The organism is Amycolatopsis sp. N2S4-7, from assembly GCF_058119595.1.
In genome coordinates this window covers 5,209,968-5,265,741 of sequence record NZ_CP172299.1, presented here as the reverse complement: position 1 = coordinate 5,265,741, position 55,774 = coordinate 5,209,968, and the positions used below count along the sequence as shown (strand labels likewise).

57 protein-coding genes (1 of these 57 running past the window's edge) are annotated in these 55,774 nt (G+C 72.9%); 27 read left to right on the top strand and 30 right to left on the bottom strand.

The features are described from left to right. Positions 1-603: the 3' portion of a dTDP-glucose 4,6-dehydratase gene (rfbB, locus tag ACH54P_RS24400; RefSeq protein WP_489905700.1), read on the top strand. Its footprint begins 387 nt before the window's first position; only the last 603 of its 990 coding nucleotides appear in the window; its start codon lies off the left edge, out of view; its stop codon occupies positions 601-603. Positions 604-613: 10 nt separating this feature from the next. After that, complete coding sequence (rfbD, locus tag ACH54P_RS24395) at positions 614-1,504, top strand: dTDP-4-dehydrorhamnose reductase (protein ID WP_489905699.1); 891 nt, start codon at positions 614-616, stop codon at positions 1,502-1,504. On the opposite strand, the gene ACH54P_RS24390 is transcribed toward rfbD, so the two are convergent. The 4 genes from ACH54P_RS24390 to ACH54P_RS24375 are packed head-to-tail and all read right to left on the bottom strand — an operon-like array spanning position 1,486 to position 6,965. Beyond that, positions 1,486-2,406 carry an aminoglycoside phosphotransferase family protein gene (locus ACH54P_RS24390; protein WP_489905697.1) on the bottom strand — a complete coding sequence of 307 codons (921 nt, stop codon included), beginning with the start codon at positions 2,404-2,406 and terminating at the stop codon, positions 1,486-1,488. The genes rfbD and ACH54P_RS24390 overlap by 19 nt on opposite strands. Before the next feature lie 11 nt (positions 2,407-2,417). Beyond that, complete coding sequence (locus tag ACH54P_RS24385; protein ID WP_489905696.1) at positions 2,418-3,503, bottom strand: glycosyltransferase family 4 protein; 1,086 nt, start codon at positions 3,501-3,503, stop codon at positions 2,418-2,420. Then, positions 3,496-5,997 (bottom strand): glycosyltransferase, encoded by a 2,502-nt coding sequence (locus tag ACH54P_RS24380; RefSeq protein ID WP_489916608.1) that lies wholly within the window; start codon positions 5,995-5,997, stop codon positions 3,496-3,498. The genes ACH54P_RS24385 and ACH54P_RS24380 overlap by 8 nt, the downstream gene beginning before the upstream one ends. A 32-nt stretch (positions 5,998-6,029) precedes the next feature. After that, positions 6,030-6,965, bottom strand: coding sequence for a glycosyltransferase family 2 protein (locus ACH54P_RS24375; protein ID WP_489905695.1), 936 nt, complete (start codon positions 6,963-6,965; stop codon positions 6,030-6,032). Positions 6,966-6,974: 9 nt separating this feature from the next. Here ACH54P_RS24375 and ACH54P_RS24370 point away from each other — a divergent pair, with 9 nt between their 5' ends. The 3 genes from ACH54P_RS24370 (at position 6,975) to ACH54P_RS24360 (ending at position 10,180) form a co-directional block, all read left to right on the top strand. Then, positions 6,975-8,075, top strand: coding sequence for a glycosyltransferase family 4 protein (locus ACH54P_RS24370; protein WP_489905694.1), 1,101 nt, complete (start codon positions 6,975-6,977; stop codon positions 8,073-8,075). Between the two features lie 28 nt (positions 8,076-8,103). Beyond that, positions 8,104-9,252, top strand: coding sequence for a glycosyltransferase family 4 protein (locus ACH54P_RS24365; RefSeq protein WP_489905693.1), 1,149 nt, complete (start codon positions 8,104-8,106; stop codon positions 9,250-9,252). A 67-nt stretch (positions 9,253-9,319) separates the two neighbouring features. Beyond that, positions 9,320-10,180, top strand: a complete 861-nt coding sequence (locus ACH54P_RS24360) for a glycosyltransferase family 2 protein (protein ID WP_489905692.1) — start codon at positions 9,320-9,322, stop codon at positions 10,178-10,180. Here the strand turns inward: ACH54P_RS24360 and ACH54P_RS24355 are convergent. Beyond that, positions 10,177-10,641 (bottom strand): hypothetical protein, encoded by a 465-nt coding sequence (locus tag ACH54P_RS24355; RefSeq protein ID WP_489905691.1) that lies wholly within the window; start codon positions 10,639-10,641, stop codon positions 10,177-10,179. The two genes, ACH54P_RS24360 and ACH54P_RS24355, sit on opposite strands and share 4 nt — an antisense overlap. A gap of 141 nt (positions 10,642-10,782) precedes the next feature. On the opposite strand from ACH54P_RS24355, the gene manB reads away from it, so the two are divergent. Both manB and ACH54P_RS24345 read left to right on the top strand, forming a co-directional pair. After that, the gene (gene manB, locus ACH54P_RS24350) at positions 10,783-11,871 is read left to right on the top strand and encodes a mannose-1-phosphate guanylyltransferase (protein WP_489905690.1); all 1,089 of its coding nucleotides are present in this window, start codon (positions 10,783-10,785) and stop codon (positions 11,869-11,871) included. Between the two features lie 3 nt (positions 11,872-11,874). Then, positions 11,875-12,771 carry a DNA-3-methyladenine glycosylase family protein gene (locus ACH54P_RS24345; protein WP_489905689.1) on the top strand — a complete coding sequence of 299 codons (897 nt, stop codon included), beginning with the start codon at positions 11,875-11,877 and terminating at the stop codon, positions 12,769-12,771. Positions 12,772-12,780: 9 nt separating this feature from the next. Here the strand turns inward: ACH54P_RS24345 and ACH54P_RS24340 are convergent, their stop codons facing one another. Genes ACH54P_RS24340 through ACH54P_RS24310 form a run of 7 tightly spaced genes read right to left on the bottom strand, consistent with a single transcriptional unit; the run spans position 12,781 to position 17,592 of the window. After that, a complete protein-coding gene (locus ACH54P_RS24340; RefSeq protein WP_489905687.1) occupies positions 12,781-13,107 on the bottom strand; it encodes a hypothetical protein in 327 nt (108 codons plus the stop codon). Beyond that, a complete protein-coding gene (locus tag ACH54P_RS24335) occupies positions 13,107-13,472 on the bottom strand; it encodes a GntR family transcriptional regulator (RefSeq protein WP_489905686.1) in 366 nt (121 codons plus the stop codon). Before ACH54P_RS24335 ends, ACH54P_RS24340 begins: the two co-directional genes overlap by 1 nt. Further along, positions 13,469-13,954 (bottom strand): hypothetical protein, encoded by a 486-nt coding sequence (locus tag ACH54P_RS24330; RefSeq protein ID WP_489905685.1) that lies wholly within the window; start codon positions 13,952-13,954, stop codon positions 13,469-13,471. Before ACH54P_RS24330 ends, ACH54P_RS24335 begins: the two co-directional genes overlap by 4 nt. Before the next feature lie 27 nt (positions 13,955-13,981). Next, positions 13,982-14,527 (bottom strand): NUDIX hydrolase, encoded by a 546-nt coding sequence (locus tag ACH54P_RS24325; protein ID WP_489905684.1) that lies wholly within the window; start codon positions 14,525-14,527, stop codon positions 13,982-13,984. Beyond that, positions 14,524-15,918: a coenzyme F420-0:L-glutamate ligase gene (locus ACH54P_RS24320; RefSeq protein WP_489905683.1), complete on the bottom strand. Its 1,395-nt coding sequence runs from the start codon at positions 15,916-15,918 to the stop codon at positions 14,524-14,526. Before ACH54P_RS24320 ends, ACH54P_RS24325 begins: the two co-directional genes overlap by 4 nt. Next, positions 15,854-16,843: a 2-phospho-L-lactate transferase gene (gene cofD, locus ACH54P_RS24315; RefSeq protein ID WP_489905682.1), complete on the bottom strand. Its 990-nt coding sequence runs from the start codon at positions 16,841-16,843 to the stop codon at positions 15,854-15,856. The genes ACH54P_RS24320 and cofD overlap by 65 nt, the downstream gene beginning before the upstream one ends. Then, positions 16,840-17,592, bottom strand: a complete 753-nt coding sequence (locus ACH54P_RS24310; protein ID WP_489905681.1) for a GNAT family N-acetyltransferase — start codon at positions 17,590-17,592, stop codon at positions 16,840-16,842. The genes cofD and ACH54P_RS24310 overlap by 4 nt, the downstream gene beginning before the upstream one ends. 58 nt (positions 17,593-17,650) lie before the next feature. Between ACH54P_RS24310 and ACH54P_RS24305 the strand changes: the two genes are divergently transcribed. From ACH54P_RS24305 to dapC, 3 genes are all read left to right on the top strand, one after another. Further along, entirely contained in the window at positions 17,651-17,824 is a 174-nt protein-coding gene (locus ACH54P_RS24305; protein WP_489905680.1) for a hypothetical protein, read from the top strand. 109 nt (positions 17,825-17,933) lie between these two features. After that, positions 17,934-18,254 carry a ferredoxin gene (fdxA, locus tag ACH54P_RS24300; RefSeq protein WP_072474489.1) on the top strand — a complete coding sequence of 107 codons (321 nt, stop codon included), beginning with the start codon at positions 17,934-17,936 and terminating at the stop codon, positions 18,252-18,254. Beyond that, complete coding sequence (dapC, locus tag ACH54P_RS24295; RefSeq protein ID WP_489905679.1) at positions 18,251-19,342, top strand: succinyldiaminopimelate transaminase; 1,092 nt, start codon at positions 18,251-18,253, stop codon at positions 19,340-19,342. Before fdxA ends, dapC begins: the two co-directional genes overlap by 4 nt. Here the strand turns inward: dapC and ACH54P_RS24290 are convergent. After that, positions 19,336-19,956, bottom strand: a complete 621-nt coding sequence (locus tag ACH54P_RS24290) for a TetR/AcrR family transcriptional regulator (RefSeq protein WP_489905678.1) — start codon at positions 19,954-19,956, stop codon at positions 19,336-19,338. The two genes, dapC and ACH54P_RS24290, sit on opposite strands and share 7 nt — an antisense overlap. 81 nt (positions 19,957-20,037) lie before the next feature. On the opposite strand from ACH54P_RS24290, the gene ACH54P_RS24285 reads away from it, so the two are divergent. Further along, entirely contained in the window at positions 20,038-21,444 is a 1,407-nt protein-coding gene (locus tag ACH54P_RS24285) for an FAD-dependent monooxygenase (RefSeq protein WP_489905677.1), read from the top strand. 51 nt (positions 21,445-21,495) lie between these two features. Here ACH54P_RS24285 and ACH54P_RS24280 read toward each other — a convergent pair whose 3' ends face one another. The 3 genes from ACH54P_RS24280 to ACH54P_RS24270 are packed head-to-tail and all read right to left on the bottom strand — an operon-like array spanning position 21,496 to position 23,945. Beyond that, the gene (locus ACH54P_RS24280) at positions 21,496-22,428 is read right to left on the bottom strand and encodes a CHAD domain-containing protein (RefSeq protein ID WP_489905676.1); all 933 of its coding nucleotides are present in this window, start codon (positions 22,426-22,428) and stop codon (positions 21,496-21,498) included. 28 nt (positions 22,429-22,456) lie between these two features. Next, positions 22,457-23,449: a 2,3,4,5-tetrahydropyridine-2,6-dicarboxylate N-succinyltransferase gene (gene dapD / locus ACH54P_RS24275; protein ID WP_489905675.1), complete on the bottom strand. Its 993-nt coding sequence runs from the start codon at positions 23,447-23,449 to the stop codon at positions 22,457-22,459. Between the two features lie 28 nt (positions 23,450-23,477). Next, positions 23,478-23,945 (bottom strand): hypothetical protein, encoded by a 468-nt coding sequence (locus tag ACH54P_RS24270; protein ID WP_489905674.1) that lies wholly within the window; start codon positions 23,943-23,945, stop codon positions 23,478-23,480. Here ACH54P_RS24270 and dapE point away from each other — a divergent pair. Beyond that, positions 23,944-25,014 (top strand): succinyl-diaminopimelate desuccinylase, encoded by a 1,071-nt coding sequence (dapE, locus tag ACH54P_RS24265; protein WP_489905673.1) that lies wholly within the window; start codon positions 23,944-23,946, stop codon positions 25,012-25,014. The genes ACH54P_RS24270 and dapE overlap by 2 nt on opposite strands. Positions 25,015-25,133: 119 nt before the next feature. After that, positions 25,134-25,934 carry a DUF3152 domain-containing protein gene (locus ACH54P_RS24260; RefSeq protein ID WP_489905672.1) on the top strand — a complete coding sequence of 267 codons (801 nt, stop codon included), beginning with the start codon at positions 25,134-25,136 and terminating at the stop codon, positions 25,932-25,934. Positions 25,935-25,937: 3 nt separating this feature from the next. Here the strand turns inward: ACH54P_RS24260 and ACH54P_RS24255 are convergent, their stop codons facing one another. The 6 genes from ACH54P_RS24255 to ACH54P_RS24230 form a co-directional block, all read right to left on the bottom strand. Further along, on the bottom strand, positions 25,938-26,981 hold the full coding sequence (locus tag ACH54P_RS24255; protein WP_489905671.1) for a chitinase: 1,044 nt from the start codon (positions 26,979-26,981) through the stop codon (positions 25,938-25,940). A gap of 143 nt (positions 26,982-27,124) precedes the next feature. Further along, entirely contained in the window at positions 27,125-28,729 is a 1,605-nt protein-coding gene (locus ACH54P_RS24250) for a M28 family peptidase (RefSeq protein WP_489905670.1), read from the bottom strand. A 76-nt stretch (positions 28,730-28,805) separates the two neighbouring features. Beyond that, positions 28,806-31,070 (bottom strand): M4 family metallopeptidase, encoded by a 2,265-nt coding sequence (locus tag ACH54P_RS24245; RefSeq protein ID WP_489905669.1) that lies wholly within the window; start codon positions 31,068-31,070, stop codon positions 28,806-28,808. A 377-nt stretch (positions 31,071-31,447) separates the two neighbouring features. After that, entirely contained in the window at positions 31,448-32,713 is a 1,266-nt protein-coding gene (locus ACH54P_RS24240) for a helix-turn-helix domain-containing protein (protein WP_489905668.1), read from the bottom strand. Between the two features lie 85 nt (positions 32,714-32,798). Beyond that, positions 32,799-34,817, bottom strand: a complete 2,019-nt coding sequence (locus tag ACH54P_RS24235) for a M4 family metallopeptidase (RefSeq protein WP_489905667.1) — start codon at positions 34,815-34,817, stop codon at positions 32,799-32,801. Positions 34,818-35,068: 251 nt separating this feature from the next. Further along, a complete protein-coding gene (locus ACH54P_RS24230; protein ID WP_489916606.1) occupies positions 35,069-36,361 on the bottom strand; it encodes a helix-turn-helix domain-containing protein in 1,293 nt (430 codons plus the stop codon). Positions 36,362-36,464: 103 nt separating this feature from the next. On the opposite strand from ACH54P_RS24230, the gene ACH54P_RS24225 reads away from it, so the two are divergent. The 4 genes from ACH54P_RS24225 (at position 36,465) to ACH54P_RS24210 (ending at position 40,214) form a co-directional block, all read left to right on the top strand. Continuing rightward, positions 36,465-38,300, top strand: a complete 1,836-nt coding sequence (locus tag ACH54P_RS24225) for a glycoside hydrolase family 9 protein (protein ID WP_489905666.1) — start codon at positions 36,465-36,467, stop codon at positions 38,298-38,300. A gap of 9 nt (positions 38,301-38,309) precedes the next feature. Continuing rightward, complete coding sequence (locus ACH54P_RS24220; protein WP_285482659.1) at positions 38,310-39,095, top strand: LOG family protein; 786 nt, start codon at positions 38,310-38,312, stop codon at positions 39,093-39,095. Then, entirely contained in the window at positions 39,095-39,679 is a 585-nt protein-coding gene (locus tag ACH54P_RS24215; protein ID WP_489905665.1) for an LOG family protein, read from the top strand. The genes ACH54P_RS24220 and ACH54P_RS24215 overlap by 1 nt, the downstream gene beginning before the upstream one ends. Positions 39,680-40,061: 382 nt before the next feature. Continuing rightward, positions 40,062-40,214: a hypothetical protein gene (locus ACH54P_RS24210; RefSeq protein WP_489905664.1), complete on the top strand. Its 153-nt coding sequence runs from the start codon at positions 40,062-40,064 to the stop codon at positions 40,212-40,214. On the opposite strand, the gene ACH54P_RS24205 is transcribed toward ACH54P_RS24210, so the two are convergent. Further along, positions 40,211-40,885: a lysophospholipid acyltransferase family protein gene (locus tag ACH54P_RS24205; protein ID WP_489905663.1), complete on the bottom strand. Its 675-nt coding sequence runs from the start codon at positions 40,883-40,885 to the stop codon at positions 40,211-40,213. The genes ACH54P_RS24210 and ACH54P_RS24205 overlap by 4 nt on opposite strands. 52 nt (positions 40,886-40,937) lie before the next feature. Between ACH54P_RS24205 and ACH54P_RS24200 the strand changes: the two genes are divergently transcribed. Then, positions 40,938-41,840: a glucosyl-3-phosphoglycerate synthase gene (locus tag ACH54P_RS24200; protein ID WP_489905662.1), complete on the top strand. Its 903-nt coding sequence runs from the start codon at positions 40,938-40,940 to the stop codon at positions 41,838-41,840. On the opposite strand, the gene cydC is transcribed toward ACH54P_RS24200, so the two are convergent. The 4 genes from cydC to ACH54P_RS24180 are packed head-to-tail and all read right to left on the bottom strand — an operon-like array spanning position 41,776 to position 47,067. After that, on the bottom strand, positions 41,776-43,368 hold the full coding sequence (cydC, locus tag ACH54P_RS24195; protein ID WP_489905661.1) for a thiol reductant ABC exporter subunit CydC: 1,593 nt from the start codon (positions 43,366-43,368) through the stop codon (positions 41,776-41,778). The two genes, ACH54P_RS24200 and cydC, sit on opposite strands and share 65 nt — an antisense overlap. Then, positions 43,365-44,924, bottom strand: a complete 1,560-nt coding sequence (gene cydD, locus ACH54P_RS24190; protein WP_489905660.1) for a thiol reductant ABC exporter subunit CydD — start codon at positions 44,922-44,924, stop codon at positions 43,365-43,367. The genes cydC and cydD overlap by 4 nt, the downstream gene beginning before the upstream one ends. 10 nt (positions 44,925-44,934) lie before the next feature. Next, entirely contained in the window at positions 44,935-45,903 is a 969-nt protein-coding gene (locus tag ACH54P_RS24185; RefSeq protein ID WP_489905659.1) for a cytochrome d ubiquinol oxidase subunit II, read from the bottom strand. Between the two features lie 3 nt (positions 45,904-45,906). Beyond that, positions 45,907-47,067, bottom strand: a complete 1,161-nt coding sequence (locus ACH54P_RS24180) for a cytochrome ubiquinol oxidase subunit I (RefSeq protein WP_489905658.1) — start codon at positions 47,065-47,067, stop codon at positions 45,907-45,909. A gap of 60 nt (positions 47,068-47,127) precedes the next feature. On the opposite strand from ACH54P_RS24180, the gene ACH54P_RS24175 reads away from it, so the two are divergent. Genes ACH54P_RS24175 through ACH54P_RS24155 form a run of 5 tightly spaced genes read left to right on the top strand, consistent with a single transcriptional unit; the run spans position 47,128 to position 49,441 of the window. Continuing rightward, on the top strand, positions 47,128-47,445 hold the full coding sequence (locus ACH54P_RS24175) for a helix-turn-helix transcriptional regulator (RefSeq protein ID WP_003086561.1): 318 nt from the start codon (positions 47,128-47,130) through the stop codon (positions 47,443-47,445). Further along, positions 47,442-48,110 (top strand): permease prefix domain 1-containing protein, encoded by a 669-nt coding sequence (locus ACH54P_RS24170; RefSeq protein WP_489905657.1) that lies wholly within the window; start codon positions 47,442-47,444, stop codon positions 48,108-48,110. The genes ACH54P_RS24175 and ACH54P_RS24170 overlap by 4 nt, the downstream gene beginning before the upstream one ends. Next, positions 48,107-48,430, top strand: a complete 324-nt coding sequence (locus ACH54P_RS24165) for a DivIVA domain-containing protein (protein ID WP_489905656.1) — start codon at positions 48,107-48,109, stop codon at positions 48,428-48,430. The genes ACH54P_RS24170 and ACH54P_RS24165 overlap by 4 nt, the downstream gene beginning before the upstream one ends. Beyond that, the gene (locus ACH54P_RS24160; RefSeq protein ID WP_489905655.1) at positions 48,427-48,885 is read left to right on the top strand and encodes an SRPBCC family protein; all 459 of its coding nucleotides are present in this window, start codon (positions 48,427-48,429) and stop codon (positions 48,883-48,885) included. Before ACH54P_RS24165 ends, ACH54P_RS24160 begins: the two co-directional genes overlap by 4 nt. Continuing rightward, positions 48,878-49,441, top strand: a complete 564-nt coding sequence (locus tag ACH54P_RS24155) for a DNA-3-methyladenine glycosylase I (RefSeq protein ID WP_489905654.1) — start codon at positions 48,878-48,880, stop codon at positions 49,439-49,441. The genes ACH54P_RS24160 and ACH54P_RS24155 overlap by 8 nt, the downstream gene beginning before the upstream one ends. Before the next feature lie 20 nt (positions 49,442-49,461). On the opposite strand, the gene ACH54P_RS24150 is transcribed toward ACH54P_RS24155, so the two are convergent. Next, positions 49,462-50,256 carry an enoyl-CoA hydratase-related protein gene (locus ACH54P_RS24150; protein ID WP_489905653.1) on the bottom strand — a complete coding sequence of 265 codons (795 nt, stop codon included), beginning with the start codon at positions 50,254-50,256 and terminating at the stop codon, positions 49,462-49,464. A gap of 197 nt (positions 50,257-50,453) precedes the next feature. On the opposite strand from ACH54P_RS24150, the gene ACH54P_RS24145 reads away from it, so the two are divergent. Both ACH54P_RS24145 and ACH54P_RS24140 read left to right on the top strand, forming a co-directional pair. After that, a complete protein-coding gene (locus ACH54P_RS24145) occupies positions 50,454-50,621 on the top strand; it encodes a DUF3117 domain-containing protein (RefSeq protein WP_013222969.1) in 168 nt (55 codons plus the stop codon). Positions 50,622-50,711: 90 nt separating this feature from the next. Continuing rightward, positions 50,712-52,163, top strand: coding sequence for a leucyl aminopeptidase family protein (locus ACH54P_RS24140; RefSeq protein WP_489905652.1), 1,452 nt, complete (start codon positions 50,712-50,714; stop codon positions 52,161-52,163). Here ACH54P_RS24140 and ACH54P_RS24135 read toward each other — a convergent pair. Then, positions 52,088-52,858 carry an alpha/beta fold hydrolase gene (locus ACH54P_RS24135; RefSeq protein ID WP_489905651.1) on the bottom strand — a complete coding sequence of 257 codons (771 nt, stop codon included), beginning with the start codon at positions 52,856-52,858 and terminating at the stop codon, positions 52,088-52,090. The genes ACH54P_RS24140 and ACH54P_RS24135 overlap by 76 nt on opposite strands. A gap of 119 nt (positions 52,859-52,977) precedes the next feature. Here ACH54P_RS24135 and ACH54P_RS24130 point away from each other — a divergent pair, with 119 nt between their 5' ends. Then, on the top strand, positions 52,978-53,316 hold the full coding sequence (locus ACH54P_RS24130; protein ID WP_489905650.1) for a winged helix-turn-helix transcriptional regulator: 339 nt from the start codon (positions 52,978-52,980) through the stop codon (positions 53,314-53,316). Here the strand turns inward: ACH54P_RS24130 and ACH54P_RS24125 are convergent. Then, a complete protein-coding gene (locus ACH54P_RS24125; protein WP_489905649.1) occupies positions 53,313-54,212 on the bottom strand; it encodes a LysR family transcriptional regulator in 900 nt (299 codons plus the stop codon). The genes ACH54P_RS24130 and ACH54P_RS24125 overlap by 4 nt on opposite strands. A 62-nt stretch (positions 54,213-54,274) precedes the next feature. On the opposite strand from ACH54P_RS24125, the gene ACH54P_RS24120 reads away from it, so the two are divergent. Beyond that, entirely contained in the window at positions 54,275-55,462 is a 1,188-nt protein-coding gene (locus ACH54P_RS24120; RefSeq protein ID WP_489905648.1) for an MFS transporter, read from the top strand. Positions 55,463-55,774 lie beyond the last annotated feature (312 nt).

Below are 55,774 nucleotides of genomic sequence, written 5' to 3'. Positions count from 1 at the left end.
GTGTACGGCTCGATCGAGCACGGTTCGTGGACCGAGGAGCACCTGCTGGAGCCGAACTCGCCGTACTCGGCGTCGAAGGCGTCGTCCGACCTGGTGGCGCGGTCGTTCCACCGCACCCACGGGCTGCCGGTGTGCATCACCCGGTGTTCCAACAACTACGGTCCGTACCAGTTCCCGGAAAAGGTCATCCCGCTGTTCGTCACCCACCTCCTCGACGGGCGGAAGGTGCCGCTGTACGGCGACGGGCTCAACGTCCGCGACTGGCTGCACGTGGACGACCACTGCCACGGCATCCAGCTGGTCGCCGACGGCGGGCGGCCGGGCGAGATCTACAACATCGGCGGCGGCACCGAGCTCACCAACCGCGAGCTGACCGAGCGGCTGCTCGCGGCGCTGGGCGCGGGCTGGGACAGCGTCGAACCGGTCGTGGACCGCAAGGGTCACGACCGCCGGTACTCGGTGGACATCACGAAGATCAGCGAGGAGCTGGGGTACGCTCCGCGCGTGTCCTTCGAGGACGGTCTGGCCGCGACAGTGGCCTGGTACACGGACAATCGCGCGTGGTGGGAGCCCCTGGCGGAGCGGACCGCGCTCAAGAAGTGAGGATGGGCCTGTGCGGCTGACGGTGCTCGTGCCCGGTGGTTCCGGGCAGCTCGGCCGGGACCTCGCCGCCGCGGCTTCGCCGGGCGAGGTGGACGTCGTCGCGCCGGGATCGGCGGAGCTGGACTTGACGCAGACGGGGCAGGTGCTGGCCGCGGTCGGCGCGCTGGCCGACCGGGCGCGCGAAACGGGCGCGGCCCCGGTGGTGATCAACGCGGCGGCGTACACGGCGGTCGACGCGGCGGAGACGGACGAGGACCGCGCGTTCGCGGTGAACGCCGACGGCCCGCGCGTCCTCGCGGCGGCTTGCGCGTCCCGCCGGGTCCCGTTGATCCACGTGTCCACGGACTACGTCTTCCCGGGCGACGCTTCGAAGCCCTACGAGCCGTCCGACGAGCTCGGCCCGCGGAGTGCGTACGGCCGCACGAAGGCGGCGGGCGAGGACGCGGTACTCGGATCGGGCGCTTCGTCGTGGGTGGTGCGGACCGGCTGGCTGTACGGCAAGTCGGGGTCGAACTTCGTGAAGACCATGGCGCGCTTGGAGTCTTCGCGGGACACACTGTCTGTTGTGGACGATCAGGTGGGTGGCCCGACGTGGACCGCGGACCTGGCCGCGGGCCTGCTGGAGCTGGCCTCCCGCGCAGCCGCCGGCGACGGCCCGGAGCGGCGGATCCTGCACTGCACGAACGCGGGCGCGGTGAGCTGGTGCGGTTTCGCGAAGGCGATCTTCGAGCAGCTGGGCGCGGACCCGGCCCGGGTGAAGCCGTGCACGTCCGCGGAGTACCCGAGCGCGGCGACGCGTCCGGCGTATTCGGTGCTGTCCCCGGCTTCGTGGCGGGAGGCGTGGTTGACGCCGATGCGTCCGTGGGAAGAGGCGTTGGCGGCTTACTTCGCGGCGGAGTAGTCGGAGAGGATCTCGCCGAGGACGTGTCGGGCGGTGGTGGCCTCTTCGCCATCGCTGTCCACGTTCCGGGCGCAGGTGACCAACGTCTTCCAAAGTGCCCAACCGCGCCCCCGCGCCCATTCCGCCTCGTCGACGGACAGGCGCTCGCGGAACACCCGCCGACCCTCGGCGGTGAGCAGCGTCCAGGCGATCGCCAAGTCACAAGACGGGTCGCCGACGCCACAAGTCCCGAAGTCGATGACCGCGAGGAGGTTCCCGCCCTCCAGCAGGAGGTTGCCCGGGGCCAGGTCGCCGTGGAACCAGCTGTCCACGCCGTCCCAAGGCGCGTCCAGGGCGGCCGTCCAGATCGCGCCGGCCAGGTCGACGTCGATGTGCCCGGCCAAGGCCGTGAGCGCGCGCCGGGTCGATGCCTCGTAGGTGCGCAGCGTGGCACCCCGGAACCAGTTGTGCTTCCCCGGCTGGGGACCACCGGTCGCGTCGATGCTCCGCAACGCGGCCACGAACCCGGCCAGGTCGAGCGCGAACCGGGCCGGGTCGGCGATGCGGTCCGCGCGCGCCGGTTCGCCGTCGAGCCAGGGGTAGACCGACCACGGGAAGGGGTAACCCGCGCCGGGACGCCCCTTCTCCAGCGGGACGGGGACGGGCAGCGGCAGCCGGGGAGCCAGCGCCGGGAGCCACCGGTGCTCCTTGTCGACCGCCAGGGCGTACTCGGCCGCACTCGGCAGGCGGGCCACCAGGTCCTCGCCGACGTGGAAGGTGAAGTTGTCCCACCCGCTCTCGGCCACGGGCCGGACCGGGAGGCCGGCCCACCGCGGGAACTGGTCGTCGATCAGCCTCCGCACCTGGCCGACGTCGACGGTGACGCGCTGGGGCGGGGGACCGAGATCCGGGACGCTGGTCACGGGACGCCGGGTCAGTGCCGGCCCGAGGCCAGCCGGTACGCGCCGACCGTCAGCTCCGCGCACGTCCGCCACGTGAAGTTCGCCGCGTGGGCCCGTCGCGATGCCGACGTCGCCACCGCGTGCGGGTCGATCACCGCCGTGCGCAGGGCCTCCGCCAGGCTGTCCACGTCGCCGTAGGGAACCAGGCTCGCGCAGTCGCCCGCCACTTCGCGCAGGGCCGGGATGTCCGTGCAGACCACCGGGACGTCCGAGGCCATCGCCTCCAGCACCGGCAGCCCGAACCCCTCGTCGCGCGACGGCAGCACCAGCGCCGACGCGCCGGCGACCACCGTCCGCAGGTCCACATCGGACAGATAGCCGGTCTGGCGCATCCGCGCCCCGCGGGGGAACGGTCCCGGGCCCGCGAAGACCAGGTCCGGCAGGTCCGGGGCCGCGTCGTGGGTGCGGGTCAGCCAGTCCAGGCCCTTCCGGGGGCCGGCCGCCCCGGCGAACAGCAGGTACCGGTCGGGCAGCCCCAGCCGGGCGCGCCGCTCGTCGTCCGGCGGGCGGGCGGTGAACCACGCCGGGTTCACGCCCAGCGGCGTCACGACGATCTTCGCGCGGTCGACGTCCAGCCGGGTCGCCACCGCATCGGCCACCGCGGCCGTCGGGGTGCAGATCACGTTCGCCCGCCGCGCGCCGCGGCGGACCAGTTCCGGCAGAGCGCGGTCGCTCGGGGCGAGCTCGGCCGGGTTGTCCAAAAAGGCCAGATCGTGGATCGTGACGACGCCCGCGGCGCGGAACCGGCCCGGCAGCACGAAGTTCGTGCCGTGCACGACGTCGGTCGGCCCGGCGAACAGCTCCACCGGCGGGAAGTCCGACCGCAGCCACGCCATCCGCAGCAGGCGCGCCGCCACCGGCATCCCGCGGGCCCGGGCGCCGTACGGCAGCACGTGCCGCAGCCGGCGCCAGCCGCGCAGCGTGAACGCCACCGCGCGCGTGTCCACCTCGGGGATCGACACCAGCTCTTCGCTCAGCGCCGCCGTGTACCGGCCGATCCCGGTGCGCGCGCCGAGGAGCGGGGTGCCGTCGAGGAGGACGCGGAGTGACCTAGCCACGGCGGAGCCGTTGCTTCGCGATCTTCAGCACGCGCCCGCCGGCGCGCCGCGCCAGTTCGGACGCCCCGCCGGCGGCGAGGTACTCGCGGACGAGGTCGACGTCGCGGCGCACCATCGCCCGGCCGCGCACCGGCGGCGTCTTCACCAGGTCCGCCGAGCCGGGCAGCCGGTCGGCCGCCGGGCGCGGGTCGCGGCAGAACTCCACCAGCGGCTTCAGCGCTTCGGGCCAGGCGAAGCGCTGCGCGACGACGGCGATCCGCTCGACGCAGCCGGCGGCGAACTCCTCGTCGTACAAGCACTTCTCGAGCGCGGCGGCCAGCGCGTCGGCGTCCTCGGCCGGGACGACGACGCCGAGCCGCTCCGCCCGCACCAGGTCGGCGAAGGCGTCGCCGTCGGTGGTGACGATCGGCAGGCCGGCCCACAGGTAGTCGAGGACGCGGGTGCGGAACGCGAACGTCGTCTCGACGTGCTCGTAGTGCGTGGTGACGCCGCAGTTCGCGTCGAGCAGCCAGTTCTGGCGCTCGTGGTAGGCCACCCACTGCTCGTTGAAGTACACGTGCTTGCCGGTGAGGCCCAGCGAGTCCGCCAGCCGGATCGTCCGCGCGCCGATGTCCATCTCGGCGACCTCGGGGTTGGGGTGCTTCATGCCGAGGAACACGAGCCGGACGTCGCCGCGGCGCCGCCGCAGCTGGTCGATCGCGCGGACCAGCGTCAGCGGGTCGAACCAGCTGTAGACCCCGCCCGCCCAGAGCACGACGTGGTCGGTGCCGCCGATGCCCAGCGACAACCGCAGCCCGGGGCCGGTGCGCACCGGGGGCTCCGGCGCCAGCCCGAAGGGGACGACCGCGAGCAGCGACTGCGTCGTCGGGTCGGCGTCGTAGAGCCGCGGCGAGAGGCGGCCGAGCGCGGCCAGGTGGCCGAGCCAGAAGTGCCGCTGCCGCTCGGACGCGCAGAGGAAGAAGTCGCCGCGCTCGAGCTGCGCGTCCAGCACCTTCGTGACGCCGGCGAGGTCGGCCGTGCGCTGGTCGTCGGCGACGCCCTTGCCCTGCTCCAGCAGCTCGAGGTGCATCGGGTCGTAGAGGTCGGCGACGACGATCTTGCCGGCGTGCTCCTTCTTCAGCGACGGCGCCAGTTCGAGCACGTGCCCCTGCAGGATGACGATGTCGGCCCAGGCGATCGACGGCTCCAGCTCGCGGTGCTTGCCGGCGCTGACGCGGAACGGCGCCGGCGGCGGTGTCGCGAGGGGGTTGGTGGTGACGAGGTGGACGTCGTGCTCCGTGGCGAGCGCGAGCGCGATGTTCCAGGCGCGGATCGCCGGCCCGGCCATCCGCTCGGTGAGCGCGTCACCGGTGATCACGAGGACCTTCCGGCGCTGGCCGAACGCCTTCTCGATGCCGAACGCCTCGACGAGGATGTCGTGCGCGGCGAGGTAGCGCGGCAGCGGGTAGGCGGGCTCCAACGCCTTGCGCAGCAAGGGAAGCAGGTCGGCGTCGGTGCGGACGCGGGCGGCCTGCTCGACCGCGCGCGACTCCGCCAGGGACGGGAGCAGCTCGACGAACTGGTCGATGGCCAGGAGCCCGGCGAGCGTGGTCCGCGGGATCGCGACGTCGCCGGACTCGATCGGTCCGACGCCCCGTTCGAGGTCGAGCTGGGTCGCGTCCAGCTCGCCGCGGGCGGTGGCCCGGCGCACGGCGAGCGCGAGCGCGGCCGGCAGCGCGCGGGCCAGGGTCTCGTCGGAAAGGTTCTTGTAGAGCGCGGCCAGGGCGTTGCGCTCCAGCAGGAAGGTCTCGCGGCCGGTCTCCGGCGCGTCGACCGACGACATCGTGCCGTGGTGGCGGTGGTAGGTGAGCGACTCGGGGACGTACCGGACGCGCCAGCCGCGCAGGTTGAGCCGCCAGCCGAGGTCGACGTCCTCGTAGAACATGAAGAACCGCTCGTCGAAGCCGCCGAGCTCGGCGAACACCCCCGCGCGGACGAACATCGCGGAGCCGGTGCCGAACAGCACGTCCTTGGCGACCTCGTGCTCGGCGGCCGGGACGTCGGCCAGCGCGCTGCCCGCGTGCCGCTTGTAGCCCATGCCGAACCAGGTCAGCCCGCCGTCGACGAAGTCGGCGCCGGTGCCGTCCCAGTCGAGGACCTTGCTGGCGACGGCGGCGACGCGGGGTTGCGCGCGCAACTCGGCGACCGCGGCCGAAACCCAGCCGGGCGCCGGGCGGGCGTCGTTGTTGAGGAAGGCGAGGACGGTGCCCTTCGCGTGCTTCGCGCCGAAGTTGCAGCCGCCGGCGAACCCGGTGTTGCGGCCGGGCTCGAGCACGCGGGCGGTGGGGACGGCCTCGCGGATGCGGGCGGCCTCGTCGGAGTTGTCGACGCAGATCAGCTCGAGCTCGGGATAGTCGTGCTCGGCGAGCGCGCGCAGGCAGGTGATCGTGTCGTCGGCGCCGTGGTAGTTCACCACGATCACCGAGACGAGCGGTTGCGGTTCCCCCTGCGCCAAAGCCAGCTCCTCGTCGTCGGTAGGCGCCAAGCTTAAAGGCCTGCCCACGCCTCCCAGACCGCGCCTCGGCCGAGCGCCGCGCGGCGGCCGATCCCGCGGCGGGCCCGCAACGTCGCTGGTAGCTGCGCGGCCACCTCGGCCAGCACCCGGCAGCGCAGCCCGAAGCGGAAGTTCGCCGCGGCCGGACGCCCCGGCCGCAGCGGCAGCACCGCTGTCAACACGGCGAACCTGAGCAGCTGGTTCACCGCGACGGCACGGGGGGCGCAGCGCAGCAGCATGAGCAGCCGGTTGCGCTCGTTCCAGCGGTGGAACAGGGGGGAGCCCGGGTTGCTGCTGACGCCGTGAGCGTGCCGGACGCGGGCCTCGGGCGCCGCGATGACGTCCCACCCGGCCAGCCGCAGCCGCCACGCGGTGTCGGTGTCCTCGTAGTAGCAGAAGAACCCGGCCGGGACGCCGCGCACGCTCTGCAGGGCGTCGGTGCGCAGCAGCGCGGCACCGCCGCAGAAGGCGAAGACCTCCTCGGCGGGCTCGGGGAGGTCGGCACCGTGGCCGTCGGCGGTCAGCCGGACCCCGGCGGACTGGGTGGTGCCGTCGGGCCGCACGAGCCGTGACGTCGCCGCGGCGGCCAGCGGCGCCTTTTCGAGGGTGTCCTCCAGCGTCGCGAGCCAATCGGGCTCGGGTTCGGCGTCGTCGTTCAGCCACGCCATCAGCGGGGTTTCGATCCGCTTCGCGGCGACGGCGAGCGCGCCCGCGTAGCCCGCGTTGCGCGGGAGCCGGATTACTTGCGGGTGCGAAGGATGGGCCGCGAGCAGGGCGGCGGTGCCGTCGTCGGAGGCGTTGTCCACCACGAGCGTCCGATGTGGACGCGTCTGCGCGGCGAGCGCGTCGAGGCACGCGGTGACGTGCCCGGCGCCCCGCCAGGTCACGACGACCACCGTGGTGGCGGGATTCGCGGTCACGTCCCGCACAATAGCCGCGTGCCCGAACTGGTCGTGCTCGCCGAGCAGCTCCTCGCGCCCGTGCCCGGTGGCACCGGGCGCTACACGGCCGAGCTGCTGCCCGCGCTCGCGAAGACCGCGCCGCCGGGCTGGACGGTGTCCAGCGCCGTCGCGCGGCACGCCGACGTGTCCGCGGCCCGGCTGGAGGGCGTCGAAGGGCCCCGGGTGCTGCGGATCCCGCCGCGGGCCCTGGTCGCCGCGTGGCAGCTGGGCCTGCGCTGGTGGCCGGGTGGCGACGCGGTGCACGCGCCGACGCCGTTCGCGCCGCCGCGGGCGCCGGCCGGGCGGACGTTGAGCGTGACGGTGCACGACACCGTGCCGTGGACGCACCCGGAGACGCTCACCGCGCGCGGGGTGAGCTGGCACCGGTCGATGATCGCGCGGGCCGCGCGCCGCGCGTCCGGGCTGGTCGTGCCGACGCGCGCGGTCGCCGACGAGCTGGCGGTGCTGATCGACGTCGACGTCCCGGTGCGCGTGGTGCCGCACGGCGTGCGGGTGCCCACCGGGGACGCGCCGCTGGAGCTGCCCGCGCGGTACGTGCTGGCGGTCGGGACGATCGAGCCGCGCAAGGGGATCGACGTGCTGGTCGACGCGGTCGCGGCGCTGGACGGCCCGGCGCTGGTGATCGCCGGGCAGCCGGGCTGGGGCGGCGTCGACCCGGTCGCGCTGGCGGCCGAGCGCGGCCTGCCCGCGGACCGGCTGCGGGTGCTGGGGAAGGTGTCGGACGCCGAGCTGGCGACGGTGCTGCGCCACGCGAGCGTACTGGCGGTGCCGAGCCTCGCGGAGGGCTTCGGCCTGGGGCTGCTCGAGGCGATGGCGGTCGGGATCCCGGTGGTGCACACGGACGTCCCGGCCCTGGTGGAGGTGGCGGCCGGAGCCGGGCTGACGGTGCCGCGCGGCGACGCGGTGGCGCTGGCGGCGGCACTGCGGGAGGTGCTGGGATCGGCCTCGGTGGCGGCGGGGTTGGTGCGTGCCGGGCGGGAGCGGGCGAAGGCGTTCACGTGGCGTCGTGCCGCGGAGGCGGTGTGGGCGATTCACCGGCGGGTCGCGAGTAGCGGGTTTGCCAGTTCCCCACCATGACGCGGGGTCACCGCCGTACCCTGCAGGGGTGAGCGATGATCCCCGGGTCCTGATCGACGCGACCGCGGTTCCCGCGGACCGCGGCGGGGTCGGCCGGTACGTCGATTCGCTCGTCGCCGCCCTCGATGCCGACGGGGCCCGGGTCACCGTCGTCTGCCAGCCGCGGGACCTGCAGCTCTACGATCGGCTGGCGCCGCACTCGCGCGTGGTGCCCGCGTCACCCACGACGACCACCCGGACCGCGCGGCTGACCTGGGAACAGGCGACCCTGCCGCGGCTGGCGCGCCGCCTCGGCGCCGATGTCGTCCACTCGCCGCACTACACGATGCCGCTCGCGACGTCGGCCGCTTCGGTGGTCACCCTGCACGACGCGACCTTCTTCACCGACGCCGTCCTGCACTCGTCGGTGAAGGCCCGCTTCTTCCGCGCCTGGACCGCGACGGCCCTGCGCCGCGCGACACTCTGCGTGGTGCCGTCGGCGGCGACCGCCGCGGAGCTGGCCCGGGTCGGCCCGGTGCGGCACGCGGAGTTGGAGATCATCCACCACGGCGTCGACACCGAGCGGTTCCACCCGCCGTCCCCCGCGGAGGTCGCCGCGGCGCGGGCGGCGGTCGGGCTGGGCCGCACCCCGTACGTCGCTTTCCTCGGCGCGCTCGAGCCGCGCAAGAACGTGCCGGCGCTGATCCGCGGCTTCGCCCGCGCGGTCGCCGGCCGCCGGGACGCGCCGGCCCTCGTGCTGGCGGGCCAGCCGGGTTGGGACACGCAGGTCGAGCGCGCGCTGGACGCCGTCCCGCACCGGCTGCGCGTGATCCGGGCGGGCTACCTGCCCTTCGGGACGCTGGCGGGCTTCCTGGGCGGCGCCGAGCTGGTGGCCTACCCGTCGCTGGGCGAGGGCTTCGGGCTCCCGGTCCTGGAGGCGATGGCGTGCGGCGCGTGCGTGCTGACGACGCGCCGCCTGTCCCTGCCGGAGGTGGGCGGCGACGCCGTGGCGTACTGCGGCGTGGGCGCGGGCGACGTCGCGGCAGCGATCGGCGAGCTGCTGGCAGACGCCGGACGGCGAGCGGAGCTGGCAACGGCGGCCCAGCAGCGCGCGAAGGAGTTTTCCTGGGCGACGACGGCGGAGCGGCACCGGGAGGCGTACGCGAAAGCCTGGTCACGGCACCTCCGCACCCGCTGATTTCTCCGAACGTGCCCCTGGGCCGGGGCACCCGATTCACGCTCGGTGACGCGTGGACAATGGCCGGGTGACTGAGGACTCCCGCTATGGCGACGATGTCGGCGTCGTGACCGTGACCTACTTCTCCGAGGACACCATCGAGCGGTTCCTCGACACCCTCGAGAAGGCCACCGAGCGCGAGGTGAAGGTGGTCGTCGCGGACAACGCGTCCGTCGAGGGTGCCCTCGAGCAGGCCACCGCCGCCCGGAAGAACGTGCAGCTGCTCAGCATCGGTGAGAACGTCGGCTACGGGACCGCCGCCAACCGGGGGGTCGCCGAGCTGGACGACTCCTGCGGCTGGGTCGTCGTCGTCAACCCGGACCTCGAATGGGAGCCCGGTTCGCTCGACGCGCTGCTGGAGGTCGCGAAGCGGTGGCCGCGCGGGGGCGCGTTCGGGCCGCTGATCCACGACGCCGACGGCACCGTCTACCCCTCGGCGCGGCTCCTGCCGTCGTTCGGGCGCGGCATCGGCCACGCCGCCTTCGGGCGCGTCTGGCCCGGCAACCCGTGGACCAGGCAGTACCGGCAGGAGACCGGCTCCCCGGTCGAGCGCGTCGCGGGCTGGCTGTCCGGCTCGTGCCAGCTGTTCCGCCGGGAGGCGTTCGACTCCGTCGGCGGCTTCGACACGCGCTACTTCATGTACTTCGAGGACGTCGACCTCGGCGACCGGCTGGCCAAGGCGGGCTGGCTGAACGTCTACGCGCCTTCGTCGAGCGTCATGCACGTCGGTGGGCATTCGACGTCGCAGGCGTCGAAGAAGATGCTGAAGGCGCACCACGACAGCGCCTACCGCTACCTCGCCGACCGCCACCAGGGGCTCGCCTGGAAGCCGGTGCTCGCCGCCGCGAAGCTCGGCCTCGCGCTCCGGCTGAAGCTGGAAACCCGCTAGATCCCGTCGAGCCGGCGCGAGAGGTCGGACTTGCCGTTGTTCTGCGTCACCGTCGGCACCAGGCCGGTGTCCTCCGGATCGGGCTCCTTCAGCGGGCTCGTGATCGGCTCGGCCTGGGGCCGGCGGGCCAGCGGCGTCGACGTCGGCGTGGGCATCGGTGTCGTCGGCGTCGGGGTGCTCAACGGCGTCGTCTGCTGCGGACGACGGCCACCCGGCACCTCCAGCCGCCGCGTCGGCGCCGAACCGGCGAGCGGGTGGTCGTTCTCCTCGATCAGCGACGCCGGCAGCTGCGTCGTCGTGTCGGGATCGCGGCTGCGATCGAGCCCGTCGATCTGCGCGCGCGGGATCTGCTGGGTGTTCGCGGAGTCCATCGGTGACGTCGCGCTGTCGGGTGTCACCACGAACACACCGCGCGCCTGGGCTCGTGCGAGCAGGGCGTCCGCCCGATCGCGGGGGTCCATCCCCTCGGCCTCCCGACTGACCCGGGGCCCTCTGGGGAAAGGCCCGCCTGTTTCCTGTCTAGGGTAGGCCCTCCGGGCGACCTCCGTCAGGGTTTCCCGCGGCTTGTCGCTCAGCGGTGCGTGATACAAGAGGAGATTTCCGTGACGTCCGAGGTCCGAAGCGACGCTGTCGACGCCGTCGTGCTGGTCGGGGGCAAGGGCACCCGGCTGCGGCCGCTCACCCTGTCGGCGCCGAAGCCGATGCTCCCGACAGCCGGGACGCCGTACTTGAGCCACCTGTTCTCCCGCATCCGGGAAGCCGGGATCCGGCACGTCGTGCTGGGTACGAGCTACCGGGCCGAGGTGTTCGAGGAGTACTTCGGCGACGGCAAGTCGATCGGTCTGGACCTCGAGTACGTCGTCGAGGAGGAGCCGCTCGACACCGCGGGCGCCATCCGCAACGTGTACGACAAGCTGCGCGCCGACCACGTGATCGTCTTCAACGGCGACATCATCTCCGGCTCGGACCTCGGCGAGCAGCTGCGGGTGCACCGCGAATCCGAGGCGGACGTCACACTCCACCTGCAGCGCGTGCCGGACCCGAGCCGGTTCGGCTCGGTGCCGACCGACGAAACCGGGCGCGTGCAGGCGTTCCTCGAGAAGACGCCGGACCCGCCGACCGACCAGATCAACGCCGGCTGCTACGTCTTCCGCCGCCCGGTGATCGGGGCCATCCCGACCGGGCGCCGGGTGTCGGTGGAGCGCGAGACGTTCCCGCAGCTGCTGGAGCAGGGCGCGCACATCCAGGGCTTCGTCGACAGTTCGTACTGGCTGGACGTCGGCACGCCGGAAGCGTTCGTGCGCGGCTCGGCCGACCTGGTGCGCGGCGTCGCGCCGACGTCGGCGCTGCCCGGCCGCCCCGGCGACTTCCTGGTGCTCGACGGCGCGTCCGTGGCCGAGGACGCCCAGCTGTGCGGCGGTTCGACGATCGGCGTCGCGGCCGTGGTCGGCTCGGGCGCGAAGATCGACGGCTCGGTGCTCTTCGACGGCGCGGCGGTCTCCGAGGGCGCGGTGGTCGAGCGCTCGGTGCTCGGGCACGGCGCCCGCGTCGGCGCCGGGGCGGTGCTGCGCGGCGTGGTCCTCGGCGACGGCGTGTCCGTCGGGGCCGGCTGCGAGCTGCTCGACGGCGCCCGCGTCTGGCCGGACGTCGTACTGCCGGACGGTTCCGTCCGCTTCTCGAGCGACGCGTAGCCGATGTTCTGGCGTCCCGCGTTCGAGGTCGACCTGGGCCGGGTCCTGGGTCCGCTGAAGCGCGGCCGCGGGTCGCTCAACATCCTCGACGACGAGCGCGGCATCACGTGGCTCGCGTCGAACACCCCGGACGGCCCCGGCACGCTGGCGCTGCGCAAGCTCACCGACGGCCGCATCGAGGCCGCGGCCTGGGGTGCGGGCAAGGACCGGCTGCTCAGCGGCGTCCCGGCGCTGCTGGGGGCGAACGACGACGACTCCGGGTTCGTCGCGCACCACGACGTCGTCGCGCGGGCCCGGCGGGAGAACCCCGGGCTGCGGCTCGGCGCGACGGGCGTCGTGTGGGACTGGCTGGTGCTCGCGGTGCTGGAGCAGAAGGTGACCGGCAAGGAGGCGATCCGGTCGTGGGCCGAGCTGTGCCGCCGGTTCGGTTCGCGCCCGCCGGGCCCGGCGCCGGAGCGGCTGCGCGTGCCGCCGACGCCGGTGGCGCTGCGCTCGCTGCCGGACTGGCACTGGCACCGCGCGGGCGTGGACATCAAGCGCCGGACGGCCCTGCTCAACGCGGCCCGCGTCGCCGGCCACCTGGAGCGGGCGGTCGAGCTGGGCGGCATCGAGGGCCGTCACCTGCTGCGCCACGTGCCGGGCATCGGCGTGTGGACGGCGGCGGAGATCGCCCAGCGCGCCTGGGGCGACCCGGACGCGGTCAGCTTCGGCGACTACAACATCCCGTCGATGGTCGGGAACGCGCTGCTGGGCACGAAACTCGACGACGCGGGGATGGCGGAGGTGCTGGCCCCGTACGCCCCGCAGAGGCAGCGGGCAGTGCGGTACCTGGAGACGGCGGGGTACCGGCGGCCCCGGTTCGGGCCGCGGATCGAGCTGCGCGAATACCGCGCCATGTGAGGGGTCTGGCTACTGCTGGGGCGGAGGCGGGAACGGCGGCTGCTGGCCGGGGTCCGGTGGGAACGGCGGCTGCTGGCCGGGGTAGCCCGGCTGGCCGGGGTAGCCCGGCTGACCCGGATAGCCCTGCTGCGGCGGGTAACCCGGCTGCTGGCCCGGAAACCCTTGCTGCGGCGGGTATCCGGGAAATCCCTGCTGCGGGTAGCCGGGCTGGGGGTAGCCCTGGTACAGCGGGTACACCGGTGGCTTCGGCTTGCTCGTCTTGACGATGAGCAGCACGACCCCGGCGATTCCGCCGAGGACCACCAGGATGATCAGCAGCATGAGCACGCTCACCATCAGCTGGTCCTCTCGTCGAGCGCGGCGCGGACGATCGCCAGCGCTTCGGCGTCGTCGAGGCCGAGCTTGCGGGTGAGGGCCGCGTACTCGGCCGCGGCCTGCTGGGCGCGGCTGCGGCTCTGGTCGCCCGATGCGCCGACGAAACTGCCCGCCCGGCCGCGTGTTTCGATCAGGCCCGCTTCTTCGAGCTCGCGGTAGGCGCGGGCGACCGTGTTCGGGGCGATGCCGAGGTCGGCCGCGAGCTGCCGGACGGTGGGCAGCTTCGTGCCCACCGCCAGCGTCCGGTCGGTGATGCGCGCCGCGAGGCCGGCGCGGACCTGCTCGTACGGCGGCACCGGCGAGTCGCTGTCGAAGGGGACGATCACCAGCTCTGCGGACCCGCTCCCGGGCCGGGCTGCGGCTGCTGCGGGTACGGCCCCTGCGGCGCGTACTGCTGCTGCGGCACCGGCTGCGACGGCGGATACCCAGGCTGCGAAGGCGGATATCCGGGCTGCGAAGGCGGATATCCGGGCTGCGACGCCATCGGTTGCGACGGCGGGTACCCCGGCTGCTGCGGGAACCCGTGCTGCTGCGGCGCGAACCCCGGCTGCGGCGGATAAGGCGCGCCCGAGCCACCCGGCTGCGCGGCCGGAAAACCGGAAAAACCCTGCTGCGGCGGGAAGTTCGGCGACTGACCGCTGTTCTTCATCGCCTCTTCGCGCCGCATCTTCGACACCCGCACCGCCACCACGACCACGAACACGATGATCGCGAGCACGATCAGCCCGAGGACGATGTAGCCGAACACCCCGTCGCCACCACCCCCTCCGGAGTGGTAGTGCACGCGTTGCGGAAACTGCGTAGCCATGTGGTCCCTCCCTGTCCACACCCCAGGTTAGTGCCCGGCACCGACAGGAATCGCCGCTTTCACCAGATCGGCGAGATCTTCGGAGCCGGCCGGGAGGGCGTCCACCGGCCACCACCGCAGGTCGTCGGACTCCTCGCTGCGCACCGGCGAAGCACCCGCCGGCGCGTGCACCGCGAACCGGACGTCGAAGTGCCGCGTCGGCACGCCCAGCGAGCACGTGATCGGGTGGACGTCGAGGTGCACCGGCTCCGGGGCGATCCGCAGCCCGGCCATGCCGGACTCCTCGGTGGCCTCCCGCAGCGCCGCACCGGCCAGCGAAGCATCCGCGGGCTCGCAGTGCCCGCCCAGCTGCAGCCACCGGCCGACGCGCGGGTGCAGGGTCAGCAGCACCTGCGTCCCGGTGTGGTCCAGAACCACGGCCGACGCCGTGAGGTGCCCTGCTTCGCAGGACCGCTGGCAGCTGTCCTCCCGCGCCGCGAGGAACCCGAGGAACGCCTGGCGCAGCGACTCCTGGGACGACACCGATGGCCGCCACGCACCGAGCGTCGCGACGGCGTCCGCGTGCAGGCTCACAGCTCCAACAGCCCCTCGCCGGGGGTGACCGGGCCGCGCGGCCCCGGCGCGGCCAGCGGGACGCCGATCGCGACCGAGCCGAGCGGCTGCCAGCGTTCGTCGAAGCCGAGGACGTCCCGGACGACGTCCGCGGAGAAGATCGTCGAGCCGATCCAGCACGACCCCAGTCCCTCGGCCGCCAAGGCGACGAGCAGGCCCTGCACCGCGGCGCCGCCGGCGACGGTGAACATCGTCTTCTCGCAGTCGTTGCGGCGGTCGTCGCGGTAGGTGTGCGCGCCGTCCGGCACCAGGAACGGGATGACGACTTCCGGAGCCCGGTACAGGATGTCGCCGCGGCTGAGCCGCTTCGCGATCTGCTCCGGCGTGAACTCGTCGCCCTCGAGGTCGGCCCGCCACGACTCGCGCATCGCGTCCAGCAGCTTCCGCCGCAGCCCGGAGTCGCGCAGCCAGACGAACCGCACGGGGTGCGTGTGGTGCGGCGCGGGCGCGGTCAGCGCGGCACCGACGGCCCGCCGCATCGCGTCGGGGTCGACCGGCTCGTCGGCGAACTGCCGCACCGAACGCCGGGCCGGGACGGCTTCCCGCCGGCCCTGGACGATGGCTTCGTTCGTGCCCAGCCGGAAGAGGTCCTCCTCCAGCGGGCGGATCAGATCCCGTGCGGTCGAGCCGTCGTCCTCCAGGAAGAGCCCGCGGACGACCGCGACCGGCGTCCCGCCCAGCTTGCCCTTGACCAGGTCGGCGGCCGCGGCGAGCTCGTCGGCGACCGCGACCTCGGTGACGGCCAGCTCGTTGCCCTGCCCGTCGACCTGCCCGCGGTAGGCGTGCAGCACGCGCAGCCCGGACGCGCCGATCGCGGCGTCGGTCTGCCCGACCCGCCAGGCGCGGCCCATGGTGTCGGTGACGACGACGGCGACCTCGACGCCGAGGCGTTCCCGCAGGCCGTTGCGCAGGGCCAGCGCCGACGCGTCCGGGTCGGCGGGCAGCAGCGCGACCTCGTCGCCGGCCACGTTGGACGCGTCGATCCCGGACGCGGCCTGCACGATGCCCAGGGGGTTCTGGGTGATCACCGTGCGCGCGATCCGCGCGACGACCCGCACGGCCTCCTGCTCGACGAGCTTCCGGCGTTCGGCGTCGCGGGCTTCGGGGTCCGGCGGCACGCGGACGAGCCTGCCCTCGGCCTTCGAGACGATCTTGCTGGTCACGACGACGACGTCGCCGGAGCGCAGCCACGGCGCGGCCGAGACGATCGCGCCGGTCAGGTTGTCGCCCGGGCGGAACTCCGGCAGCCCGGTGACGGGCAGGATCTCCAGCTTGGGGGAGGCGTGGTCACTCAACGGGGGCTCCAGCGAGTTCGAGGGCGGCGCGGGCCATCGCCGCGGTCGCGTCCACATCGGACATCAGCAGCGGGACGTCGCGGACGGTCACGCCCGGCACGTCCGCCGTCTCGCCCTCGGCGATCAGCCAGCCGTCGAGCACGCCGCCGTCCTTGCGCGAGCCGTAGTGCCGGCCCACCGCCTCCGCCGACGTCTCGACGCCGATCGCGGTCAGGCACGCGTCGGCCATGCCGCGCAGGGCCTTGCCACCGATGATCGGCGACACGCCGACGACGCCCGCGGACGTCTTGCGCAGCGCGTCCCGCACCCCCGGCACGCCCAGCACGGTGCCCACCGAGACCACCGGGTTCGACGGCGCGAACAGCACCGCGTCGGCGTCCTTGACGGCTTCCAGCACGCCCGGCGCGGGCTTGGCCTCGTCGGCGCCGACCGCGACGATCGAGTGCGCCTTCGGCTCGGCGCGGTAGCGCACCCACCACTCCTGGAAGTGGACGGCCTTCTGCTGGCCGTCCTGCTCCGGGTTGTCGATCACGACGTGGGTCTCGACGCGGTCGTCGGACATCGGCAGCAGCCGGACGCCGGGCTGCCAGCGGTCGCACAGGGCCTCGGTCACCGCCGACAGCGGGTAGCCCGCGCGCAGCATCCGGGACCGGATCAGGTGGGTGGCGATGTCCTTGTCGCCGAGGCCGAACCACGTCGGCTCGGCGCCGTAGGCGGCCAGCTCCTCCTTGACGACCCAGGTCTCGCCCGAGTGCCCCCAGCCGCGTTCCTTGTCGATCCCGCCACCCAGGGTGTACATGCAGGTGTCCAGGTCAGGGCAGATCCGGAGGCCGTGCATCCAGACGTCGTCGCCGGTGTTGACCAGCGCCGTCACCTCGTGCTCCGACTCGGAACTCCCCTCGGCGGACATGCCCAGAGCCGCCTTGACACCCAGCAGGAAGCGGGCCCCGCCCACTCCACCGACCACTACCACGATCTTCACGACGTCGAATCCTCGCACGAGCCGGGTGCGGGCACCCAGTACCGGTATCTGTGGTGCGGGGTGTAGCCGAGCCCCGCGTAGAGCGCGAGCGCGCCCGAATTCCCCTCCGCGACCTGCAACACCGCGCGGCCCGCCCCGTGTTCCGCACCCCACGTGTGCAGGGCGCCCATCAGCATCGACGCCAGTCCCCGGCGGCGGAAGGCCGGGGCGACCTCGAGGCGGCCGGCGTGCAGCCAGCCGTCGACCAAGGCGCCGCGGACGACGCCGGCGGTGACGCCGTCCAGCGTCGCGACGCCGTAGCCGACCTTCCCACCGGTCAGGACGCGCCGTGCGGCCGGGGTGTCCTCGCCCGGGCCGAGGGTGAGCTCCCACCAGCCGGGCGTCGGCTCGTCGTGCACCACGACGCCGGGGGTGGCGGGCGCGGTGACCGGCGTCGCCGTGAGCACGACGACCTCGTGCCCGCGGTGGTGGCGCTTCGCCTCGACCCAGCCTTCGGCGGCGATCGCGCGCTCGTTCGCGCTGTCCCGGAGCACCTGCGCCATCGGCGGGATGCCCCGGCCGTGGGCGAAGTCACACACCGCGCGCAGGGCGTCCGGCACCGGGCGGCCGGCGTCGCCGACGGCGAGCACGCTGTTCGCGCGGCCGGTGAAGCCCCCTGCCCAGCGCAGTCGCCAGTCCCTCAAGGACTCCTCGACCAGGGGAGGCCATGCTCTGCTGCAGACGATTTCGAGCGCCTCGGGTGCGTTCACAGCTAGATTGTGACCGAGGCCGTTGACGGCACGGAGCGGATTTCTTCAGGAGGTGGCCGTGGGCATCCAGCGCAAGGACGAGCGGCACAACGAGAAGCTCGTCGACGAGATCTCCGAGGGGTTCAACCGCGCCGTGGGGGAGAAGGAGTCCGAGGACGAAGCACCCAAGCCCCGCTTCGTCATCACCGGCGACGCCCGGGCCACCCCGCCCCCGCGCCGCCGGGAGAGGTGACCGCCATACCCCGGGTATGGCTAAGGCTTGCCTCACCGACCGAACGGGTGCCGATGCCGCGTAATGTCGGCACCGACTGGCTGTTTGCAGAGAAAAGCAGGAGTGCGCAGTGACCTACGTGATCGCCGAGCCCTGCGTCGACGTGCTCGACAAGGCGTGTATCGACGAGTGCCCCGTGGACTGCATCTACGAGGGCGAGCGGATGCTGTACATCCACCCCGACGAGTGCGTCGACTGCGGCGCCTGCGAGCCGGTCTGCCCGGTCGAGGCGATCTACTACGAGGACGACGTCCCGGACAACTGGTCGGACTACACCAAGGCCAACGTCGACTTCTTCGACGAGCTGGGCTCGCCCGGCGGCGCGTCGAAGGTGGGCAAGACGGCCAACGACCCGGCCTTCATCAAGGCGCTGCCCCCGCAGGGCGAATGAGCCGCGTCGCGCTGCCCGACTTCCCCTGGGATTCGCTCGCCGAGGTCAAGGCCACGGCGCAGGCGCATCCCGGCGGGGCGGTCGACCTCTCCATCGGCACGCCGGTCGACCCGGTCCCGGCCGGCATCCGCGATGCGCTCGCGTCGGTGTCGGAGATCCCCGGGTACCCGACCACGCACGGCGTCCCCGCGCTGCGGGAAGCCGCGCGCGCGGCGCTTTCGCGGCGGCACGGCGTCGACGGCATCGAGCCGGACGCCGTGCTCCCGACGATCGGGTCCAAGGAAGCCGTGGCCTGGCTGCCGCGGCTGCTCGGCTTCGGCCCCGGCGACGTCGTCGTCATCCCGGAACTGGCGTACCCGACGTACGAGGTCGGGGCGCTGCTGGCGGGCGCGTCGATCCTGCGCGCCGACGGCCTGACCGCGCTGGGACCGCAGCGGCCGGCGATGATCTGGCTGAACTCGCCGTCCAACCCGACGGGCAAGGTGCTGCCGGTCGAGCACCTGCGCAAGGTGGTCGAGTGGGCCCGCGAGCGCGACGTCGTCGTGGTGTCCGACGAGTGCTACCTGGCCCTCGGCTGGGAAACCGACCCGCTCTCGGTGCTCCACCCGGACGTCTGCGACGGCCGGATGGACGGCCTGATCGCGGTCCACTCCCTGTCGAAGTCGGCGAACCTGGCGAGCTACCGCGCCGGGTTCCTGACCGGTGACCCTCAGCTGGTCAAGCAGCTGCTGGAGGTCCGCAAGCACGCGGGCATGATCGTGCCGCGCCCGGTCCAGGAGGCGATGATCGCCGCTCTGAACGACGACTCGGCCCTGGAGGTTCAGCGCGAGCGCTACGCCCGCCGGCGGCTGGCGCTGCGGAAGGCCCTGCAGGACAACGGGTTCCGCATCGATCATTCCGAGGCGGGGCTGTACCTGTGGGCGACGCGGGACGAGGACGCCCAGACCACGCTCTCCTGGCTCGCCGAGCGGGGGATCCTGGTCGCGCCGGGCACGTTCTACGGCCCGAAGGGTGGCAAGCACGTCCGGGTCGCGCTGACCGCGACGGACGAGCGTGTCGACGCCGCCGTGGAGCGGCTCACTCAGTAGTCGCGGCCCGTGAAGCCCCGGTAGACGAACCGGGTGAGCGCCTCGATCGCCTCTTCGTCGGTCGGGGGCGTCCACCCCGGCGGCACCGGGTCGAGCAGCCACATCTGCGCGAAGCTGTCGACCAGCTGGTACATCATCGCGATCGACAGCTCCGTGCTCGCCGGCAGCCGCAGGCCGGCCGCGGTGACCTGGGCCAGGTGGCCGTTGAGGTCCGCGGCCTGCGTCGCGCCGAAGTTCGCCATCGTGCGGGCGAACGCGTCGTTCACCATCGCCGCCTGGCGCAGCGCCTGCATCGTCGACGCGTGCTCCTTGTAGAAGTCCCAGTACTGGGCCACGTGCCAGCGCACTGCCGCCGGGTCGCTGAAGTCGGACAGGTGGCCCTCGCTCAGCGCGCTTTCGTCGCCTGACGCCGCGATGTCGCCCAGGAGCGCCTCGAGCAGCTCCTCCTTGCCCGCGAAGTGGTTGTAGAACGACCCCGCGGCCCGGCCCGCCTCGGCGGTGATGTCCGTGATCTTCGTGTTCAGGTAGCCCTTCCGCGCGAAGACGCGCCGGGCCGCCGCCTTCAGCGCGGCCTCGGTCTCGGCGGCCTTCTCCTTGCGGCTCGTCGCCGTCATCGGCACCTCCCTTGACAGGAGAAGCTAGCAGCGCCATTCTGAATCCAGATTCACTGAATAGCAATTCACCGGGAGGGTGACATGGACACACGGGTGCTGATCGCGGGGGCGGGACCGACCGGGCTGACGCTGGCCATCGAGCTGGCGCGGCGCGAAGTCGCCGTACGGATCATCGACAAGGCGGAGACGTTCTTCGTGGGCTCACGCGGCGACGGCATGCAGCCGCGCACGCTGGAGGTCTTCGAGGACCTCGGAGTGCTCGACGCGGTGCTGGCGGCGGGGATGGCGCCGGTGCCGATGAAGATCCACCTCGGTGGTGAGGTGGTCGGCGAGCGGATGATGTTCGACCCGGTCGAGCCGACGCCGTCGAAGCCGTATCCGACCGGCTGGTTCCTCGGCCAGTCGCAGACCGAGGGCATCCTGCGCGACCGGCTGGCCGAGTTCGGCGTACGCGTCGAGCTGGCGACCGCCCTCACCGGCTTCGAGCAGGACGCCGAGGGTGTGACGGCGACGTTGAGCACGGGGGAGACGGTCCGCGCGGCCTACCTGGTCGGCGCCGACGGCGGCAAGAGCTTCGTGCGCAAGGCGCTGGGGATCCCGTTCGAGGGCACGACCGACGAGTCGATCCGGATGCTGCTCGGCGACGTCCGCGCCGAGGGCCTCGACCGCGCGTACGGGCACTGGTTCGCGGCGCCGGAGGACCCGATGAGCGGCATGATGTTCAGCCCGCTGCCGGGCACTCCGCACTTCCAGTTCGGTGCGTCGCTCGCCGAGGGCGAAGCGGACGCCGAGACCGCGCTGCCCGCCGTGCAGGCCCGGCTCGACGCGCTGAGCGGGGGCACCGTCCGGCTGTCCGACCTGGCCTGGTCGACGGTGTGGCGGCCGAACATCCGCCTGGCGGCGCGGTTCCGCGACGGCCGCGTCTTCCTGGCCGGCGACGCGGCGCACGTCCACCCGCCGACCGGTGGCCAGGGCCTGAACACGGGCGTCCAGGACGGCTACAACCTCGGCTGGAAGCTCGCGGACGGCTCACCGGAGCTGCTCGACAGCTACGAGGTCGAACGGCGGACCGTCGCCGCGCGGGTGCTCGGGATCACGGCCGGGATCATGCAGAAGTACGTCGACGGGGACGAGGACGCCCACCACCGCGGCGAGGACACCCAGCAGCTCGACATCACCTACCGCGGCGGCCCGCTGTCGCCGGCGGGGACCGGCTCGCTGCAGCCGGGCGACCGGGCCCCGGACGCGCCCCTGACCGACGCCAACGGCAAGCGCGTCCGGCTGTTCGAGCTGTTCCGCGGCCCGCACGCGACGGAGCTGGTCTTCGGCGACGGTCCGACGTCGGGCTACCGGATCCTCCCGGCGGGGAGCGTCGCGACGGGGACGGACCTCGTCGACGACGGCGGCCACGCGTACGCGGCTTACGAGGCCGAGGGTGGCCGCACGGTGCTGGTCCGCCCGGACAACCACATCTGGTCGATGTCCTGACCGTCGAGCCGTCGCAGGTGCCGTTCGGCTTCGCGCGGGGTGGGGGAGCGGTCAGGCGTGCAGGGCCTTCGCGGCGGCGTCGACCGCTTCCCAGGAGCCGCGCCAGGCCGCGCGGGCCTCGGTGCGGCGGGCCAGCTCGCGCTCGGCGATCCGGCCGGCGACGAACCCGACGGCGCCGTCGGCGGACGCCAGCACCGTGCGCATCCGCTCGGCGGCGAGCACCGCGTCCTGGTGGTCGCCCAGCACGGTCTGGAAGTCCTTCGTGGCCTTGAGCAGCTTCTTGATCCGCGCGGCCTGCTTCTTCTTCGCCGACGTCTGGGCCAGCTCGGCGGCGTAGCGCAGCTTCTTGCCGTGGATGCGCAGGGCGTGCAGGTTGTCGTCCGGCGGGTCGGCGGGCAGGGCGCGCACGGCTTTGGCGAGCTTGCGGTGCGGCTTCGCGAGCCCGGCGATCAGGTCGTGCGGCCGAGCCTCGGCCGGCGAAGCCGGCTCCTGGGTCAGCAGGCTGACCTCGCGCAGCAGCGTCGAGTACCGGGCGCTGGACAGCGCCCGGGTCAGCCGCCGCTTCGCCGCCGCGCGCTCGGTGACGAACAGCGACACCAGGCGGCGCCCGGCGGCCTGGTCGCGGACCTCGAAGTCGGCGATGACCTCGCGCAGGTGCCCGATGAGGACGTCGTGGTCGCGCACCTCGCCGAGCGACTGGCCGAGCCAGCCCAGCTCCGCGCGCACCGGCTCGGCGCCGTCCCCGACCAGCGTGCCGGACAGCTTGAGCACGCTGCGCATCCGCCGCAGGGCGACGCGCATCTGGTGCAGGTCCTCGGGGTCGGCGCCGGAGCGGGTGCCGGGTTCGTGCGCGAGCAGCGCCCGGATCTCCCGGTCGAGCTTGGCCCGCACGTGGTGGACCGCCGGATCGGCCGGGCCCGCCTCGACGGGCGAGTCCGGCAGGCCCAGCTCGGCCGGGGTACGCGGCAACGATTCGGCGGTCACCTCATGGATGGTAGGTGAACGACTGCCCTCAGTCGTTCGCGTGCAGCATCGCGTTCAGCTCGACGCCGGAGCCGGTGCGCGGCACGACCTCGACCGCGCCGGTCGCCGAGTTGCGGCGGAAGACCGCGCCCGAGATGCCGTTGAGCTCGCGGGCCTTGACCACCTTGCCCTCGACGACGACCTTCGTCCCCGCCGTGACGTACAGGCCGGCCTCGACGACCGTGTCGTCGCCCAGCGAGATCCCGACGCCGCCGTTCGCGCCGATCAGGCAGCGCTCGCCCAGCGAGATCGTCTCCTTGCCGCCGCCCGAAAGGGTGCCCATGATCGACGCGCCGCCGCCGACGTCCGAGCCGTCGCCGACAACCACGCCGGCCGAGATCCGGCCCTCGACCATCGACGCGCCGAGCGTGCCGGCGTTGAAGTTGACGAAGCCCTCGTGCATCACGGTGGTGCCGGTGGCCAGGTGCGCGCCGAGCCGGACGCGGTCGGCGTCGCCGATCCGGACGCCGGACGGCGTGACGTAGTCGACCATCCGCGGGAACTTGTCGACGCTGTAGACGGTCACCGGGCCGCGCGAGCGCAGCCGCAGCCGGGTCGTCTCGAAGTTCTCGACCGGGCACGGCCCGTGGTTGGTCCACACGACGTTCGCCAGCAGGCCGAAGAGGCCGTCGAGGTTCTGGCCGTGCGGGCGGACCAGCCGGTGCGACAGCAGGTGCAGCCGCAGGTAGATGTCGTGGGTGTCCGCGGGCGCGTCGGCCAGCTTGCCGATCGTGGTGCGGACGGCGACGACCTCGACCCCGCGGTCGGTGTCCGGGCCGAGCAGGCCGGCGGCGGCCTCGCCGAGCAGCTCGGTGGCCTCCGCCGCGCTCAGGCGCTCGGTGCCGGGCGTGCCGGCGGTGTCGCCCTCGATCAGCTTGGGGTGCGGGAACCAGGTGTCGAGGACCGTCCCGTCGGCGGTGACGGTGGCCAGCCCGACGCCGCTGGCGCCGGTCGTTTCGGGGTTCGGGCTCTGCTCGCTCACGGCCCTCACCGTAGTCGAACCAGCCGGGTCAACCCGTCGTGGGCCGGGCGTCGACCTGCTTCTTCAGGCCCGAAACGGCCGCGGCGATGTCGACCAGCGCCTGCGTGCAGGGGCCACCGGGCTCCGGGACGGTCGTGCAGCCCGCGCCGCGGAAGGAGCCGATGGCCGTCTCCAGCTTGCCGGCCTCGGCGACCAGCTGCGGGTCGCGGTCGTCCGCGCGCTTGCGGGCCGCGCCCGGGACGCTGCCGAGCTCCGTGACGTACTTCTCACAGCCCTTCGGCAGCTGGGTCCGCGGGCTCGCGTAGCACTGGTCGACGGTCAGCGCGGCCAGCTTCGTCGGGAGCGCGTCCGGGCCCGGCTCGCCGCCCTGCTTGGGCGTCGGGCCGGCTTCGGTGCCGCAGCCGGACAGGACCAGGGCCAGCAACACGCCGCCGACAGCGACCGGGAACCTACGCACGCCGCCCACGGTAGCCCTCGGTAGTACCGTGCCGGGCATGAGCCTCGACCTGCACGCCGACCCCGTGGACCTGACCGCGGCGCTGGTGGACGTCTTCAGCGTGTCCGGCGCCGAGGCCGAGATCGCGACGCTGGTGCAGGACGCGCTGCGGGAGCACGCACCGCACCTCGAGGTCGTCCGCAACGGCGACGCCGTCCTCGCGCGGACGAACCTCGGCCGCGCGTCGCGGGTCGTGCTCGCCGGGCACCTGGACACCGTGCCGGAGAACGGCAACCTCCCTTCGCGGCGCGAAGGCACCGGCGACGACGAGGTCCTGCACGGCCTCGGCACGGTCGACATGAAGGGCGGCGACGCGGTGTTCCTGCACCTCGCCGCGACGCTCCCGGAGCCGAAGCACGACGTCACCTTCGTCTTCTACGACAACGAAGAGGTCGAAGCGGTCAAGAACGGCCTCGGCCGGATCGAGCGCGAGCTGCCGGAGTGGCTGGCCGGGGACCTGGCGATCGTCGGCGAGCCGTCGAACGGCGTCATCGAGGCCGGCTGCCAGGGCACCATGCGCGTCGAGCTGCGCTGCACCGGGACGCGCGCGCACACCGCGCGGGCCTGGATGGGGGAGAACGCGATCCACGCGCTCGCCGAACCGCTGCGGCGGCTGGCCGAGTACACGCCGCGGATCGTCGACATCGACGGGCTGACCTACCGGGAGGGCCTGCAGGCGACGAAGATCGGCGGCGGGGTGGCGGGCAACGTCGTCCCGGACTCCGCGGTCCTGACGGTGAACCACCGCTTCGCCCCGGACCGCGACGCGGCGGCGGCCGAGCGCCACCTGCGCGAGGTGTTCGACGGCTACGACCTGTCCGTTGTGGACCTTTCGCCGGGCGCGCTGCCGGGCCTGTCGGCCCCGGCGGCGGCGGAGCTGGTGGCGGCGGCCGGCGGCCGTGCGGCGGCGAAGCTGGGCTGGACCGACGTCGCGCGGTTCGCGGCGCTGGGCATGCCGGCGGTGAACTTCGGGCCGGGCAACCCGACGCTGGCGCACACGAAGCAGGAGAACGTCCGGACGGCGGAGATCCGCCAGGTCGCCGACGTGCTGCGCAAGTTCCTCGCCTGAGTGGCGGTCGTCACACCGAGGGGGTCTGAGCTGCGGTGACGCTCCGGCGTCGGACGTCACCGCAACTTTTGCCGTCCGCGGTCCGTATCCCCTGGTGAAGCCGCGCCCTGGGAGGACCCATGCCGAAAACCGCGAGACGGGCCACGGGTGCCGCCGTGCTCGCCCTGGCGGTGGCGGGTGTCCTCACCGCCTGTGAGCAGCAGCCCGTCGCCGCGCCCGCGGCCGGGCCGATCGTCACGGCCATCGGGGACGCGACGTCGGTCCCGCCGCCGCCCGCCGAGCGTGAGCCCGTGCCGCAGGCCGCGCCCGTCGAGGTCGCCATCACCTTCCCGCGGACCGGGTCCGGTCAGTGGATGTTCACCCCGGGCAGCGACGAGGTGGCGGGGACCAGGGGACGGCTGATGCGCTACCGGATCGCCCTGGAGACCGACATCGACGGCGTCGGACCCGTCGCCTTCGCGCGCGAGATCCGCGGCATCCTGGGCGACCGGCGGGGCTGGACCGCCGGCGGCGAGTGGCGGCTGCAGCAGGTCGGGCCCGAGGACCCCGCCGACTTCACGATCTACCTGGCGACCCCGGCCAGCCGCGACCGGCTGTGCGGCGGCACGCCGGACAGCTACACCTCCTGCCGCAACGGCAGCAACGTCGTGCTGAACGTGGCCCGCTGGGCCAACGCCGTGCCGGGCTACGGCGCGCCGCTCGACGTCTACCGGCAGTACATGGTGACCCACGAGACCGGCCACCGGCTGGGCCACGGCCACGAGCTGTGCCCCGGCGCGGGAAAGCCGGCGCCGGTGATGGAGCAGCAGACGCTCGGGCTGCACGGCTGCGTCCCGAACCCCTGGCCGTTCCCCGACGGCCGCCCGTACGCGGGCCCGCCGGGCGAGTACGACGACCCGATCCCGGCGGGCACCTCGTGAGCCTTACCGGCCCTGCAGGGACCGGACGTTGTCGCCGAAGGTCCAGCCCTTCGAGCCGTCCCAGTTGATCGACCAGTCCATCAGGCCCTTCAGGCCCGGGACCGACCGCCAGGCCTGGGAGACCAGGCTCGGCGACAGGTACCCGCCGCCCGCGCCGGGCTGGGCCGGCAGGCCGGGGACCTGCTTGTCGTAGGGCACGCGGATCGTCGTGCCCTGCACGACCAGGCCGTTGTTCAGGCACTGCGTCTGGACCGTGAAGCCCTGGACGGTCCCGGCCTGGTAGGAGTCGCCGGAGCAGCCGTACATCGAGCCGTTGTAGTACTGCATGTTCAGCCACCACAGGCGGCCGTTGTCCGCGTACTTCTTGATGATCGGCAGGTACGCGCCCCAGATCGAGCCGTAGGTGATGCTGCCGCCGGTGACGTAGGCGGTTTCGGGCGCCATCGTCAGCCCGAAGTTCGACGGCATCTGCGCGAGCACGCCGTCGATGATGCGGATGAGGTTCGCCTGGGACGCCGACAGCGTCTTGATGTTCCCGCTGCCGACGAGCCCGGTCTCGATGTCGATGTCGATCCCGTCGAAGTTGTACTGCTTGAGGATCGGCACGACCGTGGCGACGAACCGGTCGGCCACCGCCGACGACGAGAGGTCGATCCCGGCGGCCGCGCCGCCGATGGACAGCAGGATCGTCGCGCCCGCGGCCTTCGCCGCGCACATCTCGGTGGGCGTGGACACCTTGACGCCGGCGTCCATCCCGTTCTCCCACAGCACGGTCCCGTCGGACCGGATCACCGGGAAGGCGGCGTTGACGACGTTGTAGCCGTGCTGCGCGATGCGGCTGTCGGTGATCGGCACCCAGCCCATTCCCGGGTGGACGCCGTTCGCGGCGCCGTCCCAGTTCTCCCAGTACCCCTGGAGGACCTTGCCGGCGGGCCGTGACTTCACCGCGCACGTGTCGGCCTGCACCGCCCCCTGCGCGGGGGCCGGCACGAGCAACGGCACGGCGAGCAGCGCCGTCAGAAGCGTTCCGAGCCAACGGGTTTTCATACCGGCTCCCATCGTCGTTGAGGGCGAACGCGGCGTGTCCGCCCAAGATAGGCGCCGCCGGGAACCGCTCGCTACCGACGATCGGGTGGTCTAGACAAATCAGGGGGCGGCACCTTCCCGGGAAGGTGCCGCCCCGGGGTGGATCAGACGGTCAGCGTCCAGGAGGACAGGTAACCGGTGTCGGCGGGACCGACGTCCTTGATCTGCAGCTTCCACGCGCCGTTCGCGGCCTCGGAGGAGGCGTTGACGGTGTAGGTGGTGTCGAGGTTCGGCGTCGAGTCGCTGCTCGAGTTCTTCATGCGGTACGCCGTGCCGTCCGGCGCGACCAGGTCGATGACCAGGTCACCGCGGTAGGTGTGGGTGATGTGCACCTCGGCCTTGGTGGTGCCGGACGCGTTGCGCGCGCACCCGGCCACGTTCGCCGTGCTGCTCACCGCGGCTCCCGGGTAGTCCGGGATGTCGAGGCGCGTCGAGTTGGTCACCGGGGCGCACGACGAGCTGCCGACGCCGAGCGAGAACGACGCCGTGTGGTCGGCGTTCGCGCCGTCCGCGGTCACCGTGACCGGGAAGGTGCCGGTCGGCGTGCTCGACGACGTCGTGATGGTCAGCGTCGAGGACCCGCCGGACTGCACCGTCGCCGGGCTGAACGACGCCGTCGCGCCCGCGGGCAGGCCGGACGCCGACAGGGAGATGGACTGCGCGCTGCCCGACGTCGTCGTCGTGGTCACGGCGACCTGGAGCGACTGTCCCGGTTGGACGGTCCCGGCGGTGGGGTTCAGCGCGACGGAGAAGTCGTTGCCCTGCGTCGGGGCGACCGCCAGCTTCCACAGCGCGTACCCGATGGCGTCGCTGTTCTTCTCCAGCGGCGGGTCCGGGATGTTGGAGATCGTGTCGCAGGCGCGGTGGTAGCAGTTGTCGAACGGCGAACCCGCGGTGCCGCCCCACTTCTGCGCCTGCGCCGAGCTCTTGATGTCGCCCGCGCCGGTGGCGAGGCCGCCGACCGGGATGCCCGCGTTCTTGAAGGACGCGTGGTCGGAACGGCCGTCGCCTTCGCTGTCGCCCTCGGTCTGGATGCCGATGGAGGCGAAGTACTCGTCGAAGACCGCCTTGATCGAAGCGACGTCGTCGTAGACGAAGTAGCCCCAGTTCTTGGAGCCGATCATGTCGAAGTTGAGGTAGGTCTTGATCTTCGTGCGCTCGCTGCTCGGCAGGTTGTTGACGTAGTACTTCGAGCCGACCAAGCCGGACTCCTCGTCGGCCCACCAGCCGAACCGGACGCGCTTGGCCATCGCCGGGTTGGTGCGGGCCAGCGTCAGCGCGGTCTCGAGGATCGACGCGCTGCCCGAGCCGTTGTCGTTGATGCCGGGGCCGGCGCTCACGCTGTCGAGGTGCGCGCCGAGCATGATGACCTGGCTCGCGTCACCCTGCGGCCATTCCGCGATGAGGTTCTGCGACTGCCCGAGGCAGCTCGTGCAGGTCTGGCGGGTCGTGGTGTACCCGGCGTTCTTGAGGAGGTTTTCCACATAGGACACCGAAGCCGCGTAACCCCCGCCGCGGGCCGACCGCGTGCCGCCGTTGTTGCCGGCGATGGTCTGCAGCTGGTTGAGGTGGGTCTTGATGTTGGCCAGCGAGATGTCCGGGGCGGCGAGCGCCGTGGCGGGCGCGGCGGTGGCCGCGGGCGCGGATACGACACCCAGCACAGCGGCCAGGGCGGTGACCCCGGCGCCGAGTCTTGTCTTCCACTTCATGGCGGTGAATTCCTTCTGGGGATGGGGGAGAAGGACCGGGGCGGCACCTTCTCGCGAAGGTGCCGCCCCGGGTGGATCAGACGGTCAGCGTCCAGGAGGACAGGTAACCGGTGTCGGCCGGGCCGACGTCCTTGATCTGCAGCTTCCACGCGCCGTTCGCGGCTTCCGAAGAAGCGTTGACGGTGTAGGTGGTGTTGATGTTCGGCGTCGAACTGCTGCTGCTGTTCTTCATGCGGTACGCGGTGCCGTCCGGCGCGATCAGGTCGAGCACGAGGTCACCGCTGTAGGTGTGGGTGATGTGCACCTCGACCTTGGTGGTGCCGGACGCGTTGCGCGCGCAGCCGGCCACGGTGCTGGTGCTGCTGACCGCGGCGCCCGGGTAGTCCGGGATGTCCAGCCGGGTCGAGTTGGTCACCGGAGCGCACGACGAGGTCGTCCCGACGGTCAGGGCGTACGTCGCGGTGTGGTCGGTGCTGGCCCCGTCGGCGGTGATGGTGATCGGGAAGCTGCCGGTCGGCGTCGACGCGGAAGTCGCGACGGTCAGCGTCGAGGAGCCACCGGAGGAGATGGTCGCCGGGCTGAACGTCGCGGTCGCGCCGGCGGGCAGGCCCGAAGCGGACAGCGTGATCGACTGCGCCGCGCCGGAGGTGATCGCGGTGCCGACGGTCGTGGTGGCCGTGCCACCCGGCTGCACGGAACCCGAAGCCGGGTTCAGCGCGACCGAGAAGTCCGCGCCGCCGCCGCCGCAGGACGTGGGCTCACCGCTGACGGTGGGCACGGAGACGGCGTCCCACGCGGCCTTGGTGGTGTTGTACTCGGTGCAGCTGCCCGGGAAGAGCGCGATCGCGGCTTCGAGGGTCGCCTTGCGGGCGGCCTTGTGGTTCCACGACGAGGTCTTCTTCAGCAGGCCGTTGTAGAAGATCTTGCCGGCCTTCTGGATGCCGAGGCCGGTGACCGACGAGCTGTTGCAGGTCGGGCTGGCCGGCTTGCCCCCGCCGGGGTTCGAACCCTCGGCGAGCAGGTAGAACCAGTGGTTCTGCGGGCCCGCGGCGGCGTGCACCTCGGTGCTCGGGATCGACGACGAGTAGCAGTTCGGGTCGCCGACCTTCGACGGCTGGTACATGTAGCGGATCGGGCCCTGGCCGACCAGGTTGACGCCCTCGCCGACCTCGTAGTCCGGCGTGTCCTTGGCGTTCTGCGCGTACGCCTCGGTGAGCGCGCCGAAGATGTCGCCGGTCGACTCGTTCAGGCCGCCGTTTTCGTTGCCGGAACCGGCGCCGCCCGGGGTGAACTGGAAGATGCCGTGCCCGAACTCGTGGCCGACGACGTCCATCGAGGTGGCCTGGCGCTGGTTGTCCTGCGAGTGCCCGAAGTGGGTCGAGGAGCCGTTCCAGTAGGCGTTGACGTCGCTCAGGCCGACGCTCGCCGGGTAGCCGGTGCCGCTGCCGTTGATGCCGTTGCGGCCGAGCCAGTCGGCGAGCATCTTCCACTCGGTCTGGACGCCGTACAGCGTGTCGACGCACGCGGTCTCGAGGTCGGTGCCGGAGCCGTTGCCCCAGTTGTTGTCGGGGCCGCTGTAGACGGATCCGCCCTCACGGCCGCAGCTGATGCCGGTGCGGCCCGGGTCGCGCATCGTGTAGGTGCTGCCGGACTGCGTCGTGTCGATGGAGACGTTGCCGACGTAGTAGCTGTTGCCGGTGCCGGCGACGTTCACCGTGCCCGGCTGGGCCTGGCCCTTCGCGCCGGAGCCGAACGTCTTGACGTCGTCGCGCTGGTCGAGCACCGCGCCGGTCGCCGCGTCGACGAACACGTGCAGGTTGCTCGGCGCCGTGGCGGTGCGCCCGGCGACGACGACCTCGTAGGCCAGCTTCGGGCTCGCCCCGGCCAGCACCACCTTCTCCGGTGTGCTCACACTGTCCACAGTGGGCAGTTGAGCGCGCGCGGTGGCCGCGGCCTTCGCGGCGTCGACGAGCGCCTGCGTCCCGACGCCGATCGGCGCGGTCTCGGCCGCGCTGGTGCCGCGGACGCGCCCGGCGCCGTCGGCGACGACGACCGCGTCGCCGCCCACGACCCGCAGGCCCTGGTAGGTCCGCTGGTAGGCGCCGTAGAACAGGCCGCCGCCACCAGCGGTCAGCCCGACGCGCTGGAACGCTTCGGCGGGGCCGCGGCGCAGCGCGTCGAGCCCGCTCGCGGCGGCTTGGTCGGCGGCGCGCGCGGCGGCCACGTCCGGTGCGGCGGGCTGGGCCGCCGGGGTCGCGCTCGCCGGGGTCACCGGCAGCGCGAGCGTCATGGCGAGCCCGGCGGCCGCCGCCAAGCCCGTTCTGAACCCACGATGGGTCATCGAGGTCAACCTTTCATGAAGGCAGAATCCTGGTGCGGTAAGGGGAAGAGGGGACGTGTCCGGCGGGCTAACAGCAGGTATGCGTCCGGACGCATCCGAGTAAAGGATCAGCGGATCGGGGCGTCAATGCGCCGAACGGACCAACACCGCGTTCCGGATTCGGCGGTCAATTCGTACAAACACCGCTGCAGCAGGGACTTTTCGCCGCGCCCGGTACCGGAACGACTTTCGTAGGGATTGTCCCGGACACCATCCGAATGCCGGACGATCTCGATCATCGGGAATCGTTAGTACTGCTCAGGAACAGCGGGTCAGCCGACTCTCCCGGTACGCGAGCCGACTCCCGGGGTAAGCGAGCCGGCCCGTCCGGTACGCCGTCAGTCCGCTTCCGCGCCCAGGGCGATCAGCCCGTTGCGCAGCACGTCCGCCGCCTCCGCTTCGCGGCCGGTTTCGCCGAGCAGCTCGCTCAACGGCCGCAACGCGCGCACCAGCACCCCACGTGCTCCGAGCCCGGTGGCGAGCTCGACGGCGGCCCGCAGGTCCTCGGCCGCGCGGCGGGCGTCGCCGCGGGCCCTGGCCAGCGAACCCAGCTGCAGCCGCAGTTCCGCGGCCAGCGCCGTGCCCGCCACGACCGCCGGGCGGACCTGGTCGAGCAGCGCGCCCGCCGTCTCCAGCCGACCCGCCGCCAGGTACTCCCCGGCGAGCTCGACGGTGATCGCCGGGACGTCGTCCGGCCACGCCGTCTCCCGCGCCGCGCCGAGGTCGGCCAGCGCGCCCTCGACGTCGCCCGCGCGGCCGCGGATCCGGGCCCTGGCCAGCAGGCAGTGCGCCATCGCCGGGTGCAGGGCCCGTTCCTGCATGAGGTCGTAGGCCGCGGCGACCGACGCGGCCGCGTCGGCGAACCGGTCCGCCGCCAAGTGGCTGCGGCACACCTCGACGTGGCTGCGGGTCAGCTCGGCCAGCACGGCCGGCCCGCCCCGCGTGAGCCGCAACGCCGCGTCGGCGTACTCGGCGGCCCGCTCGAGGTCGCCCTGGCGCAGGTGCCGCTCGGCCAGGCAGGCCCTTAGCGTCAGCAGCATCGACGGCTGCGGGTACCCGTCGCGCAGCAGCTCGGCGTGGCAGGTTTCCAGCAGGTGCAGGGAATACTGCGCCTCGCCCCAGTCGCTGAGCACGGCCGCGCGCAGCGGCACGACCATCGCCCGCACCGGCGGTGGCTCGCCCGAGAGCGTGGTCTCGGCCTCGGCGACGTACTTCGTGCGGACGTCGCCGGTCGAGTACCCGGCCAGCCACAGCAGCGCGATCCCGGCCTGCCGCGGCCGTTCCAGGCGTTCGGCGTGGCGCCGGATCCGCTGCATGCGCGGGGTGGCGCGGCGGGCGTCGCCGGCCAGGAACCGTTCCGCCGTCTCGATCAGCTCGAGGTCGAGCTCCAGCAGTTCGCGGGGTGAGCTGCCGCCGAGCAGCTCGTCGGGGTCGATGCCCAGCTGCTGGGCGAAGAACCGCAGCGCGTCGCCCGACGGCGTCCGCGCGCCGGTCTCGACCGACGACACGTACGCCGCGGAGTACTGCGGCCCGGCGAGTTCGCGCTGCGTGAGCCCGCGTTCGGTGCGCAGCTCACGCAGGCGTTCGCCGACGCTCTCGCTCACACACGTGCCTTTCGCCGGGGACGTCCAGAATAGGCGTGGGAAGCCGCGCGGTGGCGGGGGAGTCGTCCGCCACCGCGCGGCCGGCTCAGCAGGCGCCGCCGTCGCTCCACACGGCCCACGAGGTGGGCGCGCCGGGCTCGGCACCGGTCGAGTACCACAGCGACGTCCACTTGTGACCGTTGTGCCCGACGACGTCGTCGGGCACGTACGCCTTCGCCACATCCCACTCGGCGAGGCCGTCGCAGCCGGTCGGCGGGGTGCCGGTGCCGACGGTCAGCGAGAACTGCGCGGTGTGGTCGGCGTCGGTGCCGTCGCCGGTGACCGTCACCTGGCTGGTGCCGGTGGGCGTGGTCGCCGAGGTGGTGATGGTCAGCGTCGCGGTGTCGCCGGACTGGACGCTCGCCGGGCTGAAGGTCGCCTTCGCGCCCTCGGGGAGGCCGGTCGCCAGCAGCTGGACGGTCTGCGCGCCACCCGCGGTGACGCGGGTGGTCACCGTGGTGGTCGCCGTCCCTCCCGGTTGGACGGACGCCGACGTCGGCGACAGGGTCAGGGAGTAGTCGTTGCCGGCGGGCGGCTGGCCGCTGCAGGTCGGCTCACCGCTGACCGCGGCGACGCTCACGGCGTCCCAGGCGGCCTTGGTGGCGGTGTACTCGGTGCAGCTGCCCGGGAAGAGCGCGATCGCGGCTTCGAGCGTGGCCTTGCGGGCGGCGCGGTGGTTCCACGACGACGTCTTCTTCAGCAGGCCGTTGTAGAAGATCTTGCCGGCCTTCTGGATGCCGATGCCGGTGACGGTCGAGTTGTTGCACGTCGGGCTGGCGCTGCTGCCCTGGGAAAGGAGGTAGAACCAGTGGTTCTGCGGGCCCGCGGCGGCGTGCACCTCGGTGCTCGGGATCGACGACGAGTAGCAGTTCGGGTCGCCGACCTTCGACGGGTTGTCCATGTAGCGGATCGGGCCCTGGCCGACGAGGTTGACGCCTTCGCCGACGCTGAAGTCGGGCGTGTCCTTCGGGTTGTTGGCGTAGTACTCGGTCAGCGCACCGAAGATGTCGCCGGTGGACTCGTTGAGCCCGCCGTTCTCGTTGCCCGAACCGGCGCCGCCGGGCGTGGTCTGGAAGATCGCGTGGCCGAACTCGTGGCCGACGACGTCCATCGGGGTCGCCTGGCGGCGGTTGTCCTGCGAGTGCCCGAAGTGCGTCGAGGAGCCGTCCCAGTAGGCGTTGACGTCGTTGAGGCCGACGCTCGCGCGGAAGCCGCCGCCCGCGCCGTCGATGCCGTTGCGCCCCAGCCACTCCGACAGCATCTTCCACTCGGTCTGGACGCTGTAGAGGGTGTCGACGCAGGCGGTTTCGAGGTCGGTGCCGGAGCCGTTGCCCCAGGTGTTGTCGGTGCCGGTGAAGATCGAGCCGCCCTCGCGGCCGCAGGCGATGCCGCGGCGGCCGGGGTCGGTCATCGAGTAGGAGCTGCCGGAGCCGGACGTGTCGATGGCGACGGTCCCGGCGTAGAAGGAATTCCCGGTGCCGGCTTCGCGGACGTCGTCGCGGGTGTCGAGGACCGCGCCGGTCGCGCTGTCGACGAAGACGTGCAGACGCGTCGGCGTGGCGCCCCGGTGGCCGCTGACGACGACCTCGTAGGCGAGCTTGGGTGCGTCCCCGGCCAGCACGACGAGCTCCGGCGTGGACGTGGTGTCTGCTGTGGACACCTTGCTCCTGGCGATCGCCGTGGCCTTCTCGGCGTTGAGCGTGGCCTGGGTGCCGACGGTGATCGGCGCGGTCCGGGCGGCTTCGGTGCCGCGGACGCGCCCGGCGCCGTCGGCGACGACGACCGCGTCCCCGCCGATGACCGGCAGACCGTGGTAAGTGCGCTGGTAGGAGGCGTAGTAGAGCCCGCCGCCACCCGGGGTGACCCCGGTGCGGACGAAGGCCTCCCCGGCGCCCTTGGCGAGCCGGTCGACGCCGCTGAGGGCGGCCTGGTCGGCGGCTCGGGCGGCGAGCGCCTCGGGCGGGGTGGCGGCGGGAGGTGCGGGAGCGGCGGCGGCCGGGATCGCCGGCACCGCGACGGCCAGGGCCAGGCCGGCGATCGCCGCCAGCCCTCGTGGGCATCTCATGGGGAACCTTTCGGGACGCGGGGATGTGTCCAGCGGAATAACTGTTGTTATTGCGCTGGACGCGTCCGAGTAAAGGTTCCGCTCGCCGACCGGTCAATGGGCCGAACGGAGCAGTGCGCGGTCCGGGCGATCAAGGAGATTCGCGCGAAACCGCAGGAAGGGGCGGTAGTCCAGACTGGTCTGAACCAATTAACAGACTTTCGTAGGAAATGTGCCGCGCCCCGGACCACCGGGCCCGCAGGTCCGCCCGATCAGGCGTGGGGGCCCGCCGCGGAATCCAGCCCCTGGCGGTACGCCTCGATCGCCTCGCCGAGATGACCACGTTGTCGGAGCACGTCGCCGAGGCGCAGGGCCGTCGAGATCGCCGCGCCGTGCAGCGAGGCCCCGGTCTGGATCCCGGCCGCCTCGCGCAGCAGCTTCGCCGCCGCCTCGAGGTCGCCCTGGGCCTGGGCGATCTGGCCGCGCAACCCCGTCGCCTCGCCCAACGCCTCCACGTCGCGAGCCAGGAGCGGCCACACCTCCGCGACCAGCGCCGCCGCCTCGTCCGGCGCGCCCTGGCGCAGCCGGACCTCGGCCAGCTCGACCGTCGCCCCGGCGACACCTTCCTCCGAGCCGATCGCGGCCAGCTGGTCGCGCGCCGCCGTCAGTTCCCCGCGTGCCTCGTCGAGCCGGCCCAGGCGCCGCAGGAGGTAGCCGCGCGCCCACCGGCACCGGGCCGCGTCGCGCTCGAACCCCACCGACGTGAACAGCCGGCACGCCTCGGTCAGGTCCTGTTCCGCCCGGTCCGCGCGCCCGATCGCCTGCCACACCTGCGACGCCTGGCGGTGGAACCGCGCGACGAAGTCCGGCCGCGAAGCCACCCGGGTCAGCCGGCGGCCCGCCTCGGCCGCGCGCCGTGCCCGGTGCAGCCCGCCCATCTCCATGAGCGGGTGGATCAACGCGCTGAGCAGGCACAACTCGGCGTCGGGGTCGGACGGCCGCGCGTCGAGCGCCTCTTCGACGCGCGCGATCGCGGTGCCCGCGTCACCGCTCAGGTACCGGCAGCCGGACCAGCGGTGCACGATCATCGCCCGCAGCCACGGCGGCGCGGCCGCGGCCAGCTCCTCGGCGTGTTCCAGCGCCTCCTGCGCGCCCGAGACGTCGAACAGCTGCCACTTCACCTCGGCCTGGCAGAACCGCGCGTAGCACTCGACGTCGTCGAGGTGGTACCCCGCCGCCTGCTTCGCCACCGAAGCGAACCGAGCCTCGGCGTCGGCGATCCGGCCCTGTTCGAGCTCGCGGTACCCCTCGTCGAGCGAAGCGCTCAGCTCGGCGGCGACGCCCCGGGGCCGGCCGAACCGCAGCTCGTCGACGGTCAGGCCCAGCCGCCGCGCCAGGTAGGCCAGCATCTCCTCCGACGGCGGGCGGCTGCCCGTCTCGACCTTCGCCAGGAAACCCCGGTCGTAGCCGGGCTCGGCCAGCGCGCGCTGGGTCCACCCGCGGTCGGTGCGCAACCGCCGGATCCGCGCGCCCAGCGGTTCGGTCATCTCCCCACGGTAGGTCATCGGGGCGGCCGTCGCGGAAACGGACATATTGACGTCTCCCGTGGTGCCGGGCTAGCGTTCTCCGCTAAATAGGAAACTTTCCTAACAAAGTGGAGGCCGAACCATGCGCCTGCTTCCCCTCGCGACGGCGGCGGCGCTCGCCGTGCCCCTCGCGGCCGCACCGGCCGAAGCGGCGACCGCTCCGGCTGCCGTGCGCGTCGACCAAGTCGGCTACGCGCTGGGCGAGGCGAAGCACGCGTACCTGCTCGGCGGCGCCCCGGGGAAGTTCGCCGTCGTCGACGAGCGCGGCCGCACCGTCCGTGAAGGCCGCACCGGCGCGAACCTCGGCGCCTGGAACGCCCGCTACCCGGCGGTGTTCGACCTCGACCTGTCCACTGTGGATCGCCCGGGCACCTACCGGATCAGGGCGGCGGGTGCGACGTCACCGCCGTTCCGGATCGACACCGCGCGCCGCCTGTTCCGGCCCCTGGTCGGCGCCACCACGGAGTTCTTCCAGGCCCAGCGCGACGGCCACGACGTCATCCCGGGCCGCCTCGACCGCGAGCCGTCGCACCTGGCCGACCGTGCTGCGACCGTCTACCACGAACCGAAGTTCGCGGGTGAGGGCGGCGACGAGATCGTCGAACCGCTGAAGCCGCAGGGCGGCCCGGTCGACGTCGAAGGCGGCTGGGTCGACGCGGGCGACTTCGTCAAGTTCACGTCCAACACCGCGTACTCGCTGGCCGAGCTGGGTTTCGTGCTCCGCGACAACCCCGATCCGGTGCTCGCGAAGGAGGTCCGGTTCGGCCTCGACTGGCTCGACAAGGTGTGGGACGGCCGGACGAAGACGCTCTACGCCCAGGTCGGCATCGGCACCGGCAGCGAGGAGTTCGGCTTCCTCGGCGACCACGACGTCTGGCGCAACCCGCAGGACGACGACGCCCTCGACGTCAAGCCCGGCGATCCCGCCTACTTCGTCAAGTACCGCCCGGTGTTCCCGGCCGCCCCGGCGGGCGCGCCGCTGTCCCCGAACCTCGCCGGCCGCGTCGCCGCCGCGTTCGCGCTCGGCGCGCAGGTGCAGGCCCACCGCGACCCGCGGCTGGCCCGGCACTACCTCGCCGAGGCCGCGGCCGTCTTCGCGCAGGCCAAGACGGCGGACGTCGGCGAGCTCGTCACCGCGTTCCCGCACGCCTACTACCCGGAGTCGTCCTGGGAGGACGACCTGGAGCTCGGCGCGACGCAGCTCGCCCTGGCGGCGCGCGCCCTGAACGACCCGCGCGCGAACGGCTGGGCCCGCGAAGCGGCGAAGTGGGCGAAGGCCTACATCGGCAGCGGCGACACCAGCACGTTGAACCTCTACGACACCAGTGCGCTCGCCCACGCCGACCTCGCCGTCCTGCTGCGCACGGGCGTCCCCGGCGCCGCGCTCGGCGTCCGCGACCTGGCCGCCGACCTCCGCCGTCAGCTGGACTCCGGGGTCGAGGCGGCCGGGAAGAGTCCATTCCGGACCGCCGTGGACGTCACGGACTTCGATGCCGCCAGCAAGAGCTTCGGCTTCGCCGCGACCGCCCGGCTCTACCAGCGCGTCACCGGCGACACCCGGTACGCGGCCTTCGGCGCGCGACAACGTGACTTCACGCTCGGCGCGAACGCCTGGGGCGTGTCGCTCGTGGTCGGCGTCGGCACGACGTTCCCGCAGTGCCCGCACCACCAGGCCGCGAACCTCGCCGGACCTTCGAAAGTGCTGTACGGCGCGGTCGTCAACGGCCCGAACGGCGCGGACAACTTCGCCGATCTGCCGTTCCCCGCGGGCGCCAAGGAATGCACCCGTCCGTATGAATCCTTCGACGGACAGGGAAGTCGCTACGCGGACGACCTGAGTTCATGGCCCAGCAACGAGCCCGCCATCGACTTCACCTCCACCGCCCTCTTGGCATTTTCGCTGGCGGGCAGGTCGTAGCATGGCCGGGTGAGCGAACAGTCTGAATTCCCCGACGGCCAGTACCCCGAGCGTCCGGTCGAGCGCCAGAAGGGCCCGGTCGTGCTGCGCGGCGACCGCCGTGACCAGGGCAGCACGACCGACCAGCGGCTGCTCGACTCGCGCGGGCCCACCGACTGGGTGCACACCGACCCGTGGCGCGTGCTGCGGATCCAGGCCGAGTTCGTCGAGGGGTTCGGCGCGCTCGCCGAGGTCCCGCGCGCGGTCACGGTGTTCGGCTCGGCGCGCACCAAGCGCGACCACCCGGAGTACGAGCTCGGCCGCAAGATCGGGGCCGCGCTGGCCAACGCCGGGTTCGCGGTGATGACCGGCGGCGGCCCGGGCGCGATGGAGGCCGTCAACCGCGGTGCGGCCGAGGCCGGCGGCTTCTCCGTCGGGCTGGGCATCGAGCTGCCGTTCGAGCAGGGCTTGAACCCGTGGGTCGACCTGGGCGTCAACTTCCGGTACTTCTTCGCCCGCAAGACGATGTTCATCAAGTATTCGCAGGCCTTCATCTGCCTGCCCGGCGGCTTCGGCACGCTCGACGAGCTGTTCGAGGCGCTGACCCTGGTGCAGACCAAGAAGGTCACGAAGTTCCCGGTGGTGCTGTTCGGCAGCGAGTACTGGGGCGGGCTGTACGACTGGATCGCCAAGACCGTGCAGGCCGAGGGCAAGGTCAGCCCGCACGACCTGGACCTGCTGCACGTCACAGACGACATCGACGACGCCGTCCGCGTGGTCCAGGAGTCCTACCAGGCCTGGGAGGACACGCACTGATGCGGCGGATCTGTGTTTTCTGCGGCTCGTCGATGGGTTTCTCGCCGCGCTACGCCGAGCAGGCGGCGGCGCTCGGCAAGCTGCTGGCCCAGCGCGGCATCGGCCTGGTCTACGGCGGCGCGAGCGTCGGCACGATGGGCGTGGTCGCCGACGCGGCCCTCGCCGCGGGCGGCGAGGTGATCGGCGTGATCCCGGAGGCGTTGTCGTCGGTGGAGATCGCGCACGCCGGGCTGTCGGAGCTGCACGTGGTCGCGGACATGCACGAGCGCAAGGCGAAGATGGCGGCGTTGTCCGACGGCTTCCTGGCCCTCCCGGGCGGCGCGGGCACGCTGGAGGAGCTGTTCGAGGTCTGGACGTGGGCCCAGCTCGGTCTGCACGGCAAACCGATCGGCCTGGTCGACGTGGACGGGTACTACGGGCCGCTGATGGCGTTCGCGGACCACATGGTGACCGAAGGGTTCGTGTCGCCGGGGTACCGGGATCTGCTGCTGACGGACCCGGACCCGGCGGCGCTGCTGGACAGGTTCGAGACGTATGAGCCGCCCGCCCCGCCGAAGTGGGCCAAGGAGCCGCCAGGGATTTAGCCTCGCCGCTCGGCGCTCGGCCCGGGCGGCCACCCGGCGGCTTGCCGCGACCTCGGCGCTCGCTCGGCGGGCCGTGGCGGGCCGGTGCGGCTTAGCGTGCCCCGCTTTCCGCCACCTCGGCGCTTGCCCGGGCGGGCCGGTGCGGCCACCCGCCCGCCTTTCGCGACCCGCCCGGCGGGCCGTGGCCGTCGCCCGGGCGGGCCTAGCGTTCGGCCGCCACCCACCCGCTTTCCGCGACCTCCGTGCTCGCCCGGACGAACGCCGCCACCGCCCGCGCGGGAACGGCTCGCCGTCGAGGTCGGCGAGCACCAGGGCCGCCCGGTCGGCCAGCCGGTGGCCGCGGGGGAGGAGCGCCACCTGGTCCTGCTCGAGCAGCAACTCCGTGTCGAACCCCGAGAGGTCGTCGTGCGGGGAGGAGCGCCACATCGATCGCCCGGGGCGCGAGCTGATCGTCTCCCGCAACTGGCGGGGGCCGCTGGCCCCCAAGTACAACTTCGCGAACCTCACCAGCTCGCTCATCTGGCTCGTCGACTAAGCGACGCCCTCGCTCGGTCGCTTGTGGTAGGTGTCGACGTACTCCTGGCCCGAAAGCTCCAGGATCGCGTACATGACCTCGTCGGTGACCGACCGGCGGATCGCCGGCGCGTAGTCCTGGCCCTCGTAGCGCGAGAAGTCCAGGGGCTTGCCGAACGTGATGCCGATCTTCGCGAGCCGCGGGATGCGGGCGCCCTCGGGCTGGAGGTGCTCGGTGCCGGTCAGCGCGACCGGCACCACCTTCGCGCCGGTCGCCAGCGCCAGTGCCCCGACGCCGGTGTGGCCGCGGTGCAGCCTGCCGTCCAGGGAGCGGGTGCCCTCGGGGTAGATCGCGAAGACGCCGCCCGCGTCGAGCACCTTGCGGGCCGCCTCCAGGGCGGCGAGCCCGGCCTGGGCGTTGCCGCGCTCGACCGGCACGTAGCCGAGGCCGCCGAGGAACCCGGCCAGCAGCTTGCCCTTGACGCCCTTGCCGGCGAAGTACTCGGCCTTGCCGAGGAACTTGACCTGCCGCGGTGTCGCGAAGGTGATCACGCCGGTGTCGAGCGCCGCCCGGTGGTTGGCGGCCAGGAGCACCGGGCCCGTCGTGGGCACGTTCTCCACGCCGTGCACCTCCGGCCGGTACACCGCCCTGGCCAGCGGTCCCAGCACGAACCGGACAAGCAGCGCGATCAAGTGGTCCTCCTCCTCGGATGCGGTGACCCCCAGCATGGCACGATCGTTACTCGTGAGTTGGTTCGAGCGGCGTACGTGGCAGGAGCCCGGGTGGACGCCCGAAGACATCCTGGCCGCGAAGGGTGACCGGACGGTTTCGGTCGTGCTACCGGCCCTGGACGAAGAGCGGACCGTCGGTGACGTCGTCGCGTCCGTGCGGCCGCTGCTCGGTGGCGTCGTCGACGAGCTCGTCGTCATGGATTCGGGTTCCACGGATGCCACCGCCGAAACCGCCGAAGCCGCCGGGGCGCGGGTGGTGCGCCGCGAGGACGTCCTGCCGGAGCTGCCGCCGGTGCCCGGCAAGGGCGAGGTGCTGTGGCGCTCGCTGGCCGCGACCAGCGGCGACCTCGTCGTCTTCCTCGACTCCGACCTCGTCGACCCGGACCCGGCGTTCGTGCCGTCGCTGCTCGGCCCGCTGGTCGCCGAGCCGGGCGTGCACCTGGTCAAGGGCTTCTACCGCCGTCCGCTGCGGCTGGAGAGCAGCGGCGGCGGGCGCGTCACCGAGCTGCTCGCCCGGCCGGTGCTCTCGGCGCTGCGCCCGGCGCTCGGCGGGCTGATCCAGCCCCTCGGCGGCGAGTACGCGGGCACGCGCGAGTTCCTCGAATCGGTGCCGTTCGCCGCCGGGTACGGCGTCGAGATCGGGCTGCTGCTCGACGCCGAGGCGCGGTACGGCCTCGACGGGCTCGCGCAGGTCAACCTCGGCGTCCGCAAGCACCGGAACCGGTCGCTGCCGCAGCTGGGCACGATGTCCCGGCAGATCCTCGGCACGGCCCTCGCGCGCTGCGGCGTCCCGGCCGCCGACGCGCCGTTCACGCAGTTCGTCCAGGTCGACGAGGAGTGGCTGCCGGACGTCACGAACGTCCGGGTCGCCGACCGGCCGCCGATGCGGGAAGTGCTCGCCCGTCCTCGAGGGTGAGGACCTCGTCGAAGCCGCCGAGGTGCTCGGGGCGGTGGGTGACGAGGACGACCGAGCCGCGCGCCTTGGCGAGGACCGCGGCCAGGACGGCGTCGCCGTGGGCGGGGTCGAGGCCTTCGACGGGCTCGTCGAGCACGAGGACGTCGGGTGCGGCCAGGACCGCGCGGGCGAGGATCAGCCGTTGCCGCTGACCGCCGGACAGGGCGTCGCCGTCCGGGCCGGTGTCACGGTCGAGGGCCAGGTCGAAGCCGGCGGTTTCGCAGGCTTCCCGCAGCTCCTCTTCGGTGGCCTCGGGCCTGGCCAGCAGGAGGTTCTCGCGGACGGTGGTGTGGAAGACGTGCGCGTCGGCTTCGGCGCCCGAGATGACCCGGTGGAGGCCGGAGTACTCGCTGAGCGGGTGGCCGTCGAGCGTCACCTGGCCTTCCGTCGGGGTTGCGGTGCCGAGGAGCAGGCGCAGGAGGGTGGTCTTGCCGGCGCCGCTGGGGCCGAGGATCCCGACGCGCCTGCCGGGCGCGAGGTCGAGGTCGATGCCCTTCAGCGCCGGGGCGCGGCCGGGGTACTGGACGCCGGCGCCGCGGAGCCGGAACTGGCCTCGCCGCGGGGTGCGGGTGCCGGTCGCGGGGACGGGCGCGGTGAGCACGGCCTTCACCCGGGCGGCCGACGCGCGGATCTCGGGGACGCGGCGCGCGGCGCCGATCAGCGGGAGGACGACCTCGAAGGTCGCCATGGCGCCGAGGGTGAGCGCGGCGGTCCACGGCACCGAGGCGTCGCTGAGCAGGGCGACGGCGACGGTGGTGAGCAGCTGGACGAGGGTGCCGGCGGCGGTGAGCAGGGCGGTGGCGGCCGACGTGGTCCGTTCGCTGCCCGCGAGATCGTCGACGACGCCGGTCGCTTTTCCGCGGTGTTCTTCGAGCGCGCCGGCGGCGACGAGCTCCCGGTGCCCGGTGACGAGCTCGACGGCGCGTTCGGCCAGCTCGGCCCGCTTCGGCGCGTTTTCCCGCGCGGCCTCGCCGGTGCTCCGGACGACCAGCCACGGCAGGAGCACGCCGGCGGTGAGCAGCCCGCCGGCGAGCGCGCCGGCGGCCGGCGCGGACGCGGTGGCGGTGACGCCGACGGCGATCGTCCCGACGAGCGCGGCGACCCCCGCGGGCAACAGCCACCGCAGGACGGCGTCCTGCAGAGCGTCCACATCGGACACGAGCCGGGTGACGAGGTCCCCGCCGGAGAACCGCGAGCCGGGGATGAGGGCCTGGTAGACGCGGGCGCGCAGGGCACCCAGCCACCGCAGGACGACTTCGTGCCCGGCGAGCCGTTCGGCGTACCGCAGGCCCCCGCGGAGCAGGGCAAGCGTTCGCACGGCAACGATGGCCACGGTCAGCGCGGTGAGCGGAGGCCGTTCCGCGGCGCGGAGCAGGAGCCAAGCCGCGGTGGCCATGAGGGCGAGCGCGGCGAGTTCGGCTCCGGCGCCGAGGAGGGCGGCGCGGAGAAGACGGAGGGTGTCCCTTGTGGACACGGCCCAGACGGTCATGCCGCCACCTCCCCGCGAACCCGGCCAGCGCGCAGTTCCACGACTCGGTCCGCCAGGGAAACCATCGCCGGGCGGTGGGCCACCAGGACCGCCGTCCGGCCGGGCAGCAGCCGCCGGGTCGCGGACAGCACCGCCTCCTCCGTCCGGGAATCCAGCCGGGCCGTCGGCTCGTCGAGCAGGACCAGCCCCGCCGCCGACCGCGCCAACGCCCGGGCCAGCCCGACCCGCTGCCGCTGACCGGCCGACAGCACCTCGCCGAGCTCGCCCACCGGGGTGTCGAAGCCGGCGGGCAACCCCGCCGCGACCGAGTCCAGGGCTGCCGCGCGGGCCGCGAGCCGCACGTCGGCCGAGGGAAGCCCCAGTGCCACGTTCGCAGCCAGCGAGCCGCGGAACAGCGTCGGCCGCTGGGGCACCCACGCCACGTCGGCCAGCCAGGAAGCCGGGTCGAGCGAGCGGAGGTCGACCCCGTCGACCAGGACCCGGCCCGAAGCGGGCGGCACGAACCCCAGCAGCACCGACAGCACCGTGCTCTTCCCCGACCCGCTCGGCCCCACCAGCGCGACCCGGGAACCCGCGGGCAGCGACAGGTCCACTTCGGACAACGCCGGAACACCGTCGTAGGAAACCGAAACCCGGTCGAAGACCACCGAAGGCGCACCGCGACGCCGGGTCCGCGCGGCAGCCGGCCGAAGGGGAACCACCGGCACGGAAAGGGCCTCCCGCAGCGCGGTCAACCCCTCGGCCGCCGCGTGGAACTTCGCGCCCGCCGCCCGCAGCGGCAGGTAGGCCTCCGGCGCCAGGACCAGGATCACCAGCGCCGTCCGGGCGTCCATCCCGCCGGCGAGCAGCCGGAACCCGATCGGCACCGCGACCAGCGCCACCGACAGCGTCGCGACCAGCTCCAGCACCAGCGACGACAGGAACGCCACCCGCAGGGTCTTCAAGGTGGCGTCGGCGTGGGCGTCGGCCATCGACCGGACGGTCGCGGCCTGCGCCGACGCCCGCCCGAACACCTTCAGCGTCCCGAGCCCGCGCACGACGTCCAGGAAGTGCCCGCCCAGCTTCGTCAGCAGCTGCCACTGGGTGGACGCCCGGGTGTGCTTCCCGACGAGGATCGCGAACACCGGGATGAGGGGCAGGGTGACCACCACGACCAGCGCCGACGTCAGGTCGGCCGTGAACAGCCGCACGATCACCGCGACCGGCACCACCACCGACACGACCAGCGACGGCAGGTACCCGGTCAGGTAGCTGTCCGTCGCGTCGACCCCGCGCGTGATCTGGGTCGCGACGACGCCGGCGTGGTCCGAAGCCGAGCCGAGCAGCCGACGGCGCAGGCCGCCGCGCACCGAGGCGGCGAACCGTCCACTGAGGACGCCGTGGCCGAACGCGAGCGCGACCCGCGCGGCGATCGCCACGACCAGGAAGAGGCTCACCCCGCCGCCGGTCAGCAGCGTGGCCAGTCCTTCGGCTTGGCCCAGCACCGCCACCGCGGTGAGCACCCCGAGCAGGGCCAAGGCGGCGAGGTACCGCCGGAGCCCGGGCAGAGCAGGCACGTTCGTCCCCCTAGAAGTGCAGCAGCGAACGCTGGTCGAGCGGACGGCGGTGGGCGCGCCAGGTCAGCCACTGCACCACCAGCAGCACCAGCACCGCGGGCGGCGCGAACCAGGCCAGCACCGCGAACGTCCCGGACGCCGTCGCCGCCTGGCCGACGCTCATCGCGGAGCCGGACGCGACCAGCACGGTCGGGAACCGGACCAGGCCGACGAGCAGGGCCGGGCACGCCGAAAGCACCATCGAACCGACGAGCGCGACCCGGTGCCGCCGCGTCGCCAGCGTGACCCGCAGCACCAGGAAGGCGGCGAAGGCCAGTACCACCACGGCGACGCCGAACCCGGTGACGCCGTCGAGGGCGAAGAAGCCCCACCCCGCGGCGATCACGAGGAAGGCCAGCACCGGTGTCGAGAAAGCCCGCGCCAGCCGCACCGCGCGGCCGGTGAGCTCGGCCGGCGCCCGCACGGCGAGGAACAGCGCCCCCTGCAGGCAGAACAGCGCGACGAACCCGAGACCCCACAGCACGGGGTAGGGACCGAAGAACGCGAGCACGTCCGCGCGCGGCGGCAGCCCGAGCACCAGGTTGCCGAGGAACAGGCCCCACGACAGCGCCGTCACCAGCGCGCCGCCGACGATGCCCGCCGTCCAGGCGCCGCGGCGCGCGTCCGGGCGGCGGCTGCGCAGCTGCATCGACGCGGTGAACGTGACCAGGCCGAGCAGCAGCGTCACGACCAGGACGTACGCCCCGGCGAACACCTGGCCCTCCAGGTGCGGGAACGCGCCGAACAGCAGGCCGACCGCGGCCACCAGCCACACCTCGTTGGCCAGGAAGAACGGCCCGAGCGCGCCGAGCGTCTGCCGCCGTCGCCGCTCGCCGGCTTCGAACGCGGGCAGCAGCATGCCGACGCCGTAGTCGTACCCCGCCAGCGCGAAGTAGCCGCAGGTCAGCAGGCCCAGCACGCACCACCAGACGGTCACCATGGGTCAGACTCCGCTCAGGACGGGCAGTTCGGCGGGCTCTTCGACCGGCTCCGGGCCGCGCTTGGCGACGCGCGCCATCAGCACCCAGTCGGCGACCGCGAGCGCGGCGAACAGCAGCGAGAAAGCGATGAAGGAGAACAGGATCTGACCGGCGGGGACGGCCGCGATCGCGTCCGCGGTGCGCAGCTTCCCCCAGACCAGCCAGGGCTGACGGCCGAGCTCGCGCACCAGCCAGCCGAGGATCGCGGCCACGAACGGCAGCGGGATCGCCGCGACCATCAGGTAGTGCAGGAAACGCGCCTTGGTGATCCAGTTCCGGACCAGCAGCAGCCCGCCCAGCAGCGCGCAGAGCAGCATGACGAACCCGAGCATGATCATCATGCCCAGCGGGAGACCGACCGCGCTGTCCTTGAGCTTGTCGGGCTGGTACTTCCGCAGCTCACCGAACTGCGCGAACCCCTGGTTGACCACGAAGACCGCGCCGACCACCGACGCCACCACGCCGACGCGCATCGACCGGCGGAAGAACTCGACCTCGGCCGTGCGCCGGAGGAAGTGCCACGCGCTGACGCCGACGACGAAGAACCCGCCGGTCAGGATCGCCGCGCCGACGACGTGCGGCAGGGACGCGACCAGCGCGGGGTTGCCGAACAGCGCGCCGAAGTCGTCGAGGCGCAGCGTGCCGCCCTCGACGTGGCTGCCGACCGGGTTCTGCAGGAACGAGTTGGCCAGCATGATGAACAGCGCCGACGCGTACGCGGTCAGCGTGACCAGCCAGATCAGCGCCAGGTGCAGCCACTTGTCCATCCGCCCGAAGCCGAAGATCCACAGGCCGAGGAAGGTCGACTCGAGGAAGAACGCGACCAGCGTCTCGATGGCCAGCGGCGCGCCGAAGACGTCACCGGCGAAGGCGGAGAGCCCGGTCCAGGTCAGCCCGAACTGGAACTCCATCACGATGCCGGTGACGATCCCCAGCGCGTAGTTGATGACGTACAGCCGGCCCCAGAAGCGGGTCATGCGCAGCAGTTCGGGCTTGCCGCCGAGCGTCCAGCGCGTCTGCATCACGGCCACCAGCGTGACCAGCCCCAGGGTGAGCAGCACGAACAGGAAGTGGAACGAAGTCGTCGTCGCGAACTGGAGTCTCGCGACCGGGAGTGCGTTCATGTAGACAGGCTACACGTAGTCTGCCTACATGTAGTCAGCCGACGTGTAGACTGCGTACTCATGAAGGCGGACACCTTGCGCGGGCACCTCGACGCGCTGCTGCTGGCCGTGCTCGACGGCCGGAAACTGCACGGCTACGCGATCATCGAGGCGCTCCAGCTGCGCAGCGACGGTGCGCTCGACCTGCCGACCGGCACCGTCTACCCGGCGCTGCGCCGGCTGGAGCGGGCCGGCTGGCTCGCCAGCGAGTGGGACGTCGTGTCCGGCCGCAAGCGCCGCACCTACCGGCTCACCCGCTCCGGCGAGCAGGCGCTCGCCGCCGAACGCACCGAATGGCGGGAGTTCACGACGGTCATCGGGGGAGTGCTGGGCGCATGATCGACGAGTACCTGGGGGACCTCGACCGGCGGCTGCACGGCTGCGGCCGCTTCAAGGCCGACCTGCTCGAGGAGGCGCGCGACGGGCTGCACGACGCCGCCGACGCCTACCGCGCGGGCGGCTGGAGCGACGCGGACGCCGAGCGCCGCGCCGTCGCCGACTTCGGCCCGGCGGCCGTCGTCGCCCGCGACTACCAGGCCGAGCTCGGCATGCTCAGCGGCGTCCGCACGCTGTGGAAGCTCGTCATCGGCGTCCCGGCGATGCAGATCGCGTGGGACTACGCCCGGATCCTCACCTTCGGCGAGTGGACGAAGCTGTCGACGCCGACACCGGAGTGGTACAAGGTCGTCACGCACGCCTCCCACGGCGCCGTGTTCGTCGTGCCGGTGATCGGGGTGCTCGCGCTGCTCGGCATCCGGTGGCTGAGCCGCCGCCTGGACGGCACCGGGCTGGCCCGGTTCTGCGGGGTGCTCATCGCGCTCGCCGTCGGCGTCAACCTGGCGTCCGTCGGCCTGCTGATCGGCGCGACCGGCTTCGTCGACGTCTCGAGGCTGTTCCTGAGCGTCCCGTGCGTGCTGCTGATGGTCGCCTGGGTGCTGCTTTCGATCCGGCTGGTCGTGCTCGCGCGACGATCCTGGGGTGGGTATGCCACGATCGTGACGTGACGACCGCGCTGATCTACCTCGTAGTCATGCTGCTGGTGGCTGCCGTGGTGTTCCTGCTCGCCGCCGTGGTGTTCGGCCGGGGCGAGGAGCTGGCCCCGCTGCCGCCGGGCAGCTCGCCGACGCGGCTGCCCGCGGAGGACATCACCGGGGAGGACCTGAACGAGGTCCGCTTCCAGCTGGTGCTGCGCGGTTACAAGATGTCCGAAGTGGACTGGGTGATGCGCCGCCTCGGTGTCGAGCTCGACGAGCTGCGCGCCCGCGTCGCCGAGCTGGAGCAGCGCGAGCGGGAGCGGGAGAGCTCGTCCGAGGGCGCCCAGTGACGGATCTGGTGCTCTCGGTCGACGTCCGCGCCCCGGCCGGGACGACCTGGCTCGCGCTGACGGACTGGACGCGCCAAGGCGAGTGGATGCTCGGCACCGAGGTCGAGGTCGTCGAGGGCAACGGCCGCAGCGTCGGGTCGCGGCTGGCGGCGTTCACCGGGGTGGCCGGCATCGGCTTCACCGACACCATGGAGATCACCAGCTGGGAGCCGCCGGTGCGGTGCGCGGTCCGGCACCTCGGCAGCTTCGTGCAGGGCACGGGCGTGTTCCAGGTGGTGCCCAAGGGCGCGACGCGCTCGACGTTCGTCTGGGCCGAGCACCTGCGGCTGCCGTTCGGGCCGCTGGGCCGGCTGGGCTGGCCGGTGGTGCGGCCGGCGTTCGCGCTGGGGGTGCGCCAGTCGCTGCGGCGGTTCGCGCGGTTCGCGGAGGACTATTCGGTGGGCGGGGATGACTGAACTGATCGGCACCGACGGCGTCGCGCGGTGCAGCTGGGGCAATTCGACCCCGGACTACGCGGCGTACCACGACGAAGAGTGGGGCGTGCCGCTCCACGGCCAGGACGAGCTGTACGAGCGACTGTGCCTCGAGTCGTTCCAGTCGGGGCTCTCGTGGATCACGATCCTGCGCAAGCGCGAAGGCTTCCGGAAGGCGTTCAAGCAGTTCAAGCCGGCGAAGGTGGCGAAGTTCGGCGACGCCGACGTCGAACGGCTGATGCAGGACGCGTCGATCGTGCGGAACCGGGCGAAGATCCTGGCCGCGATCAAGAACGCGCAGGCGATCGCTTCCCTGGACACGCCGCTGGACGACCTCTTGTGGTCGTTCGCGCCTTCTGCTCATGTCCGACCGAAGACGATGGCCGACGTCCCGGCGATCACGGACGAGTCCAAGGCGATGGCGAAGGAGCTGAAGAAGCGCGGCTTCGTCTTCCTCGGCCCGACGACGTGCTACGCGCTGATGCAGGCCACCGGCATGGTCGACGACCACGTCCGGGGCTGCTTCCGGGCGGCCTGAGCCCGGAAGCGGCCCCGGCGTCACTTGCCCTGGAAGTCCGGCTTGCGCTTGCCGACGAAGGCTTCGACGGCCTCGGTGTGGTCGGCGGTCGCGCCGAGCGCGGTCTGGGCGGCGTCCTCGGCGTCCAGTGCCTCGTCGAACGTCGACTGGGCGGCCAGGTTGAGCACGCCCTTGATCTTCGCGTAGGCCACCGTCGGCCCGGCCGCGAGCTTGGCCGCGACCTTCTGGGCGCGCGCCGGCAGCTCTTCGTCCGGCACGACCTCGCCGACCAGGCCGAGCCGCAGCGCCTCCGCCGCGTCGACGGTGCGGGCCAGCAACATCAGCTCGGCCGCCCGGCCGTAGCCGACCAGCCGCTGCAGCGTCCAGGACGCGCCGCTGTCCGGGCCGAGCCCGACGTTGGCGAAGGCCATCAGGAACGACGACGACTCGGCGGCGATCCGCAGGTCGGAGGCGTAGGCGAAGGCGGCGCCCGCCCCGGCGGCGGTGCCGTTGATCGCCGCGATGACCGGCTTCGGCATGCCCACGATCGTCTTGACGATCGGGTTGTAGTGCTCCTTCACCGTGTGTAGCGGAGCGGGGTCACCCGCCTGCAGCAGTCCCACGTGTTCCTTCAGGTCCTGCCCGGCGCAGAAAGCCTTGCCCGAAGCGGTCAGGACGACCGCGCGGACGGCTTCGTCGTCCGCCGCCTCGCGCAGCGCCGCGAGCAGTGCTTCCTTCAGCTCGACGGTCAGCGAGTTGTACGCCTGCGGCCGGTTGAGGGTCAGGGTGCGCACCCCGTCGGCGTCGGCGGTCAACAGGACGTCGGATGTGGTCACGTCTTCTCCTTGCGCGGATACGTCGGTCGCCCGACAGTCTTTCACCTCGCGCGAGCCGCATACCAGCACCGATACGGCGGCAAAAGATCGGTCCGCTGATGCGCCCGGCCGCTGATGAGGGACAATGGACACCAGACCCGGCTGGCTTTCACGCGAGCGCGACCCGGGCGCGCCGGTTGAGACGGAGGGAGCACGCTATGGCGGCCATGAAGCCCCGGACCGGAGATGGTCCCCTCGAAGTGACTAAGGAGGGGCGGGGCCTCGTGATGCGCGTACCGCTCGAGGGTGGTGGGCGACTCGTCGTCGAACTCTCCGCGGAAGAAGCGAAGGACCTCGGCGCCGCACTGGCGGAGGTCACCGGCTGAGCCGACCCCCTCGTACCGTCCTTCCGTCGCACCCCGGTCTCCCTTCGGAGGCCGGGGTCGCGGTTCCTCTGCGCCCGAAGGTTGCTCACTGTGCGTAATCCGCTACCCCCCGTTCCGACGAACCTGCTCGACATCGAGGTCACGGGCGAGCTGCGCCGCGGCGTCCCGACGGCCCGCCTGGTGGCGGCTCCCGACAACGATGACGTCGAGCCGCTGGAGATCGAGGGCGTCCGGATCAGCGGCAAGCCGGGCGACGTGCAGACGGTGCCCGGCGACGGGCCCCGCTGGGTCGCGGGGCTGGGCGACGGCGAGCCGAAGCAGTACCGCAAGACCGGCGCGGCGCTGGTCCGCGCGGTGAACGCGGCGCTGGCCGACGACGTCGAGCACGGCGGCAAGGCGTTCCGCGCGGTGCAGCTGGCCCTGCCCGAGGAGGCCGGCCCGGAGCACGTCACCGAGCTGGCGCTGGGGCTGCTGCTCGGCGGCTACCGGTTCAAGGTGTCCGGCGACGAGCCGAAGCCGGTGGTGCGGACGGTGCGGCTCGTCACCGGCGACCCGGCCGTGGCGGAGCCGGCCGGCCGAGCCGCGGTGCTGGCCGCCGCGACGGCGCTGACCCGCGACCTCGCGAACACGCCGTCCAACGCGAAGACCCCGGCCTGGCTGGCGGACACGGCGGCGAAGGTGGCCGGCCCGCGCGTCGAGGTGACGGTCCGGGACGAGCGCTGGCTCACGACGCACGGCTTCGGCGGCGTCCTCGCCGTCGGCGGCGGTTCGGCGCGGCCGCCGCGGCTGATCGAGCTGGCGTACAAGCCGTCGGGAGCGGCGAAGCACCTCCTGCTGGTGGGCAAGGGCATCACGTTCGACACGGGCGGCCTGTCGATCAAGCCGGCCGACGGCATGCACCTGATGCGCACGGACATGGCGGGCGGCGCGGCGGTGATCGCGGCGGTCCGCGGCATCGCGGCGCTGGGCCTGCCGGTGCGGGTGACGGCCCTCGTCCCGGCGGCGGAGAACCACGTGTCGGGGTCGGCGTACCGCCCCGGCGACATCGTCCGCCACTACGGCGGCAAGACGACCGAGGTGGCGAACACGGACGCGGAGGGCCGCATGGTCCTGGCGGACGCGCTGGCCTACGGCATCAAGCGGTTCGCCCCGGACTACGTGGTCGACGCGGCGACGCTGACCGGCGCGATGAAGGTCTCGCTCGGCCTGCGCACGGGCGGCCTCTTCGCGTCCGACGACTCCTTGGCGGCGCTGGTTTCCGCCGCGGGCGCCCGGGTGGGCGAGGCCTGGTGGCGGATGCCGCTGGTGGAGGACTACGCCGAGAACGTCCGCGGCGAGTTCGGCGACGTCCGCCAGACCCCGGGCGGCCCGGGCGGCATCACGGCGGCGCTGTTCCTGCGGGAGTTCACCGAGGGGCTCCCGTGGGCGCACCTGGACATCGCCGGGCCGGCCCGGTCGGAGAAGAACTACGACGAGGTGGTCCCGGGAGCGACGGGGTTCGCGGCCCGGACGTTGGTGGAGCTGGCGGCTTCGCTGGCCTGAGCCGGCTCGAGCAGCAGCGCGGTCAGCTCGGCGGGCATGGTGATCATGCAGTCGTGGCCGGTCGGCAGCTCCCGCAACCGCGCGTCCGGCGGCACGGGCCGCCGGGTGATGCCCTCCGGCTTGCCGCCGACGCAGTGGATGTGCGTGCGCGGGATCTCCCGCACGGCCGGGTTGTCCAGTCGCACCGGTTGCACGAGGCAGTTCACCGGCTGGTCCGAGAGCATCGAGCGCAACCAGGCGACGTCCTCGGGCACGGTGACCCCGAACAGGCCCAGCGGCGGCGGCTGCTCCGGCAGCGGCGGCACCCGCCACCCGTCGACGGCGGCGTCGATGAGCTCCTTGGTGATGGGCAGGACGTCGACCGCGGTTTCGCCGTCTTCGGGGACCATCGCGTCGAGGTACACCAGGCGCGCGATCCGCTCGGGGAGCCGGTTCGCCACCGACGAGATGACCAGCCCGGCGTAGCTGTGCCCGACGAGCACCACGTCCGTGAGCCGCTCGTCTTCGATCAGCCCGGCGATGTCGGCGACGTGGGTGTCGAGCCCCACCTCGGGGCTCAGCAGGTGCGCTTTGTCGCCGTAGCCGGTCAGCGACGGCGCGAAGACCCGGTGTCCGGCCGATTCCAGCAGCGGGACCACCCGCTCCCAGCACCGCCCGCTGTGCCAAGCCCCGTGTACCAGCAGAAATGTCGTCATGCGCGCCTCGGTTCCGATCAGTGCCTCGGTACCATTTGGTAACCGGAACCATCGTGGTCCACTTGACGCGCACCGGGCAATAAGGCACTTTCCGGTGCCCCGGTTCTCTGGAGGTAACCGTGCAGGACCCGTGTCAGACCCGCGAAGTGCTCGGCATCGTCGGGGACAAGTGGGCGTTGCTGGTGGTCCGCATGCTCAAGGACGGCCCGCGGCGCTTCACCGAGCTCAAGCGGTCCATCGAGGGCATCAGCCAGCGCATGCTCACGGTGACCCTGCGCGACCTCGAGCGCGACGGGATCCTGACGCGCACGGTCCGCAACGTGATGCCACCGCACGTCGAATACGAGCTGACCACGCTGGGCCGCACCCTCCGCCAGGCGGCGGCGCCCCTGCTGGAGTGGAGCATCAAGCACCTGCCGGACATCGACGCGGCCCGCGCGGCGTACGACAACCGCTAGTGGGTCCTGGTGGCCAGGACGTGGTCGCGGAAGCCGGTCACCGCCGGGGTCATCGGCTCGTCGGCCCGCCACACCAGGCCGATGGTCCGGTAGGGCCGGGGTTCCAGCGGCACTTCCGCCACGCCGGCCGGGCTGCCCGGCCCGAACCGCGGTAGCAGAGCCACCCCGAGCCCGGCCGCCACGAGGCCGCGCACCGTGTCCGACTCCTGGCCCTCGAACGCGATCCGCGGGGTGAAGCCCGCCGCCGCGCAGAGCTCGTCCGTCAGCGTCCGGACCCCGTAGCCCTGCTCCAGCAGCACGAACTCTTCCTCGGCCAGCTCCGCCACGCGCACCGACCGCCGTCCCGCGAGGGGGTGGCCGGCCGGGACCGACAGCAGGATCTCCTCGTCCACCAGGCCCGCGGAGGCGAGGGTGGGAACGGTCGGCAGCGGCGCGAGCAGCGCCAGGTCCAGCTCGCCGCCCGCCAGCCGGTCGACCATCTCCTGCCGCGAGCCCTGGACCAGCGTGAACCGCACGCCCGGGTACCGCGCCCGGTGCCCGCGCAGCAGCGAAGGCACCAGCGACCGCCCGAGCAGGTGCAGGAACCCGAGCACGACGTGCCCCGACTCCGGCGACACCTCCTCGCGCGCCAGCCGGACGCCGGTGTCGATCGCCGCGAGGCCGCGTTCGGCCGCTTCGGCCAGCAGGTCCGCCGCCCGGGTCAGCCGGATCCCGCGGCCGTCCGGAACGGTCAGGGGCGCGCCCAGCGCATCCGCGAGCGCCGCGATCCGGCGGCTCACCGTCGGCTGTGGCACGCCCAGCAGCTCGGCCGCGCGTGTGACGTTCCTCGTCTCCCGGAGCGCGACGAGCAGCGGTAGGTGCGGCGCGACCTGCGCGGACAGCGAGTCATACGTCATCGCATCAATCATGACAGATCAGCGCATTAGACGTATTGGTTAGCGCTGCTTACTTTCAGTGGGTGACCACCACGCGCCGAGTCAAGACCGCCGTCGCCGCGGCCGGGATCTCCTCCTTCGCGCTGCTCTACGCCCCGCAGCCGGTGCTCCCGCAGCTCGCCGCGCAGTACCACCTCGACCCCGGCGGCGCGGCACTCGCGGTCAGCGTCGCGACCGGCGCGCTCGCCGTCGCGGTCCTGCCGATCGCCGCGCTGTCCGAAGTGATCGGCCGCCGGCCGGTGATCCTGACGTCGGTGAGCGCGTCCGTCGTGTTCGGGCTGCTCCTGCCGCTGATGCCGACCTACCCGGCGCTGCTGGTCCTGCGCGCGCTCCAAGGCGTCGCGATCGCCGGCTTCCCCGGGGTCGCGGCCGCCTACCTGGCCGAACGCCTCGGCCGCGCGGGCGTCGCCGCCGCGGTCGGCGCGATGATCGCGGGCAACACGATCGGCGGCATGCTCGGCCGGCTGGCCAGCGGGTTCACCGCCGGGCCGCTCGGCTGGCGCGGCGCCCTGTTCGTCGTCGCGGGCGTGGGCGCGGTGTGCTCGGCGATCACCGTGGTGACGCTGCCGCCCGGCACCCGCCCGCGCGGCGACGCCCAGCTGCGCGCGGTCGCCCGGGGGCTGGTGACAGCGTTGAGCAAGCCGGTGCTGCTCGCCCAGTACGCGGTCGCGCTGCTCGCGATGGGTTCGTTCGTCGCGCTCTACAACGCGGCCGGCTTCCGGCTGACCGGCGACCCGCTGCACCTGTCCCCGGCGATCGCCTCCCTGGTGTTCCTCGCGTACGCGACCGGCTCGGTGTCCTCGGCGGCAGCCGGCCGCCTGGTGGCCCGGGTCGGCCGCCGCCGCGCCCTGATCGGCGCCTTGCTCCTGACGGCGGTAGGCGCGGCGCTGACACTGCCGGACTCACTGCCACTGGTGATCGCCGGATTCCTGCTGTTGACCTGCGCATTCTTCGCGGCCCACGCGGTCGCGAACGGCTGGGCGGCCGCCGACGCCCCCGAGAACGCCCGCGGCCAGGTGGGCGGCATGTACACGGCGACGTACTACTTGGGCAGCAGCGTCGGCGGCGCAGCGGGGGCGTACGTGTACGGCCACGCGGGCTGGCCGTGGCTGATCGCGGTGGTGGCGGCGTGGCTGCTGGTCGCCGCGGGGGCCGTCGTCGCGGGGACGCGGGTGCGAGTGGCGCGGGGCGAGCTGGTCAACGCCGGGTGAGCCGGTCTGCTCGCGCTCGCCAGGCTTGCGTGATGCTCGGGCTCGATCGGTCGGTGGGCAGTCGTGACCTGCGGCCGGACAGGCTCACCCTTCGCGGGTTCCGCGGCGCGAGAATCCGCAGAACGGCCGGATTCTGGGGCCGATGGCTCGTTCGAAGGTGGGGTGGCTACCGGTGAGCAGGCCGCGGATCCAGGTGGCCTCGCCGGCCAGGCCGTTGGCGAACCCGACCAACACCTCCGGCCCGGGCGGATAGGCCACCCGGTGCCCGCGGGGCGGGGATCGGTCGATGCCGGTGGCACCACCCCCGGGCCA

Bases quoted from the DNA above. Each gene is read 5' to 3' on its own strand.
- ACH54P_RS24355 (WP_489905691.1), bottom strand. From the start codon at position 10,641: ATGGACCCCCGCGATCGGGCGGACGCCCTGCTCGCACGAGCCCAGGCG.
- ACH54P_RS24345 (WP_489905689.1), top strand. From the start codon at position 11,875: ATGTTCTGGCGTCCCGCGTTCGAGGTCGACCTGGGCCGGGTCCTGGGT.
- ACH54P_RS24340 (WP_489905687.1), bottom strand. From the start codon at position 13,107: ATGGTGAGCGTGCTCATGCTGCTGATCATCCTGGTGGTCCTCGGCGGA.
- ACH54P_RS24330 (WP_489905685.1), bottom strand. From the start codon at position 13,954: ATGGCTACGCAGTTTCCGCAACGCGTGCACTACCACTCCGGAGGGGGT.
- ACH54P_RS24320 (WP_489905683.1), bottom strand. From the start codon at position 15,918: ATGTGGACGCGACCGCGGCGATGGCCCGCGCCGCCCTCGAACTCGCTG.
- dapC (WP_489905679.1), top strand. From the start codon at position 18,251: ATGAGCCGCGTCGCGCTGCCCGACTTCCCCTGGGATTCGCTCGCCGAG.
- ACH54P_RS24290 (WP_489905678.1), bottom strand. From the start codon at position 19,956: ATGACGGCGACGAGCCGCAAGGAGAAGGCCGCCGAGACCGAGGCCGCG.
- ACH54P_RS24285 (WP_489905677.1), top strand. From the start codon at position 20,038: ATGGACACACGGGTGCTGATCGCGGGGGCGGGACCGACCGGGCTGACG.
- dapE (WP_489905673.1), top strand. From the start codon at position 23,944: ATGAGCCTCGACCTGCACGCCGACCCCGTGGACCTGACCGCGGCGCTG.
- ACH54P_RS24270 (WP_489905674.1), bottom strand. From the start codon at position 23,945: ATGCCCGGCACGGTACTACCGAGGGCTACCGTGGGCGGCGTGCGTAGG.
- ACH54P_RS24260 (WP_489905672.1), top strand. From the start codon at position 25,134: ATGCCGAAAACCGCGAGACGGGCCACGGGTGCCGCCGTGCTCGCCCTG.
- ACH54P_RS24255 (WP_489905671.1), bottom strand. From the start codon at position 26,981: ATGAAAACCCGTTGGCTCGGAACGCTTCTGACGGCGCTGCTCGCCGTG.
- ACH54P_RS24250 (WP_489905670.1), bottom strand. From the start codon at position 28,729: ATGAAGTGGAAGACAAGACTCGGCGCCGGGGTCACCGCCCTGGCCGCT.
- ACH54P_RS24245 (WP_489905669.1), bottom strand. From the start codon at position 31,070: ATGACCCATCGTGGGTTCAGAACGGGCTTGGCGGCGGCCGCCGGGCTC.
- ACH54P_RS24235 (WP_489905667.1), bottom strand. From the start codon at position 34,817: ATGAGATGCCCACGAGGGCTGGCGGCGATCGCCGGCCTGGCCCTGGCC.
- ACH54P_RS24230 (WP_489916606.1), bottom strand. From the start codon at position 36,361: ATGACCTACCGTGGGGAGATGACCGAACCGCTGGGCGCGCGGATCCGG.
- ACH54P_RS24225 (WP_489905666.1), top strand. From the start codon at position 36,465: ATGCGCCTGCTTCCCCTCGCGACGGCGGCGGCGCTCGCCGTGCCCCTC.
- ACH54P_RS24215 (WP_489905665.1), top strand. From the start codon at position 39,095: ATGCGGCGGATCTGTGTTTTCTGCGGCTCGTCGATGGGTTTCTCGCCG.
- cydC (WP_489905661.1), bottom strand. From the start codon at position 43,368: ATGACCGTCTGGGCCGTGTCCACAAGGGACACCCTCCGTCTTCTCCGC.
- ACH54P_RS24185 (WP_489905659.1), bottom strand. From the start codon at position 45,903: ATGGTGACCGTCTGGTGGTGCGTGCTGGGCCTGCTGACCTGCGGCTAC.
- ACH54P_RS24180 (WP_489905658.1), bottom strand. From the start codon at position 47,067: ATGAACGCACTCCCGGTCGCGAGACTCCAGTTCGCGACGACGACTTCG.
- ACH54P_RS24175 (WP_003086561.1), top strand. From the start codon at position 47,128: ATGAAGGCGGACACCTTGCGCGGGCACCTCGACGCGCTGCTGCTGGCC.
- ACH54P_RS24170 (WP_489905657.1), top strand. From the start codon at position 47,442: ATGATCGACGAGTACCTGGGGGACCTCGACCGGCGGCTGCACGGCTGC.
- ACH54P_RS24155 (WP_489905654.1), top strand. From the start codon at position 48,878: ATGACTGAACTGATCGGCACCGACGGCGTCGCGCGGTGCAGCTGGGGC.
- ACH54P_RS24145 (WP_013222969.1), top strand. From the start codon at position 50,454: ATGGCGGCCATGAAGCCCCGGACCGGAGATGGTCCCCTCGAAGTGACT.
- ACH54P_RS24135 (WP_489905651.1), bottom strand. From the start codon at position 52,858: ATGACGACATTTCTGCTGGTACACGGGGCTTGGCACAGCGGGCGGTGC.
- ACH54P_RS24125 (WP_489905649.1), bottom strand. From the start codon at position 54,212: ATGACGTATGACTCGCTGTCCGCGCAGGTCGCGCCGCACCTACCGCTG.